Below are 57671 nucleotides of genomic sequence, written 5' to 3'. Positions count from 1 at the left end.
TGTATTTATGGCTGTATCGGGTGAAGAAAAAGGGTTGTGGGGATCTGAATACTACAGCGATCATCCCTTGTTCCCATTAAGCAAAACAACGGTTGACCTGAACATTGATATGATCGGCCGCAGCGACCCTAAAAGGAAAGTAGGCGACAGCACCAACTATGTATACGTTGTTGGTGACGACAAGCTTAGTTCTGATCTGCGTCCCATCAGCGAGGCGATGAATAAGAAATACACCAAGCTGGAACTGGATTATAAATACAATGCCCCCAAAGATCCCGAGCGCATTTATTTTCGCAGCGACCATTACAACTTTGCCCGCAAAGGTGTACCGATCATTTTTTATTTCAACGGCACACACAATGATTATCATAAACCAACCGATACGCCCGATAAGATCAATTATAACCTGATGGCCAAAAGAGCGCAACTGATCTTTTACACTGCCTGGGAAATGGCCAATCGCAATGAAATGTTGAAAAGAGATATTCCGCTTACAGAGTAATAAATTAAAAGTAGCTAAGTTTATGAATCGTGCCACAGCTTGAAGCCGTGGCACGATTTTTTTCTTAATGTTTGTTTGCAGGTACGAAGAACCAACAAACAAAAAACTGAGAATTTAAAACCTGGAACTAAGAACTAAAGCAACCAGCATTCCTTCCACTGCGTATTCTTTAACATAACGCCTTCTCACTTTAAAACGATTTGTATGAAACGATTGCTGCCCGCAAAAGTAGCAGGCATTGTGATGCTTGCTCTGGGATTACAAAGTTGTGAACACGATAAAGATGATGGACCATCCAAAGTTAAAAGATGGGATGTTGACATAAAAGCGATCTATGAAGTGCCTGCGCCTCCGGGAAGAAATGAAGAAGGCGAAGCTACCATAGAACTCTTTGCTGATAATTCTCTGAAGTTCAACCTTCACATCCATAACTTATCACCGAGCGATGCACTGACCAATGCTCATATTCATATAGGCGATGCAGGCACCTCCGGTGGTATTATTATTCCATTTAATCCCACTTTTGTTGGCGCTGGGGCTACAGGTACAGTCACCGGTTTGCGTCAGGGCCAGGTTGACACCTTGCAGAATATGCCTGTTTATGTAAATGTGCACTCCAAGGAAGTGCCTGCAGGGCTCGCCCGTGGACAACTGGATAAAAGAATTGAATTTGCTGCAGATATAACCTTGTCAGGCGCTAATGAAGTTCCGCCTGTTAGCACCACGGCTACCGGCCTCGCCATTTTACGACTGACACATGATAAAGTGTTGTATTCAAAAGTTACGGTAACTAACCTCGAAAGCAATGACACACTAACGGCAGCGCATATTCACCCGGGTGCTGCCGGCACCAATGGGCCTCCGCTTATCTTTCTCTGCAATAACCTGGCTGATTTTGGAGTACTGAAAATCTCCAGTCCGTTAGATGATGCATGGGTAACGCAACTGAAAACAACTCCTATGTATGTAAATGCGCACTCCCGTCGTCATGGGCCTGGGTTGATAAGAGGACAGATAAGGTAAGTTGCAAAGGTGAATGGTCAATGGTGAAAGCTAGTAGTAAGTGGCTAGTAGCTAGTGGGATAAAAATGGGAAATGAGCAATTTGCAATAACCAATTTGCAATTGCCTTCTGTATTCATTTGCACATTTTCCAATTTGCTAATTTGCACATTTGTTATGTGAACACACCAAATTGCAATTCACCTCAATAACATACTACTTTTTAACCTTGTAACAATATCGGAAAAGCTTTCCTTCAAAATCAAAAGGCGTAGTGGCTCTTGTGATGTCTTTTATCTCTGATGAGTTGATCTGCTCTTTGTCCAGTTCAAATTTCCGGTAGTTGGTGCTGAAGTAAATAACGCCGCCGGGCGCTACTGCACGTAATGTTTTATTCAACAGGTCGGCATGATCGCGCTGAATGTCGAGGAAATCTTTCATGCGCTTGCTGTTGCTGAAGGTAGGCGGGTCCATCACTACCAGGTCGAAGGAAGCAGGCGGTAAAGATTCGAGGTATTGCTTTACATCGGCATGTATAAAGTGATGCTTCGTTGAATTGAAGAATTCATTCAACTGCATATTTTCTTCCGCCCATTGCAAATAAGTTTTTGACAGGTCAACTGAAGTAACCTGGGCAGCGCCACCGGCCGCCGCATATACCGAAAAAGAACCGGTATAACAGAACAGGTTCAGTACGCGTTTATCTTTTGCTTCATCGCGTACCATACTGCGCGTAATGCGATGATCGAGGAACAAACCGGTATCGAGGTAATCGCTCAGGTTCACTTTAAATTTCAACCCGGCTTCTTCTACCACGAAGAATGCGCCTTCCGTAGCCACCCGTTGGTATTGCCCCAGCCTGCCGGGTTTACGCTGCCGTTCTTTGATGTACACATTGTCGACCGGCATTTCCAGCACCTCACAAATCAGCACAATACATTCTTCGAGCCAGGCTTCGTGTTCTGCCTCGGCCATTTCAAATTTCCGCTTGTATTCTGCCAGGTAAATATTATCGCCATATCGTTCAATACATAGGGCAAACTCGGGAAGGTCATGATCGTAGATGCGATAACAGGTTATACCCTGCCGCCGTGCCTGTTTGCCAATATGCCGGTACACTTTGGTAAGCCGGTTGCGAAACATTTGAAATTTTTCGGGAGACATGCGGGCAAAGGTAATGTGCTAATATGATAATTTGCTAATGTGCTAATTGAAAACAACAATGAGCGGAACTATGAACTAACATTCTCCATATACCTTTTCAACCAGATAAACCCAATTGCAGTTGCAAAAGAGGTTCCGCCCAGTACCCACCACAATACATTGAACCCGGAATGCTCGGCCAGTTGTGCAGCTAAAAACGGTCCGGCCGTTTGTGCAACAGACCAGGCGATGGTATACAATCCCGCATATTGACCGCGGTTGTGATCGGCGCTGCGTGAGGTCCAGAAGCTATTCATAAAAGGCAACGCGAACATTTCACCCATGGTCATTACCACCATCATCAGCAAAGCCATCACATGATTGATGTGAAAGATATTCAGCATAAAATAGGCAATCCCTACCAGGAAAACGCCTCTTGAAATATAAAAGATGTTCGATCGCCGCTTTTCCAGTTTAAAGATCAAGACCATTTCAATGACAGCGATCATGACGCCATTCAATGCACCTATTAACCCTATGAACCGTTCATTGAAATGAAGCTCTATTTTGTAATAGGCATTCAGGTTAGTGAACAGTTGAAAAAAGCAGGCAGCAAATAATACAGTGAGCAGAATAAACCACAGATATATTTTGTCGCGGTAAGCCGAATGTGAAGGATCGGCAACTGTTGCCTTCTTTGCCGGTTTAACCTGCTTTGATGGATGCAGGAAATAAGCCAACAACAACGCCGCTGTTATATTGGTGGCGCCATCTACCCAAAATAACAATTCGTAACTGATGGATGCCAAAAACCCGCCAATAGCGCTTCCTACAGCCCAGCCTAAATTGATGGCCAACCGGTTCAGCGCATACGAACGCGTACGTGTTTCGTCTTTACTGTAGGCAACAATGGCCGTGGAATTGGCTGGCCGGAACGCTTCATTCACCAGGCTAAGCAAATAGGTAAAAAGGCAGATCAGCGGAAATGATTTCATTTGTCCCAACACCATAAACAATACGCCACCACCCAACAATGTAATGAGTTGAACCGGGTAAAAGCCGATGCGATCCGTCAACTTTCCACCTAAAAACGCGCCCGTTACCGCACCCAGGCCAAACAATGCCATAACAAAACCGGCCTGGCCAATGCTGTAACCCATGGATGGGCTGGTAAGATATATGGTCATGAAAGGTAATACCATGGTGCCGCTACGGTTCACCAGCATAACAAACGACAGCCACCATGTAGAGGGAGACAATCCACTATAAGCGTTCTTGTACAGAGCAAGTGTTCTTGAGATCATGTGACTGTTATATTATAAAAAAACACCCCCGACTAGTCGGGGGATGCAATTTATAATAAATCTCAAAGCATACAGGAGAAAATTAACTGCCGAACACTTTTTTCAGGATATCGGTAACACGGGCGGCAGGATCTTTGCGGATCTTTTGTTCTTCCAGTGCTACCTGGTAAAACATTCCACTCAACGACTTTTCAGTAACGTACCCGGCGAGATCAGGATTGATTTTATTAAAGGTAGTCGGCAATTTGTTATAAGCATCAAATACTGTTTTCCAGTATGAGGTAGCTGCTGTTTTTTGCAAGGCGGTATCAATTACCGGACGAAATGCAGCGGTGAGGGCTGAGATCGTTTTACCACGCAGGTAACCGGTAGCTGCCGTATCGCTTCCTTTTAAAATGCTCATCGCATCCTGGAAGCTCATACCTTTCACTGCATTCACAAATATAGGCGCGGCAGATTTGCTGGCTTCTTCAGCAGCACGGTTCATTGATAAAATAGCGTTATCAACCAGCTTGCCCATACCTGCAGTACGTAAAGCTGTTTCTACTTTCTTTGCTTCGGGCGGCATCAACACTTTAATGGCAGCATTGGCAAAAAAGCCATCTACAGCAGACAATTTATTAGCGCTGTTTTGTGCGCCAACGGTCAATGCTTCTTTTAAACCGGCAATTATATCATCGTTGCTCAGTGAAGTGCTGCCACCGGTTGCTTTATTCAGCAAACCGCTCGCTTTTTTCAGCAATCCGCTTTGCGCAAATGAAGCAACGCTGGTAAGTAGTAACAGGGGTAATACAATTCTTTTCATAGAGATATATTCATTAAAATAATTCAGCTAAAATAACGTGTTAAATGGTAAAAAGTTGTTAAGTCTCATGGTTATTTATCCCATACAAACTGTTCAGCCTTAGGCATTTTGTCAAATACATGTTTTACTGTATCCGGCGGTAGCGTGAGTTTACGCTGCGCCACATCCATCCAGGCGCCATCAACCGTAAGAACAGCAGCGATTTCATCGCCATTTTTCATAATACGATGCTGAATGGTCCACCGAGAATGATCGGGCCGCGCTTTCAACAATTGCACATCAATGGTTATTACATCACCCATTCTAATTTCCCGCTTAAACACACATTCCTCCCTGAAAATGATCGGTCCGAACTGGTGTTTTACCATAAATGACGATGTTAACCCATGTTCTTCCAGAAAAGTAAACCGCAAATACGCACCAAAATCATAATATACGGAATGCCGCAAATGAAAGTTGGGGTCTAGGTCAGACCAGCGAATTTCAATAGGTTTAATATATGAGCTCATAAAATATGTTAAATTGATTGCTGTAAAAGTATTGACTTATCGTTATTATTAGTATTTTTTCAGTACACCTCAATTGTGCAGCGTGCGATCATTAACCGCCATTATCTGCCTTACTACCTTTTTAGCCTTGCAATACGGCAAGCTGATCAGCTATTGGCACTGTCGCTTCGCTTCTATTTATACTTCTACACGATGCGACTGCGTGCAACAATTACTGGATATTCATAAACACGATACGCCACATCCTACTGCTACCTTAAAAGAAAAAACAGAAGACATCGTCTTTTTTTATGAGCTGGTACAAAGCTGGCAATCTTCAATAACGCCTGTCACCCACGAAATGGCCTATGTTGCATTACTGCCCGAAACATACGCCGCCGCTGTTTTTCAACCTCCCCGATTAATGCAATACATATAGAGTCAAAATCCAAAGCTTATGCCTTAAACTGTAAGCTTTAAGCCATAAGCCATAAGCGAAGGCAATTGTATTTGCTTTTAGCCTGTACCTGTATTCGGTTACAGCTTGCAACTGTATTTGCTTGCAGCCTGTAGCGGTATTTCATTCACCCCTTCAATTCTATTTTGTATGCAATCAACTCATATAACTGTTATAGCTATGTTCATTTTTGTCATTACTGCCTGCACCCCAAAAATGACCAGTCAGGCATCACAGCCTGAAAATGTAGAAGCAACTGATAAAAAGGGCAACCTGATTCTGTTGGGAAAAAGCACGCGGCAACGCCTGGCACAACCGCCTTTTGATACCTGGTTCAATAAAAATTATTCAGACTATACGATCGACAGCATTACGGCCATCCAGATAAAACCTTTACTGCAGAATAAACAGTTCGTTTTGTTTATGGGCACCTGGTGTGGTGATAGCCGTCGTGAAGTGCCGCGTATGTACAGGATACTGGATCATTGCGGAGTAAAACCATCCCAGGTGCAACTGGTGAATTTGAGCAACAGCGATACAGCGTATAAACAAAGTCCCGGCCATGAAGAACGGGGATTGAATATTCGCCGTGTACCTACCCTGCTGATCTATGAAAACCGGCAGGAAGTGGGCCGGGTGGTAGAATCGCCTGTTGTAACACTGGAAAAAGACATCCTGGCAATTGTGACCAAACAGCCTTACGAGCATCGTTACAAGCACCTTATGGCTGCCCAACCTGTTAATAAGGCCGATTCAACCCGATCACAGCAGACCAACCGGCAATAATTCATTCATGAATACGTTTCATCTGCTATTATTTATTGTTGTTTGGCCAGATGGATCTTACTCCCGACAAGCAGGGACAGGCTATGACGACATTTTCATTGCTTTCAGATGTCATAATGAAAATTTTGTCATGGACGATTCATTCACTTACTTTTGAGACCTAAAATTTATGTAATGAAAAAATATGTGCTGTTGGCTTTTGCCTGTTTACCAGCTACGGTAATGCTGGCCCAGGCGCAGGCTAAGAAAAAACCGGTTGCAGCTACCAAAAAACCCGCTACCGCCGCTACCCCCACTGCTCCGGTTTTAAAAAATTCTGCCGATTCGTTTAGTTATGCCATAGGCTTAAGTATCGCAAGTTTTTACAAAGCCCAGGGCATTAGCAATATAAATAACCAGTTAGTTCTGAAAGCGCTTGCAGATGCTAAAGTTGACAAACCTCTGCTGAATGAAACCCAGGTAAATAATTGCATTGTAAATTATATGCAGAGTGCGCGCAGCGCTAAAGCTTCGCCCAATAAAAAAGCCGGAGAAGCTTTTTTGGCAGAAAATAAAAAGAAGCCGGGTGTAGTTGCTTTACCAAGCGGATTGCAATACCAGATCGTTAAAGAAGGCACTGGCCCTAAACCAACTATTGAAGACCAGGTAAAAGTGCATTACCATGGTATGTTAATCGACGGTACTGTTTTCGACAGCTCTGTTGATCGTGGCCAGCCGATCACCCTGGGTTTAAAAAATGTAATTCCCGGTTGGACAGAAGCGTTACAATTAATGCCCGTAGGCAGCAAATGGAAATTGTTCATTCCTTCCGATCTTGCTTATGGTGATAACCCTGCAGGACCAACCATTAAGGAAGGTTCAACCCTGATCTTTGATGTTGAGTTGATAGAGATCGTTAAATAAATTGTTTGTGGTTTATGGTTTGTAGTTTGTGGTTGCCTTGCACTTTGAATAGCTTGAATACATTTTAGCAGTCTTGTTCTTAATTTTAGAATAAAAGGCTACCGCATATCCTTCATGCTGCTCAACATGCGAAGCAACCACAAACCATAAACTACAAACTATAAATTAATAATTCTGTCTTTCGGATACTTCACACTATAACTTATTCGGTATTTCTTTATTTCACCAGGCGCCAGTTTCGCATTCCAGGTTAAAATACCGGTTTCCTCATTCACCGATGCCCCATCGTGTTGCAGCAATTCCACTTCAATGTCTTTATTAGACGATAAAGGATATTGGTCCTGTAACTCCACCTGAACCGCTTCTTTCTTATTATTCCGCACCGTTATTTCATAGGTGAATGTTTGCTTTTTGTTGGTACCGAGGAATTTTACACTGCTGAAATCATTCAGTTTTTCGCGGTTCACTACAACCCGTTTATCCCTGCCCAGCGTAAGGTTCAGTGTATCCTGTACAGAACCGGCATCAATAGTTGTTTTACCAATATAGGTCCCTTCAAATATTATGTTGGCTTCGCCCGGCAACAGGTTCAATGCTTCCCAATCTACTATTTCACCTAACAGGTAAGCATCTTTATCTAACCGGGGAACACTATAGTATTTGTATTGGGCCGGTATTTTAAAATCTTTCAGATTAACATTCTGCTCTTTACCATTCGAAGGCACATCATAAGGCAGCTCAATATCAAACACCACATTCAGTTGGTTGTCTTTTATTGATACATAATCTCCCATTTCTTTCAGGGTTACAATTACAGCGCCGCCTGATGCCCTGCTTCCATAAATTGCAGAAGCCTGGGCATCCTTTAGCACTTCCATACTTTTAATGGCCTTTTTGTCAATCTTTTTAAACTCCGTTTTGCTTACGGGCATACCATTTACAATATATACCGGCTCAGCCGCCTGCTCCTTCTCCTCTTTAGAATCGCGATTTGCACTTCCATAACCCATTACAATAACCTCACTCAATTCAGCAGTTGCAGGTGCGGCAGCCACACCAGCAACCCGGCCTCTTAAAGCTCTTTCCATGTCGTTAACCGGGTTAACATATGCGAGGAACCAGGCTTTTACATCAGGAGCATTGTTATGTTGTGAAGGGACCGAAGTAGATAAGGCCAGTTTCACGTTTTCCCAATCAATACCGGTGCTTTGCATCAGTTTGGCTTTGTAGGCTAAAGAAACAGGCTTGTTGATACTTTCAACCCGCAGATCATAGGAAGGATTCCAACCGGCAGCAGGCGTTACATACGATACCGTAAAATCATACTGACCGGCCAACGGGCAATACAATTGCAACAACAGCTTGCCAATGGTTTTATTATTTTTTTGTTCTTCTTCTTTTATCTGCTGGTTTAACTTAACAGTAATGGCTTTCAGCTTTGTTTCTTTCTCTTTATACCGGCTGATCTCATTTTGCAACTCAAGGGTTTTTGTTTTATAGTACTCCATCATTTTTGTAAGCTCAACCACACTAACCCCGGTTTGGTCGCCACGGATCTCCTTGTTGGCTTTTAACAGGTCTAATAATTCCTGGTCGGTTTTTAACACTACCTGCACCCGCGTTATTTCATCATTTACCGCATCCAGCGAATCTTCGAGCTTTCTTACAATGGGCAGCTTATGTTCAGGTCGCAGGAAATTGGTGGAAAATTCAACAGAGAGGATGGTTACGTTGCTCCCGGCTGAGCCGGGACTGCCTATTTGCAAACTATTAATATCAATGCGGTTACTGATATTATCTATCACTAATTCATTATTTCCCTGGTTCAGCGAGGCTTTGGCGGCATGTGTTAATTCAGCGCCGGTCCTGTATACCATGGCCGATTTCAATACCGAGGTAACAATATTTTTATCGCCGCCAGCATGTACAGCAGCACTTAACGAAAAGGATATCAAAACGATCAGTGTACGTTTCATAAAACTCATTTTATGTGAATGATTTTATGAAAGATGCACACTGGCCGGAAATTACATAAAAGAATGTTGAATATCGAAGTCCTTCAAAATTGGATATTCAATATTCGACATTAAAAAAGGATCACCTGTAACCAGATGATCCTTAACCTTTAATTAGAACTTTATTTATACAATAATTCGTAGTATTCGTTAGCCATCCGTCCCGAGTCGAACTGGAAGCGTACATCACGCATTCCGTTCTTGGCTATCTGACGCCAGGTATCGTAACGTTCATAATACATGGGCAGAATATCATGTTCGAGCATATCATACATTTTATCCAGATCGTATTGATCCTGCTCCTGCACACTCATTTTGGCATAGTCAGGTTTGGGAACTACAAAGCCATTATGTCCCTGATCAATGAACTCGGGGATCCAGCCATCAGACGTAGAGAAATTGATGGCGCCGTTCATGGCAGCCGTCATACCGCTGGTACCGGATGCTTCGCGGGGAACACGCGGGTTATTCAACCAGATATCGGCAGCCTGTTTCAACCGTTTTGACAACCCCAATTCATAACCGACAACCACTGCAATATTCTTGTAATTACGACTTAAATGCACCAGGTTATTGAACTCATTAATGGCAGGATAATCCATCGGATATGGTTTTCCGGCCCAAATGATCTGCACGGGATACTTGGTGCTGCTAATTAATTTTTCAAACCGCGCTTTATCGCGGGTAAGCAGTTCTGCCCGTTTATAACCGGCAAAGCGGCGCGCCCATACAATAGTAAATACGTTCGGGTTGAACAGTTTACCGGTTTGATCGGCCACAATATCAAAGGCCCGGCGCTTCAGGTATTTCTTGCGATCATCCCACCAGCTGTCATTGCCTTCTTCTGCTGCGCGGTATAATTGTTTATCTGACCAGTAACGCCAGTTCTGCGCATTGGTTATAGAAATAATCGGGCAAATGTTCTCATGCCGGCCCCACATGGCCCGCGATACTTCACCATGCAATTTTGATACGCCATTAGCCAGGTGCGCAAATCGCAATGCTACCAGGGAGTGATTGAACTGTTCATCGTTCATACCGGTGATCTTGCGCACTTCTTCAATGCTTAAGCCACAGAAGTAACTCATTTTATGACACAGATGAATATCATGCTTTTCATTACCGGCTTCTTCAGGTGTATGCGTAGTGAATACTAACCGCTTTTTTACTTCTTCAATCTTGTTGCCGAATTTTTTGTACAAATAAAAAACAGATGATACGCCATGCGCTTCATTCAAATGGTACAGGTCGGGATTAAATCCTATTTCATCCAGCAGCTTGGCGCCGCCTACACCTAATAATATGAACTGGGCCACTTTGGTAGCCACATTGGCATCGTATAAGCGATGGGTAATGGTTTGCGAAATATGATCGTTCTCCGGCAAGTCAGTGCTCAATAAAAAAAGTGGCGCTGTTTTGAATGTTTCCGGGTTCAGGTAATATGCTTTCACCCATACCAGGTGATCGTGAATGGTAATTTGAAATTTAATGCCGGTATCTTCCAGGAAATGATAATTCTTTTCCAACCAGGTTACCTGCAGGGTATGGTCCTGGTTACGGGCCTGGTCATAGTAACCGTATTTCCACAAGATGCCAATGCCTACCATGTTTTGTTGTAACTCATACGCACTGCGCAAATGCGAGCCTGATAAAAAGCCAAGGCCGCCGCTGTAAATTTTCAATGGCTGATGCACTGCAAATTCCATTGAAAAATAAGCTACTCTTTTGCTGTATTTCCCTTCTATCGGGTAAGGAACTGTAAAATTGGTAAAACTCATATACACTGTTCTTTTTATACTTTCCAGGTACTGATTATAATAGGTGTCCTGATTGTAATATTAATGCTACAAAGACGGGGCGAATATAACGTTAAATTCGTATTCCCTGGGGCTAAGAGATGTTAGCTATGTTAAGGCGTTGAGTACAACTAATGACTGTTAGTATGCGGTTACCGGCTATCTGTCTTAATTTGTAAGTTCTGCTTTCTTACTGCTTCCTGCCCTTACTTCTTCTTTGGCTTCGATGCTTTCTTCTTCCAGTAACTTCCGCTAAAAAAGCATTGAATATCCCGATACGATCCACACCCGCCTTTCTCTTTCATAGTGATCTTGTTGCCGGCAAATAAAAACTCCAACGAACAGGGATTATCACTTTTAACAAATTGTGCCACAGTGGGTGAAATAAAACGTGCTGTACCTTTTAGCTCACCTATACATTTACCACCGTTTTTTTCAAAATGCACAAAAAACACCATTTCCGAAGCGTTCCTTCCGTCCCGCACTGAAACGAAATTCCTATCATTTTCTACATAGTCGCCTGAAAATTTATTTTTAGCAGACATTGTATCAATCGGGTTCTGTACATCCTGGATAATATCTTCATTCGGTTCAGTTACAATAAGGGTAAAATTATCCCCGTTCCTATCATAGAAATAAATATTTCTTTTGAAAAGCACGTCCCCACCCGCTTTTTTGGTTTCGCGGTAGGTAGTGATCTGAAATTTTGAATCGAGCAAACCATAAGCCGACGTATAATGTTCAAAACCGGTCTTCAATAAAGGCATGGCCTTTAAAAATTTATTATCCTTACTAAAACAAGCAAGGTATACAACCCGCTTGCTGCCTGCAGTGACCTTGGTAAACAAATAATGTTCTTTTTCTTTTTCGGCTGTTCTTGCCAGGGCATAAAACTTAGGTGTAGCGTTCTTCCCAAAATCTTTCCTCCAGATGCTATCGGGAATAAATTTGGAAAAGGTCGTAAGCCCAAGCGCCATAGAATCATTCGACTTTTTTACCAACATGGTATCGGCTATAATATAAGGCAGCGTTACTTCGGGGTAAAAGGCAACAAAATCTGCGGCCGTTACTATATCACCTGCTTGTAAAGGTGCTTTTTTGTCCTTGCATGCAAATAATATTAATAAACCCAGACTTAAGAGGTACTTCTTCATAAAAATATCCGATAGCTGTTAATGGATAAAAATAAGCATTCATAGTCACTTCAAAAAGAAAACGCCGCCTCCCCCGGGGCCCACCAAAAATTCGGTCCCGCCTCTTTTTGATGGTTTGATAGTTTGATGGGTGTGCACGCGCTGTTCGGGTTTCCTGCGAATATTCATAAAGCCGGTTGTTCAACGGATCAACCATCCGGCAATGCAGCCATCTGGCCATCTAAAGGATGAAACCAGCCTGATTTGGAGTTAGCCTGATATTTTTTTAGATTTGTCTAAATTTTATTTTAGGTACGCATTAAAAGCAGGTGTGCTGTGACTTAAACAATAATCTATGGGTCCTAAATATTCGAGTAGCAGAGAGAATTACCTGAAAGCGATCTTTCACCTGCAGGAAGTTCATGGTACCGTAACCACCAACGATGTAGCCAGTGAAATGCAAACCCGCCCTGCTTCAGTTACTGATATGTTGAAGAAACTGAAAGCACAGAAATTATTATTGTATGAAAAATATAAAGGGTTTAAACTGAACACGGAAGGCCGGAAAGTCGCCCTGCAGATCATTCGCAAGCACCGGTTGTGGGAGTATTTCCTGGTTGAAAAACTGCGCTTTGGCTGGGATGAAGTACATGAAATGGCAGAAGAACTGGAGCACATCAGCAGCAAGAAACTGATCGACCGGCTCGATGAATTTTTAGGGTTTCCTAAAACCGATCCTCATGGCGATCCCATTCCCGATAGCCAGGGCCGGTGGACCCTTACCCGGCAGGTAGACCTGCTGAACCTGCCCGTAAATCAACAAGCCGAAGTAAGTGGCATCGGCGATCAATCGGCAGAAATCCTGGAGTTGTTAAACCACAAACATATTGCACTGGGTACAAGACTGGAAGTAAAGAAAAAGTTTGCCTTCGACAATTCCATCGAACTAAAAATAAAAAATCAATCACCCGTTACTATAAGTGAACACGTAGCAAAAAACGTATTTGTGAAATATGATGACTAGAATAAAAGGGGAAGCCTCGTTAAGTGAAGTACACGAATCAGTTGATATAAGCAAGAAAAAGGTCGGCTGGAAACAGGCTTTTGCATTTTTTGGCCCCGCTTACCTTGTGAGCGTAGGTTATATGGACCCCGGCAACTGGGCTACCGACCTGGCCGGCGGCAGTAAGTTTGGTTACACCCTTATTTGGGTTTTGTTGATGAGTAACCTGATGGCCCTGCTGTTACAAAGCCTGTCGGCCCGGCTTGGTATTGTTCGTGGCCGCGACCTGGCGCAGGCTAACCGCGAAACATATCCCCGGTCTGTAAATTTTCTGCTTTATATTTTGGCAGAAGTGGCCATTGCAGCTACCGACCTGGCCGAAGTATTGGGCATGGCCATTGGTATAAACCTGCTAACCGGCTTACCGCTTATCTGGGGCGTATCCATTACCGTTTTTGATACCTTTTTGTTGTTGTTCCTGCAACGCCTAGGCATCCGCAAAATGGAAGCGTTTATCATTGGATTGGTAGCTATCGTGGGCTTGTCGTTCCTGGTAGAAATATTGCTGGCCAAACCAGCTTTCGGTGAAATTGCCAAAGGATTCGTGCCTAAGCTTCCCAATGAACAGGCGTTGTATATAGCAATTGGCATCATTGGCGCCACTGTAATGCCGCACAATTTGTATTTACACTCTGCACTGGTACAAACCCGAAAAATTGCCAAAACAAAACAAGGCATTAAACAAGCGCTGAAATGGAGTTTTATAGATTCAGCAGTTGCCCTGAACATTGCCTTTCTTGTAAACGCAGCGATATTAATACTGGCAGCGACCACCTTCTTTAAAAAGGGAATGGTAGATGTGGCGGAGATCAAACAGGCGCATCAGTTATTGTCGGGTTTATTAGGTTCATCCGTAGCGCCGGTTCTATTTGCCATTGCGCTGATCGCCGCCGGACAAAGTTCTACCGTAACCGGCACCCTGGCAGGTCAGATCGTGATGGAAGGCTATCTGCGATTACGCATCAATCCCTGGATGCGCCGCCTGCTCACCCGCTTACTGGCTATTGTACCCGCCATTTTGGTTATTGCCATTGCCGGGGAAAAGGAAGTAGACAGCCTGCTGATCTTAAGCCAGGTTATTTTAAGTATGCAATTGGGATTTGCTATTATTCCGTTGATCCATTTTGTAAGCGACAAAAAGACAATGGGCGATTTTGCCATCAAACCAGTTGTACAGGCTATTGCCTGGGTTGTTACTTCTATTCTGGTATACCTGAATATTCGAATGCTGATCAATGAGGTTAGTTCTTTCTTTGCCGGGTCAGCCAACATCTATTGGAAAATACTGATCATTGCCGGAGGCGCGCTTTTCCTTGGGTTGTTGGTGTATATTATTTTTTACCCGCTCTTTGGCAGAAAGGCTAAAAAAACTTCCATACAGATGCACCCGCAATCGGAAAGTTTACAAAAACTAACTATTCCCACCTATAAAAAGATCGCGGTGGCTTTGGATTTTGGCGAGCACGACGATACGTTGCTGGCCCATGCCATAGGGCAAGGCCAGGGCAATGCAGAGTACTTACTGATACATGTGGTAGAAAGCGCGTCGGCCCGCTTATTGGGTAAGGAAAGCGACGATTACGAAACCCGCTATGATGAAGAGCGTTTACAAATGTATGTTCAACAATTGCACGAACAGGGCCTGGTGGCCACCTATCATTTGGGATTCCGGAACCGGGCCGAAGAGATCATTCGCATAATAAAGGAATCAAAAGCCGATATGTTGGTCATTGGCGCCCACCGGCACAGCGGATTGAAAGACTGGTTGTATGGGGAAACAATTAACTCGGTGCGACATGAGTTGAAGATACCTATATTAGTAGTTAATTTATAGTTTATGGTTTATGGTTTGTGGTTTGTAGTTCTTTATAATCGTGAATTCATTACTTTATTTCAATCTCGCGATTTTGCAGTTTCATCTGCTGAAACCAATAGCGAATCTCAAAGCGCGGCAGCAACCACAAACCATAAACCACAAACCACAAACTATTTCTTCTGCAACAACAAATGTTTTAACCTGCTAAAAGTCTCCGGTTTAATATTGAGGTAAGAAGCTAAAATTTTTTGCGGCACGCGTTGCAACATGTGCGGGTGCGTGTTCATGTATTCGAGAAAGCGTTCGCGGGTAGAAGTTTTTAACTGATCGAAATAGCGGGCGTCTTTTTTAATGAACATCTGCATAATGATGGCCCGGCCCAGGGCTTCCGCTTCAGGAATTTTGTTCAGCGCTTCCTGCATGCGATCGTAGTGAATAGATACCAGCACGGTAGGTTCCAGGGTTTGAATAATTACATCGGATGGTACACGGTGATGAAAGGAAATTTCAGATTGTATGATATGGCCTTCGGTGGCGAGTTGCAGGGTTACTTCTCCCCTGATGGAATAAGGCACATATTTGCGAACGAGGCCTTGGACCACTACATTCAGGTAATTCTCCATTTCGCCCTGGTTAACCAGCTTCTTTTTTTTATCAAAGCGGCGGATTTCCAGATAAGGTATTAATTGTTCCATCCCTTCCCGGCTAATCGATGAAAACCGTTTCAGGTGTACCAGTAATTGTTCGTAACATTCCCTGGCACCAATAATTTTTTCCCCCATAGAAAATCATCATTTAAGATAAGGAGCATCTGAGCTTTTTTTCGTTCTCAGCAAATGCTTAAGCCGGCTGAACGTTTCGGGTTTTATATTCAGGTAAGATGCCAGGTACTTTTGTGGCACCCGCTGAAACAACTCCGGGTTATCTGTCATAAAACGCAAAAAACGCTCTTTGGTACTATAACGGATACGCTCTAATTCCCATACTTCTTTCTGTAAAAATAATTCGGTAATGATCAACCGGCTCAACCGTTCTAATTTAGGGTACCGGCTATATAGCTGTTCTGCTCTGTCGCGGTGAAGGGAATAAAAAGTAGTAGGCTCAACGGTCTCGATCACATATCCTGAAGGCATTCCTGAAAAATACGACACAGAAGAAGAGATCAGCTCTCCTTCTTTGGCTATCTGGGTAATTATCTCTTCTTTGCCTTTATAAAAAAACTTCCGCGCCAACCCCTTTATAACGAAATACAGATACTTCTCTGTTTCGCTAACGTCGGTTAGTCGAACTTTCTTGTCAACTGATCTTACCTCAATGGAATTAATAAGCGCTTCCAGTTCTTCCGCAGGAAGATCAATAAACTGGTCTATATACTTTTGTAATATAGCAACCATACTGCAAGTTATAATTTATCAACAATTATTAGTTGGTGTTTGACCGGGAGCCTCTGTCTTTTAAGTACATCTATGTACCAGACGATGGAAAAACATCATACATGAGCGCTGTTGGGTAGCTAAAAAGCCTTTTGCACATTTGGCCATTCTGCTGTAGGTTTGCACCCTTATTTGAAGGCAAAAACAACGCATTTATGGCACAAAAAATCAATGTACAGAATCCTGTTGTAGAACTGGATGGCGATGAAATGACACGCATTATCTGGAAGTTCATCAAGGATAAACTCATCCTCCCCTACATTAACGTCGATATTAAGTATTACGACCTGGGTATTGAATACCGCGACAAGACCAATGACCAGGTTACTATTGATGCCGCCAATGCTATCAAACAGTATGGTGTAGGAATCAAATGTGCTACTATTACACCCGATGAAGCACGGGTAAAGGAGTTCACCCTCAAGCAAATGTGGAAGAGCCCCAATGGTACCATCCGTAACATTCTCGATGGCACCGTTTTCCGTGAACCTATCGTAATCAACAATATTCCCCGCCTGGTTACCAACTGGACAGCCCCCATTATCGTTGGCCGTCATGCTTTTGGCGATCAGTACCGGGCTACCGATTCAGTGATCAAAGGAAAAGGCAAACTCACCATGACCTTTACTCCTGAAGATGGCGGCGAACCGCAAACTTTTGAAGTATACAATTTTAAAGGTGACGGTGTTGCCATGACCATGTATAACACCGACGAAAGCATCAAGGGATTTGCCCGTAGCTGCTTTAACATGGCCCTCAGCAAAAAATGGCCGTTGTATTTGAGCACCAAAAACACCATTCTCAAAAAATATGACGGACGTTTCAAAGACATTTTCTCTGAGATCTTTGAAAACGAGTTCAAACAAGCCTTCCAACAAGCCGGTATCGTATACGAGCACCGCTTGATCGACGACATGGTTGCCAGCGCCCTGAAATGGAACGGCAATTTTGTTTGGGCCTGTAAAAACTACGATGGCGACGTTCAAAGCGACACCGTAGCACAAGGCTTTGGTTCTCTGGGCTTAATGACCTCTGTATTGATTACCCCCGACGGCAAAACCATGGAAGCTGAAGCAGCCCATGGCACCGTAACACGCCACTATCGCGATCACCAGGCCGGCAAGCCTACCAGCACCAACCCCATCGCATCTATCTTTGCATGGACAAGAGGATTGGCCTTCCGCGGTAAGCTGGACGGCAACCAGGCACTTATAGACTTCTGCAACACATTAGAGTCTACTTGTATAGAAACAGTTGAAAGTGGTAAAATGACTAAAGATTTGGCCGTTTGTGTTCATGGAAATAAAGTAGAACATGGAAAACACTTCCTGTATACTGAAGAATTTCTGGATGCCATCGATGCTAACCTGAAGAAGAAGATGGGTCTCTAAGATTCACAGGTTATCAAAATCAACTGGTTACATAATTATTACAGGCCCCCAACGGTATCGTCGGGGGCTTTTTCATTACACCCGGAACGTAAAACAGTATTTGGATAAGGCTATATTCAGCACTGACCCCGCCACCGGGAATTGCACTGAACAGGGAGCAGCAGTGCAACTCCGGTGCAACTCCCGTACAACCCCTATAGGCAAATACCCATACTGTTACCATATCGTATGCGGTTCATACCAAAAAGAAAGGCCTTCCCGATTAACCGGGAAAGCCTTGTGATGATAATACCCCTTAACTTACCTATTTGCCCCCGCCCCTAAAGGGGAGGAAGAATATCTTTTAGATACCTATTACTTCTGTTATATATTGCCAATTTCCGCTGGCCACTTTTACATTTTGCTTTATTGGATCCCGGGTTTTGCAAATTGGGCTTTATTGCTTTTAGGCATTTGCCCATTGCTTATTGCTAATTGCCCATTGTCTATTGCCTCTTACCTACATTATTTATGCCTTAGCAGCTAATAACAGTAGAATTCCTGTTAACGAAACATTAAACCCCAACCGCCCACAATACCCTATTTATAAATTCTGCAACCTGAGACGGAATTTCTACAAAAAAGGCCCTCCGTTTTCACAAAGGACCTTTTGAAATGATTGATTAAACCCTAAACCTGTAACTATTTACGTGCAGGAACCACTACAAGCGCTTAGCGGTTAATCATCACCTTGTTGTACCGGGTCGATGATCTACTATATTGACAGGCCAGGCAATAAATACGTTGCGCCTTCCCTTTAGTAAGCATGTTAAAGATTAGATAATGTGAGAAGAGAGGCGGCAGGTGCCGGGCATAGCAACGTTACTTTGTTGTAACAACGAGCAGAGTACATATATAAAAGAACAGCAAAATCATTTCTTTAAATATTACGACAAAAAATATTTTGCCATTAGTTTGAAAAGAACGAATGTTAATTTGTGAATTTATCTATTTAGTATACATCTCTTCTTGCCAGGGGAACGCCTATGTACACGTGAAGGATTAAACTAGTACGGCCGGCGTTCCTATTTTTATAAAAAAGTAAATGGTCCGATAGTTCAAGACCATCGGACCATTCTTATGTCTTTCATTTGCACATTTTCCCATTTGCACATTTGCTAATTACTTCTTCTTGTCCGCTCGCTTCTTCAAATCCGCCACCGTAATCGTGATCATGCGGCCAATAGGTTCTTTGCCTCTGTAGGTGATCACTTTTACATTTTGCGCATCTATGGGAATTTTCACCGGTTGCGTATATTTTGGATAAAAGCGGTCGGGGAATGAATTATCAAAGCTGTAATAAATATCCAGCCCTTCTACCTCGGTGCTCATAGCTAGTTTCAGTTGATCTCCATCTTTACTAACATCAAAGATAGGATCGTACATACTGGGCGCGTATTTGATCTCGGCTACATTGAACCGCTCAAAATGATCTTCTACCCGGCGTATAAAGTCATTCCAGTTCTTTTTGGCCGCAGGCGACCAAACACACTCAGCTACTGCAAATGCACGCGGCCAGGTCATATACTGCGCATGACGCATGTTGTAGATCTGTTCCGTCCACAGATTCGCTTGTCCGCCTTTTATAAACCTGGGATCAACGCCCTCAGGTACCGGTTCAAACTTATAAGAATCTTTTAACCGTACACTTTTATAAACAGGAGGCTCAATAGCTGCATCGCCCTGCATCAGGTCGATGTAGGTATTGTTGTTGGGGCTCATTACCACTTCATGTTGCATTTTGGCAGCTTCGGCGCCACCTTTCGAACCACGCCAGCTCATTACGGCTGCGTTCGGCGCCAGGCCGCCTTCCAGTATTTCATCCCACCCTATCATCTTCTTCCCTTTCGATTCAATGATCTTTTCTACTTTCTTTACAAAATAGCTTTGCACTTCATGCAGGTCTTTTAACCCTTCTTTTTGCATCAACTGTTTAACAGCCTCGCTTTTTTCCCAGAAGTTTTTCGCGCACTCATCGCCCCCCATGTGAATGTATTCAAACGGAAAAAGCTGCGCTACTTCGGTGAACACTTTATCCAGCACTTCGTACACTTTATCGTTCGCGGGGCAAAGCGTGTTGTCGACGAGTGCATAAAAACCGGTATCGGTCCACTGCATGAATTTCTCCCCAGAGCTTACGCGGTAGGTACCAGGGGTGCACGACAGTTCGGGATACGCTGCAACAGCAGCCATGCTATGCCCGGGCACATCTACTTCGGGGAGAATATTCACAAACCGGTCCGCAGCATACTGCACCAGTTCTTTAATATCGTTATGGGTATAAAAGCCACCGTAGGTGCGCGGTTCATTTTCAGTGGGCGGCGTAAACGTACCGAACGTACCGGTCTTATCTACCCGCCAGGCGCCTACTTCGGTTAATTTTGGAAGCGACTTGATCTCAACGCGCCAGCCCTGGTCATCGGTGAGGTGTAAATGCAATAAATTGTATTTATACTTTACCATTTCATCAATGTACTGTTTCACCTGCTCTTTGGTAAAAAAGTGACGCACCACATCAAACATCAAACCCCGCCAGGCAAAGCGCGGGTAATCGGTGATCTGCACACCGGGAATAACCCAGTTGGTTTTCTTCACTACCGTTTGGCTTTCTATTTCTTTGGGAAGCAACTGGAACAGTGTTTGCACAGCATAAAACAAACCGGCGGCATCATTGGCGGCAACCTGTACGCCGGTAGCTGTTACGTCTATTGTATAGCCTTCTTTTCCAATAACTTTATCGGGAGAACGGTTGAGTGAAAAACTGATCACATTGGCTTTAGTAGCCGGGGCTGCCTGCGCCATTGTAAAACCGGTAGCCTTGCGCGCCTGGTTGGTAAAAGAACGAACGATGCGTTGAACATCGGCATTCCTGGTATCAGACACTATTTTGGTTTGATTATTCAACACAAAACGGGCGCTCTTTTTTTCGAGCGATACGGGTTGCGGAATAATGGAGATCTCTGTTGCGGATTGAGAAACAGCGGTGGTAACCATCCAGAAACAAATAAAAAACAGGCTGAGTGATTTCATATTAGTCTTTATTTATCGTGAATGGTGAATAAAGTTTCGGCGCCTCGACCTGCGATATCCCATTGACCATTCACCATTGACGAGTTTTAAAATTAGGGAAATTTCCCCGCTCATATATCGAAAAAATAATGCAAACGATTGATCCTGTTTTTATTGAATGATCATTAATTTGTAACTTCCCAAAAACTATCAAATACATGAAGAAACTGTTGGTTCCAACTGACTTTTCCGACACATCAAAAAATGCCGCCCTTTTTGCTGCGCAAATGGCTGCAGATATTCAAAATGTAAAGATTATATTAATACATGTGTCTGATAAGATTACAGGCGGCTCAGATGGTTCTCCGTTAACCGAAGACGATGATGACCGTCGAGTTATACTTACCCAGGCCCTTAGCCAGTTGAAAGATGAGTTGCTGGCTGTGGCCAAAGTCACTATTGAATTTGTTACCGAAAAAGGTTCTTCCCTGGTGGAAACCCTTACCCGGTATGTTCGTCACCAGGGCATCGATATCGTGATCATGGGCATTACCGGCGCTACCCGGCTCGAGCAGATCTTAATGGGAAGCAACACCCTGGATATGGCTAAAGAAGGCGTTTGCCCGGTACTGATCATTCCGCCCGACGCAAAATACCGCAAGATCAAAAATGTGGTGCTGGCCAGCGATTTCAAGGAGGTAGACACCACCATACCTGTAGCGCCGCTAAAAGCTACGCTCGACCTGTTTAAACCCGCCCTGCATATTGTGAATGTAGATAGTGAGCACTATGTGCAATTGACCGATGAGTTTAAAGTAGAAAAAGCAAAACTGGAATTGATGTTGAAGGATTATTCACCTGAATTTTATTTTATCAGGCAATATGATTTCTTTGATGCCATCAGCCAGTTTGTTGACGACAGAAATATCGACCTGATCGTTATTGTACCAAAAGACCGCTCTTTTGTGAGTGGCTTGTTCAAGACCAGCCATACCAAAAAGCTGGCCTACCACAGCCACATTCCAATTGTAGCTATTCATGAATGATATAAGTTACCAGTTGCCAGTTGCCGGTTTATCCGGTAACTGGTACCCGGTAACCGGCAACCAACTATGCTCAGCTATAGTCACGAAGTATTCTTCGAAGTCGCAACGCATCTCAGCTTCTCTAAAGCAGCTGACATCTTATACATCAGCCAGCCGGCTATTACCAAGCATATACAATCGCTGGAGAAACATTATAAAGTAAGCCTGTTCGAACGCAAAGGCAATTCGGTGTCGCTCACCAGCGAAGGAAAAATATTACTCGAGTACGTGGTAAAAGGCCGCGAGTTGCAACGCCAGTTGGAATTTGACATTACGAAACAAAAGAACCTGCAACAGGCTAAAGGTTCGCTTACACTGGGCACCAGCACTACTATTTCGTTATATGTAATTCCGCCTGTTTTTTCCGCCTTTCACCAGCAATATCCCAATATTGAACTCACACTGGTGAACCGCAATTCAGAAAACATCTTAAAAGCCCTGCTCGATCATGAAATTGATCTCGCCATTACAGAAGGCCGCAATACCATCACTTCAGTAAAATATCAGTTCTTTTTAACAGATGAAGTAATACCGGTGTGCAGCGCCAAAAGCGACATGGTAAAGAAAAAGAATATTATTCCCGAAGATCTGAAAAGCATACCCGTAGCCTTACGCGAAAGAGGGTCCGGTACGCTGGCCGCGGTTACCGAAGCACTGCAAAAATGCAAAATAAGCATTGCCGACCTGCAGCATAAAATAGTTTTGGGCGGAACCGAAGCCCTGAAAAATTTTCTGCTCGACGATGTATGCCTGGGTTTCCTGCCTTTACGATCGGTTGCCCGGCAACTTAAGAATGGCGAGTTGGTTCGGTTATCCATTGCAGGTTTACAAATTCACCGCGCTTTTTACTTTATGCAACGTCGCGGATCTGAAGCAGATCGCATCAATCAACTCTTTATTAAACTGGCTACCAGTTACTATAACAAAAAGTTATAGCGTATAAGCAAACGGTATCGTTCTCCTTGCAGCAGGTTGTTACATTTATTGTGTCATATCAGTGCAATGAATATCATACAACCAATTACCTCGTTATCACAACTGGCTTGTTCCCAATGCGGACAAGTATACAGCGCCTTTGAACTACAATCATTTTCTACCTGCTGCCGACAACCGCTTGTTGCGCAATATAATTTAGCAGAAGCCCCGGCTAAAACGGTACTGCATAACCAGCCTGCTACCATGTGGCGTTATAAAGAAGTATTACCCGTTTTTGAAGAAGAAAATATTGTGAGCCTTGGCGAAGGTATGACGCCCATCGTCGAACTAAAACGGTTACAGGCGGCGTATGAACTGCCGAACCTGATCCTGAAAGACGAATCAAAGAACCCCACCGGTTCTTTTAAAGCAAGAGGATTAAGCGCCGCGGTGTCAAAAGCAAAAGAATTCGGAGTACAGACCTGCATCATTCCCACCGCAGGCAATGCCGGTGGCGCCATGGCAGCCTATTGCGCCAAAGCAGGCATAAAAGCGGTTGTTGTAATGCCACGCCACACACCACAGGTATTTAAAGATGAATGTGAATTGTACGGCGCTGAACTGATACTGGTAGATGGGCTCATCAGCGATTGTGCTAAAAAAGTGGCGCAGTTGAAAGAATCAATACATTGTTTTGATATTTCCACCATGAAAGAGCCGTACCGGCTGGAAGGGAAAAAGACCATGGGCTATGAAATAGCCGAACAACTCAACTGGACGGTGCCCGATGTTATCCTCTACCCTACCGGCGGCGGTACCGGATTGATCGGGATGTGGAAGGCATTTCAGGAAATGCAACAGATGGGCTGGATAGGCGAAAAACTGCCGCGCCTGTTTGCCATTCAAGCAGAGAACTGCAAACCCGTGGTGCAAACCTGGAAGGGCTTACAACCCAATGCCAAAAATTATGTGGGACGGCCTTCTTTGGCCAATGGGCTGGCAGTGCCTAATCCTTTTGCTGAAGATATGATGTTGAAAGTATTGCGCGAATCGAAAGGCCAGCCACTGGCCGTAAGTGATGCCGATATGGTGAACGCGGTAAAAGAAATTGCCCGCAAAGAAGGATTGATCATTGCCCCCGAAGGCGGCGCGTTATGGAAAGCGTTATTACAACTGGTGCAGGACGGTATTGTTCAACGGGCGGAAAAGATACTACTACTCAATACTGGTTCGGGTTATAAATATCTGGAGAACATTCTTTAAATAAAAAAGCTGCACGTTATGTGCAGCCTGTATCTTTTATTGATCATTTACGAATTCTTTTCAGGAAGGTTTCTTCGCTGACTTAGGCTTTCACATTCACCCCAACACCGAAGGCTCCTGCTGGCTCAAACAATGAAAACTGCCCAATCCCCAAATGATATCAGTAGAGTCGATACCAATTACTTTACGATCGGGAAAACATTGCTGAATGATCTGTAAGGCTTTATCATCCTGAGCACACCGATAGGTAGGAACGATGACCGCCGCATTGGCAATATAAAAATTAGCGTAAGAAGCCGGTAGCCGCTGGTCGTCATATACCACTGCATCAGGCATAGGTAATTCAATAATATTCAGTTGCTGTCCGTTTAACAACCGCATTTGTTGCAGTTGACGCAGGTTGTGTTGCAGCAATTCGTAATTCTCATCCTGTTTATTTTCTTCTACCACCGTCAATACGGTATTGGCATTCACAAAACGAACCGTATCGTCAATATGACCATCTGTATCGTCGCCAATAATTCCTTCATCAACCCATAATATCTGCTCTACACCATAATATTGATACAGATATTCTTCAATCTGCTGCTGGTTCAGGTGCGGGTTGCGGTTAGGATTTAATAAACACGCGGTAGAAGTCAGCAAAGTGCCCTGCCCGTTAAATTCAACGGAGCCGCCTTCCATCACAATACCAGGATGGTACACAGGAATATTATAGTGCTTACCTATTAAAGTAGGGATTACATCATCTAAATCGAAGGGCGGATATTTATTACCCCACGCGTTGTAACCCCAGTCAACAATTACTTTTTTAATGTCTGCGTTGGGGTTTATCAAAAACGCCGGACCATGATCGCGGCACCAGGCATCGTTCGTAGGATGAATAAAGAACTGGATGTTTTGCATTTTAACGCCCGCCCCGGTGAGACATTTCAGCGCAAATGCTTTCATGGCTTCATCAACCACATTGATGCACACTTTTTCACCAACGGCCACCTCTTTTATGAACTGACTGTAATTAGGATAAATGCTTTCAATCTTTCCGGGCCATGAAGCTTCCTTATGAGGCCAGCTGAGCCAGGTGGCTGTATGCGGCGCAAATTCTGCTGGAAAATAATATCCTAATTCTTTAGGTGTAGGTGAATCTGGAAGTTGAAAAGATGCCATTCTTAGTTCTTGAGTTTATTAGTTATTTAGTTCGTAAGTTATTAAGTTCAGTTCCTGAATTTGAAACTAAACAACTCATAACTTAATAACTGAATAACTATTCTTCGTCTATAAATCTTTTGGTAATAGGCTGGTAAGAATCAATTCTACGATCGCGCAAAAACGGCCAGTGGGTGCGATAACGATCACTTAAATTGGTATCCAGTTCCATCACATGCACTTCTTCCTGGTCGTGCGAAGCCTGGTATAAAATGCTGCCGAACGGATTGCTCACAAAGGAACCGCCCCAGAATTTCATGGCGCCATTTTGTTCTAACCCTACCCTATTCACGCCCACCACATGCACGCCATTGGCAACGGCATGACCCCGTTGTATGGTTTGCCAGGCATTGTATTGCTCGGTATTGGTAGCATCATCCTGCGAGGTAGCCCAGCCGATAGCCGTTGGGTAGAATAATATTTCAGCCCCCATCAGTGTAGTGATACGCGCTGCTTCAGGATACCATTGGTCCCAGCAGATCAGCACCCCTATGGTAGCAAATCTTGTCTTAAATACTTTGTACCCTAAATCACCGGGCGTGAAATAGAATTTCTCATAATACGCCGGATCATCGGGAATATGCATTTTACGGTATTTACCAAGGTACGTACCATCGGCATCGAGCACAGCGGTGGTATTGTGATAAATACCCTGTGTTCTTTTTTCAAACAAGGAAGCAATGATCACCACACCTGTTTCGGCAGCTACTTTACTCAATGCGTCGGTAGATGGACCGGGGATCGGTTCAGCCAACCTGAAGTTGTCATAATCTTCCACATCGCAGAAATACAGCGAAGTGAACAATTCCTGCAGGCAAACGATCTGCGCGCCTTTGGCAGCAGCATCACGTACCTTCGTGATCGCTTTTTGCAGGTTAGCTTCTTTGTTGTTGGTGCAGCTCATTTGCACCATCCCTATTTTTACTTTACTCATTTTTAGTTCTTAGTTTTAAGTTCAAAGTTCCCGAACAGGCTGAACACTAAATGCGCAACGCTTAACGCTAAATACAAATACAATCTATGTATTGTTCACTTCTGCTTTTAGCCTTCAGCGTTCCGCGTTTAGCAGTCCCTTGCATTCACTATGTCTCAACCTGTAACAAGGCATCCAGATTTCTGACACCTATCTTCTTCTCACAAATAAATCCTTCCGCATATTTCACGCCAATACGCTTCCCCATCATGCGGGCGCGTCCGGTTATACTATCCAGGAAATCAGGGGATGAAATATAGGTTTGTGGACCATTATGCCCATTCTCGGGATTATAGAACTGCGTCGTATAGGCTTCAATAGCTTTCATCCGCTGTTCAAAAACATCGGTAATGTCTATCAGCAGATCGGGTTCATGATACCAATCCTGCAGATAATGTAACACATATTTGGGTCGCCACTTTTGTTGAGGCTTTCCACTCTCGTCGGTAGTTTCAATTTTTGCCAGGCCCGATAAAAAACAAGCCGTTGAGATCAGTTGACCTGCACGGCCATGATCAGGATGACGGTCTTCCAGGGCATTAGCCAGCACAATTTCAGGCTGGTACTTCCTGATGGCCTGTATCAGTTGCATTTGATGCGCCTCGTCATTGCGAAAAAAGCCATCCCGCATTTTCAGGTTGGCACGCACATGCACTCCCATAATTTCAGCAGCCTTGGCAGCCTCGGCGTACCGGGTCTCAATAGTTCCACGGGTACCTAGTTCCCCTTGTGTGAGGTCGAGAATACCAGCTTTTTTGCCTCTCTTTATTTCATTGAGAATTGTACCAGAACAGCTCAGTTCCACATCATCAGGATGTACCCCAATGGCCAGTAAATCCAGTTTCATAGTTAAAATTGAGCCGCAAAGGTATGAAAAGAGTTTGTTGTTTATGGTTTGTGGTTTGAGGTTATTGCCGCCCCTTTGAAAGGTTTAACAATTGCTTACTGTCCGAAAATCAGACAGTTAAAACCTGTTCAGGCGGCCGCAAAGTAAGCAACCACAAACCATAAACTACAAACCATAAACTGATACCTATGAAACAGGACGCCTCCATTTATAACCGCATGCCCCAGTTAATAAGCGCATCTACCTCGGCTGGCGCGTTGTCGATGCCTTTTTCGGCCCGCTTTTTACCAAGCCGTACTATAACTGTTTTTTTGGAAGGAATAACGATGACGTACTGGCCCAAAATACCCCGGGCATAGAAGATTTCCGGGCGGCTGGGAATGATCCACCACTGATACCCATAATACATGCAGCGCTCACCGTTTGTATCGGGTATCATACAGGGCTTTATAGATTGCAGGTAATAATCCATGGGAATTATTTCGTTGCCCTTCCACCGGCCACTATCCAGCATCAACTGGCCCAGGCGGGCAAAATCACGGGCGTTGGAATTAAAACAACAGTAGGCTTTTTCGTCCCCGCCAATATGGTCGGTGCTCCATAATGCCGCGTGCTCGGCGCCCATGGGCTGCCACAACTTTTCCGAGGCATATGCGCTGAGCGATTTACCGGTTGCTTTCTCCAATATCAGTCCCAACAACTGCGTATCGCCCGATTTGTAATAGTGCACCGTTCCGGGGGGGTGAATGATCGAAACGTTTACGGCCGTTTTATATGCATGATGTCCGTAATATAATTCAGTAGTAACAGAGAATGGATTGCCATACGATTCATCCCAGTTACTGCCGCTGCTCATGGTAAGTACATCAATGATGCGCACTTTGGCTTTCTCGCCTGTTTTGAATTCGGGCAGGTAATTCCCCACCGGGTCCTGTATGGAATGTATTTTTCCTTCTTTAACAGCGGCGCCGATCAGCAGGCTGGTAATGCTTTTGGCCATGGAAAAAGAACCTGACAAAGAAGAATCGCTGTACCCATCCCAGTAATACTCATACAAAATTGAATCATTTTTAATAGCAAGCACAGCAATGGTTTCCAGGTCTTCGAGCATTTTTTTCAGCTCAACCGGCAATGGGTTTTTGTTGTAGTCGGCAGCCATTTGCCAGGGCTGCGCTTCACCGGTGACCACCGTATTATTGGTGAATTTTTTATAATCGTCAATATCGGCAAAGTTGTACCATACGGCCTCAAACAAATACGTTTTGCCCGAAACAACTGCATATGCACTAAAAACTACAATTATCAACAACAAAATGGCTACAATAACTCGAAAAAACTTTTTCATAGCGGGGGTTGTTAATCCCGGATAGCGGGACAGGATGAAGGTAATGAATTGAACCAATCTGCCCGAACCATAAGTGGTTATTAACTATTTTTTTGAGGGCTGTGTAAAAAAAAAGAATATGTAACACAATAAAAATTATTACAAAAGCTCCTGCCTTGCAATAGTCCCCTTTTTTTTGCTCTTTTCTCATTTTCGAGTAGCTTCGCAGGTCTTTATTAGAAAGTGATAAAGAAAGTCAGTAATAGAATACTGCCGGAAGAATCAGAAAAATCGTAAAATCTAAAATCGTAATTCGAAATGGCATACGACGTAGTAGTTCTCGGAAGCGGCCCCGGCGGATATGTGGCAGCTATCCGGGCATCTCAACTGGGATTCAAAACCGCTGTTATTGAAAAAGAAAGTTTGGGTGGTATTTGTTTGAACTGGGGCTGTATTCCCACCAAAGCCCTGCTGAAAAGCGCCCAGGTTTTTGAATACATTAAGCATTCTAAAGATTATGGCATTGAAGCCAGCGGTACAGCTGATTTTTCGGCAGTAATTAAACGCAGCCGCGGTGTAGCCGACAAGATGAGCAAAGGCGTTACCTTTTTGATGAAGAAGAACAAGATCGATGTGATCATGGGCTTTGGAAAACTGAAAGCTAAAGGTCAGATCGAAGTGAAAAGCGCCGACGGCAAAACACAGATCGTTGAAGCAAAGCATATCATTCTGGCAACCGGCGGACGCAGCCGCGAATTGCCCAGCCTGAAAATAGATGGCAAAAAGATCATTGGTTATCGCGAAGCAATGGTGTTGCCCCAGCAACCCAAGAGCATGATCGTGGTAGGTAGTGGCGCCATTGGTGTTGAATTCGGTTATTTCTATGCCACCCTGGGCACCAAAGTGACCATCGTTGAGTTCATGGACCGCATTGTACCGGTAGAAGATGAAGAAATTTCAAAAGAACTGGCAAAGAACTTCAAGAAGAATGGCATCGAGATCATGACCAGCTCTGAAGTTACCAGCGTTGATACCGGCGGAAACGGCGTTAAAGCCAAAGTAAAAACCAAAGATGGTGAAGTTACCCTCGAAGCAGATGTGGTATTGAGCGCTGTAGGTGTAGCTGCTAACATTGAAGGTATTGGCCTGGAAGAACTCGGTGTAAAAACAGAAAAAGGTAAAATTGCTGTAGACAAATATTATAAAACCAACGTACAGGGCGTATACGCTATTGGCGATTGCGTACCCGGACAAGCTTTGGCGCACGTGGCATCTAAAGAAGGTATCATTTGCGTAGAAAGCATTGCCTACGGTGAAAAGAAATACAACCACCAACCAGAAGCGCTCGATTACGGCAACGTACCAGGCTGTACTTATTGCACACCTGAAATTGCTTCTGTTGGCTTAACAGAAAAACAGGCTAAAGATGCCGGTTATGAAATTAAAGTAGGTAAATTCCCGTTAAGCGCTGCCGGTAAAGCTTCTGCTGCCGGACACAACGAAGGTTTCATTAAAGTGATCTTCGACGCTAAATACGGCGAATGGCTCGGCACTCATATGATCGGTTACAACGTAACTGAGATGATCGCCGAAACTGTAGTTGCCCGCAAACTGGAAACTACTTACCACGAAGTACTGGATAGCATCCATCCTCACCCAACCATGAGTGAGAACATTAAAGAAGCTATTGAAGTAGCTTATGGCGAAGCGATCCATATCTAAGAGCTAGTGGCTAGTAGTAAGTAGCTGGTAGGTCTGAAATATTAAGGCATATAAATAAAAAAGGATCATCTGGTTTCAGGTGATCCTTTTTTAATGTCGAATATCGAATGTAGAATATCCGGCGTCGAAGTGCTTTTATTGTACTTCTTTTTTAATTGTAAATGTTCCGTTGGCTAATGACCAATCATAAACACCTTCATCCATCGAATATTTCATGCCTCTTCCTTCAACATTCATTATTCAACATTCAATATTCGATATTCAATATTTGCATTTAACTTGTATTCCCTTTTTCATTCCTTATTACGCATTCTTCATTTCTCATTTCAACTTCCTCCCTGCGCCTGCTTGCTTCCAAACACTTTCTTCAACAGATCGGTTACCCGCGCAACAGGGTCTTTGCGGATCTTCTGTTCTTCCAGGCTTACCTGGTAAAAAATACCATCAATGGCTTTGCCGGTAACAAAAGCCGACAGATCGGGATTGATCTTGTTCGTAGCAAATTTGTTGTAGGTATTAAACACATCCGACCAGTATTTGGTAGCATTCACTTTACTGAGCGAACTTTCAATAACCGGTTTAAAGGCCGTTGTTAACGACGAAGTTGTTTTCGACTTCAAATAATTGGTAGCGGCAAAATCACCGCCCTTTAAAATACCCAACGCATCCTGGATGGTCATGGTTTTAATAGCATCAATAAAAATAGGCGCGGCAGATTTGGCGGCGTCTTCTGCAGCCCGGTTCACTGATAAAATGGCTTTATCAACGAGACTGCTCATGCCAAGATCACGCAATGTTTTTTCTACTTTCTGCGCTTCGGGCGGTAACAGTATTTTTATAGCAGCATTCTTAAAAAAGCCATCCAAAGCCGAGAGCTGGCTGGAAGAATTCTGAGCGCCCACTTCAAGCGCCTGTTTTAAACCGGAGGCAATTTCACCGCTGGTCAACTGACCATTGGCGCCCGCTGCATAGGGTTCCAGTGTTTTAAGGATCTGGTGCGTACTTTCGCAACCGGTAAAAAGGATTACACAGGATAATAATTGGATAATTTTTTTCATCATCAATTGTTTACTTTTAAATTAAGCAAGATTAAGGCCGTAAAATTATAAAAATGCAAATATCAATTTGGGAAAAAGAAAGTTTTTATGCGCCTAAAGATGTGATCATCGTGGGCAGCGGCCTGGTAGGCTTATGGTGCGCCTGGCATTTGAAAAAGAACCATCCTACCCTTTCCGTGGCCATTGTAGACCGGGGTATTATTCCCACCGGCGCCAGCACCCGCAACGCCGGCTTTGCCTGCTTTGGCAGTGTTACCGAACTGGTGGAAGATGCCGCCCGCTTTGGAGATGACAATATGCTGCAACTGGTTGAAATGCGCTATAAAGGGTTACAACGCATTCGTAAAGTATTTAAGGAACATAGCATCGACTTTGACCTGTGTGGCGGCTATGAGTTGTTCGCAGCACAGGATGCCGAACGTAAAAACCAATTAGCTCATGAAACAGAGCGGTTGAATAAATTGCTGTACAACATAACCGGTAAAAAGAAAACCTTTAAACAAGCCGATGAAAAGATTGCCGCATTAGGCCTGCACAATACCAGCCATTTAATAGAGAACAAACTAGAAGGCTATTTACACTCCGGCAAATTATGCCAGGCATTATTACAGGCCGTACAATCGATGGGCGTAACGGTGTTGAATGCGATTGAGATCAGTGGGTTTGAAAAAGTAAATGATAACATTGTTCTGTATACGAACCAGTTGATGCATTTAAAAGCCGGTAAAGTGCTGGTATGCACCAATGCCTTTGCCCGGCAATTATTACCTCAGCTTGATATTGTGCCCGCCCGCGGACAGGTACTCGTAACCTCCCCTATTGAAGGCTTACCACTTAAAGGAACATTTCATTATGATGCCGGGTATTATTATTTCCGCAACCTGGGCAACCGCGTTTTGCTCGGCGGTGCGCGCAATAAAGCATTTGAAGAAGAAAATACCACCGAGCTCACCATTACCGATACGATACAACAAGAGTTAGAGCATTTTTTGAAAACATACATCCTTCCCGGCTATACCTATCAGATCACCGACCGGTGGAGCGGCATTATGGGTATGGGCAACGAAAAAATGCCGATCGTAAAAGAAGTATCACCGAATGTTTATTGCGCTGTTAGAATGAGTGGTATGGGGGTAGCGTTGGCGCCGGTTATTGGAGAGCAGGTTAGTAAGTTATTGAGTTCTTAGTTTACAGTTCACAGTTTAAAATTTACAGTTTACAGTTCACAGTTTAAAATTTACAGTTTAGTATAAGCTTTTTAGGGAACTTATTTTTGCCAGTTAAAATTATGTTTCTATATTTAAATTATCAGGCTTTTTAGTAGCATCATTACCATTGTTTCATTTTTAAAAACTTTGTAATGGCTACTTTTTACAGTTTTGAGGAAATTACAGCCTGGCAAAAAGCAAGATTACTCTGCTCTAAAATTCATACACTTACTTACACGACTGACCTGGCGAAAGATTATAAATTAAAAGACCAGATCAATGGCTCCAGCGGTTCCATTATGGATAATATTTCAGAAGGTTTTGGCAGAGGAGGAAATAAGGAATTTATTCAATTCCTGGGAGTTTCCCTCGGGTCTGCCTGCGAATGCCAATCACAGCTATACCGTCTTTTAGACCGGAATTATATTACTAAAGTTCTGTTTGACGAACTGTATCTTTTATGTAGAGAAATCAGAAAAATGATTTTTGGGTTAATTAAATATATTCAAACAACAACCGTAAAAGGAGTAAAATTCAAAAATCCTAAATACAACAAGAACGATAACCCTGCCGGTCTAGAGAACTGAAAATGCTGAACAAAGAACTCAAGACTATAAACCGTGAACAGTGAACTATAAACTTTGAACTGTAAACTTTGAACTGTAAACTTTGAACTGTAAACTCAAAACTTTGTCTTGCTGGCAATGATCGTCGTCGTAAACCCCAACACTGCTATGAAGGCTAACGACCAGCGCAAACTCGCGGCTTCGGCAATAAAACCTATCAGAGGCGGACCAGCCAGAAAACCTAAATAACCAATGGTAGAAACGGCAGCAAGTGCCACGCCCGGCGAAAACACTGTTGATTTTCCGGCCAAACTATACACCAGCGGAACTACAGAAGAAACACCAATTCCAACCAGCATAAAACCCAACGTGGCAGTAACTATTGCAGGAAAACTTATGGCAATGGCCAATCCGCACGCAATCACCAACCCACTTAATTGCAACATGCGCAGAACGCCCAGCCGCATAACCAACCTATCGCCCAGGAAACGGCCGCCCGCCATGGTACTCATAAAAGCAGTATACCCTAAAGGGATCAATCCTTTGGGCGCTTCCACCACTTTCTGAAAATACACCCCGCTCCAGTCGAACATAGCACCTTCGCATACCATACAGCACATAGCGATCAATCCCAGTTTTAGTAAAGTGGCATCGGGTTTGGCAAACAAAGGCCGGTCGGTATCGGCATTGATATCCTGCTGCAACGTGTTGCGGTACAACAAACTAATCAACAACAACGCCGTACCGGTTATAATACAAAAATGCGTGAAGGGGGCAAGATGAAGGTTGATCATCAGGGTGCCAATAGAAGCGCCGGTAAAACCCGCCAGGCTCCAGATACCATGAAAAGAAGCCATGATCGACCGTCCAAACAATGCTTCCAGGCTAACCGCCTGGGTATTTACGGCTATATTATACAGGTTCCCCATGAAGCCAAATCCAAACAAAACAACCACCAGGTGCCAGGTTTCCTGCACCAGCCCAATAGTAGATAAGATAACCGGATAGATCACCGCCGAGAGCAACAACATTGTACGGCTACCAAATCGGTGCACCAGCCAGCCTGAAAAAGGCAGCGAGATCATCAACCCAACCGGAAGCGCAAACAGCACGGCGCCCAGTCCACCATCACTTAATTTCAGCCGCAACTTAATATCGGGAATACGCGAAGCCCAACTCGCAAAACACAATCCGGCAATAAAAAAGAATGCTGCTATCGATAAGCGGGCTGCTCTTTTTAAAACCACAGGTTGCACTACTGAAGTCTCCATGCCACGCAAAATTACTGGGAAGTAAGCGATTGCATAACAAAAACATTTTTGCACAATTTCTTACATTTACACAACCATCTTGCAAACATACGCGTACATATCAGTATATTATTTGCGTATAAAAGGCCAATAGCTTTTAGAAGAAAATTGACGAACAAGCAATAGATTAAGATTTATAGCCGTTAATGCAGTCTGATTAATATATTTCTTTAAATTTACAAAACGGGTTTTCGATACAACCGTTCCAAAAGGCTCAGCGACTCTCCAACCAGTCATTCATTCTCTCTGACTAGTAGCGCTTAATCCCTTCCAAACCAGAGTTGTGTTTTCATGACATTCCATGAAGACAAGGTGTTTTGTTAACACTTTAATACTTACTATTTTATGCAAACCTCATCTGTTTCGCATAGCGATGCTATGCAGGCATTGAATAGCCCTAAACGGCATTCTGCATTTGCAGCCATTTTAAATGGCGTCATTGAAAATACCGAAGGGTATACCTGGATCATTGACAAAAGCCTGCGATACATAGTTTGTAATGTACATCTTCGCAATACCATAAAACAGTTCACCGGTAAAGAGGTGTTGCCCGGAACCGAGGTCATAGATTGCATCGGCCTGCTCGACGATTCGCAAAAAGTAGCCTGGGATAAAATTTACCAGGCGGCCTTCAATGGCGCTGTGCTCCGGTTCACCCACTCCATCAACATGCAGCAAAAACCTGTGTACTTCGATATCTCGGTAAACCCCGTTCGCGAAGGCAATAATATAATAGCGCTATCCTGTTCTGCCCAGGATATTACCGAACGAAAAAATGCCGAAGAAGCATTACGGCGCAGCGAATTGAAATTCAGATCGCTTATAGAGAACAGCACCGACATCATTACCATGGCCAATGCGGAAGGCAATATTTTTTACGGATCGCCTTCTGCCAAAAAAATATTCGGGTACGAAGAAAACGATTATATGGGCCGCCATGTATGTTCGTTTATCCACCCCGATAGTTTGCCGGCTGTTGCCGAACTATTGGAAAACCTTACCAGGCACCCGGATGAATTGTTTACCATTGATCTTAAAGTGTTCGACAAACCCGGCAACGAACGTTGGGTGCAGGGGTTGGCATCGAACATGTTACAGGTGCCGGGCGTTCATGCGCTGGTGGGTAATTTCAGGGATATTACTGAAAGAAAAAAAGCCGAAGAGCTAACAAAGGAGTCGGAGTACCTGTACAAAAATCTTTTTTATAAAAGTCCGCTCCCCATTTGGGTATGCCAGGCCGAGAGCCTGCAATTTGTAGAAGTGAACGAAGCCGCCATACAACTGTACGGCTATTCGCGCAAGGAATTCATGAAAATGACGGCATTTGATATTATGTCGCCGGAAGAAAAGAAAGAATTGCTCCAAATATTACCTAAAGCCCAACATAGCAATCGTCCGTCAATACTACGGAAGCATATTAAAAAGGACAACGAAACAATATTTGTAGAAGTATGGGTACATGCCATCAATTATAAAGGAAGCAATGCCTGGCTGGTACTGGCCAATGACATCACAGAAAAGATACAATTGCAGAATCAACTGGTAGAAGAAAAGATCAGGCGCCAACAGGAAATTGCCAAAGCAGTGATAGATGCGCAGGAAAACGAACGCGAAACGCTGGGCCGCGAATTGCACGACAATATCAGCCAGGTGTTAACGACAGCCCGGCTGTACCTCAATTGCGCCAAGGATTCGCCGGCCATGCAGGAAAGTATGATCAAGCGAAGCTGTGATACAATTAGCAGTGCAATAGAAGAGATCCGCCGCTTGTCAAAATCAATGATCGAAACATTTCATAAGGAAGTGGGGTTGGAATTATCGCTGAATGACCTGATCGAAAACATCAGGCTGGCGCAGCAATGTAACATCACCCTGCAGTTTTCTGTGCCCGATGAGAAGCAACTCGACGATAAATTAAAAATGACCCTTTTCCGCATTGTTCAGGAACAATTGAACAACACCATAAAACATGCCGAGGCTTCGGAAGTACAGATCAACATCATCCAAAACCGCCGGTTGCTACAGGTCACCATTGCCGATAATGGAAAAGGCTTCGATACCACCCGCAAACGAAAAGGCATTGGCATCACCAACATTATAAGCCGCACAGAATTGTTTAACGGACATGTAAAAATAGATTCTTCGCCCGGCCGGGGGTGCCGGATGCAGGTAAGCTTTACTATTTGATCATCAAAACTTTTCAGAACGAACAAATACCCTGAAGATCCATAAATTTTTGTGTTTTGTTGTTTTACACTGCAAAACGAGGCTGATGCCTTACTTTTGCGGTGTTTTTTTTATTAAATGCACAAGGGGGAAATTTATGAACAAGGCTTTTTTATTCGATCTGAATGGAACCATGATAGATGATATGCAATTTCACTTAAAGGCATGGTATCACATTTTAAACGATGACTTAGGCGCCAATTTAAGTTGGGAGGAAGTGAAGAGCCATATGTATGGCAAGAACAGCGAGTTGCTGGTCCGCGTATTTGGAAAAGACCGGTTTACGCAGGAAGAAATGGACCGGCTTTCGGTAGAAAAAGAAAAACGTTATCAACAGGAATACAAGCCGCATCTGCAATTGATACCAGGTTTACAACAATTTTTAGAGAAAGCGCATGCCATGAACATTCCAATGGCTATTGGCTCGGCGGCGATCATGTTCAATATTGATTTTGTATTAGACAATCTGAATATCAGGCATTTCTTCAAGGCTATTGTCAGTGCCGACAATGTACATACCAGCAAACCCCACCCTGAAACCTATCTCAACTGTGCAGAACAATTAGGTATGGCAGCAGGTAATTGCCTGGTTTTTGAAGATGCGCCCAAGGGCGTGGAAGCAGCGCAAAATGCCGGTATGCCATCAGTGGTGCTAACCTTGTTGCATGAAAAAGAAGACTTTGCGGCATACAATAATATTATTCAATACATAACTGATTATACACAACTGTCTCCCGCCAGTTTGCTGCAATCAATGGCGGTATAAACTCATCACGATAATATAACGTTTAACAGTTCATTTAGACTGGTGTTTCCTTATTTGCACCATTAAATGTACCTTTGACATATAATTATCAAGCCATCTACAGTCTGCGACTGTTAATTATACAACTTATTTAATGCTTTTTATGCTTTGAGGGCATAAATAAAAACGGAAAGAGGGTTCTCCCTCTTTCCTATTTTCAGGGTTTAGTAGTTCGCCGGATGATCTCCATGCAGGCGCGGCTATTATGATAAGGACATTTCCAAAATCCGGCTTTATCCTGGCTGGGCATTACAGTGTAATCTTCATAAACGCCCCAGAACCATTCGCCGTTTTTGTGATCGCGGATGTGTTGTTTAATGAACGCCCAATTATTAAATGCATACTGCAGAAATTCGTGCCGGTCGCTAAGCTGCCAGGCATTGTAAAAACCTACCAGTGCCTCCGCCTGTGGCCACCAATGCTTTTCTTTGATCAATTGGTTATGTGCCTTTTCAAATTCATACCATAAGCCGCCATCGATATCCAAACCAATGATCACAGCTTCCGCCATTTTAATGGCCAGCGCTTTCGTTCCTGCAATCAACGCTTCATCGCCAATTACTTCAGCAGCTTCAAGCAATAACCAACTGGCTTCTATATCATGGCCATAAGAAACGGTGCCAGATTTCACATTCCAGTCTTCATCAAAAAACAAATGCAAGTGACCGGTTTGCTGATCGATGATATGATCGTCGAAATTTTTAAGCAGTAAGATGATGTGCTGCTTTAATTGTTCATCTGGCCAGATGCGGTATAAACAGGTATACGCTTCAAGAATATGCAGGTGCGTATTCATCGTTTTCTTCTCATTGGCATCTTTATCGCTCAGTCGCAGATCGGCCAATGGCTGCCAGTTGCGGGCATACGCTTCAAAGTAACCACCCTTTATAGCATCGAAACTCTTTTCCTGTATCAAATGATACAACGCTATTGCCAGTTTTTTGGCCGGTTCAACCTGCAACGCCCGATGAATTTCGCTACAAGCATACAGCACAAAAGCCTGGGCATATAACTGTTTCTTAGGGTCGTGAATATCGCCCCGGTGCGTTACACTCCAGTATACACCGCCGTATTCTTTGTCGATAAAATGGTCCTGTATATAAGAAAATGCCCGCTCCGCCATTGTTGCATACTGCGGATCTTTTGTAAGACTAAATGCTGCCGAAAACGTCCACAAGATGCGGGCGTTCAATACGCTTCCCTTTGGCGCATCGGGATAACTTATATTGTCGTTATCGATCCTGCCATAAAAACCGCCTTCCATCTCATCTACCGTATTGTTTATCCAGTAATCAAGAATGGCTTGCAGTTCCTGTTGTAATTCAATTCTGAAAATGGAAAGATTCATGAAACAGTATGCTGCTGCACCAACTTATTATTATCAATCATTTTATAGAGAGTCCGAACCGAAGCAGCGGAGGTAAAACCATCTGCCGGTGTATTCATCACGTAATCTACCAGTCGATCGATGGTTGATTCGGCTACATGCATGCGGGTATCGGAGGATGCATAATAAATGAACACGCGTCCGTCTTCATCTGCGATCCAGCCATTGCCGAATACCACGTTCGATACATCCCCTACCCGTTCTTCGCCTTCGGGTGCTATAAAATAACCAGCAGGTTTATAAATTATATTGGTGAGGTCATTCAGACCGGTCATGAACATATACAGCACGTAACGCAAACCTGCAGCCGTATTTCTTACGCCATGCGCCAGGTGCAACCAACCTTGGGCTGTTTTAATGGGTTGCGGGCCCAGGCCATTCTTTGCTTCAGAGATGGTATGGTATATCCTTTTATCAACCACTACTTCTTTATGAATAACGGCATTCTCCATGGAGCTGCTTAACCCGAAGCCGATGCCACCTCCGGTGCCTGCTTCTATAAACCCATCCTGCGGACGGGTATAAAAGGCATACTGTCCGTCAACAAACTCAGGGTGCAGCACCACATTGCGTTGCTGGGGAGAAGGCGTTTTCAGATCGGCCAGCCGTTCCCATTTTTTCAGGTCTTTCGTACGGGCTATACCACACTGCGCAATAGCCGAAGATTGATCGGAAGGCGGCGCATGGGGATCGCGGCGCTCGGTACAGAACAATCCGTAGATCCAGCCATCTTCATGCTGCACCACCCGCATATCGTAAATATTGGTATCTTCTATTTCAGTTTGTGGCATCAACACCGGATAATCCCAGAATTTGAACCCATCGATGCCATTATCGCTTTCCGCCACAGCGAAAAAAGATTTCCGGTCGCTGCCTTCTACGCGGGCAATCAAATGATATTTTCCGTTCAGCTTAATAGCACCGGCATTGAGGACTGTGTTGATTCCGATCCGTTCCATCAAATACGGATTGGTTTCGGCATTGAGATCATAGCGCCAGAACAAAGGCGTATGACGGGCCGTTAACACCGGGTTTTTATACCGGCAATAGATCCCGTTATCTTCTTCCACTTTTTCATTAGTACGGTTAATTAACTTCTCGTGCGATTTTTTCAGCATTTCCAGCCGCTTCAAAAAATTCTTGTCCATTACATTTCAATTTTAGAGTCTGATTAGTTTTCCAGTTTATCCCACCAGGTTCTTTTTAAAACCATTATAATGATCACCAATATGGCCACCGTGATCAACAATGGCAGCTTCAACCATAATACGATGTACATAGGCAGAATGGTTAAACAACACTGACCTATGATCCCCAGTACTACGTTGAACATATCGGTCTTGAAATTCTTATTAGGTATAAACGCCGGGTCTTCGGCCATTACTTTTGCTTGTATGGGTTGCCAAAAACCCCAGGGCTTTACGGTTTTATAAAATTGTTTCAATACGGCTTCTTCTGTGGGTGGGGCTGTATAGGTCCCGATAAAACAACCAGCCAGGGAGATCAGGAACAACAAGGGCCAGCTATACAAGGGTAAGGTATTTGTAAAAATGAAGGGAAATACCAGTGCGGCCATAATACCACTGGCCATGCCCCAGAAAAATCCATTGGCATTAAAGCGCCACCAATACCATTTCAACATATTGGCGGCAATGTATCCGCCATATAAAGCGCCTACTATCCATTGCAGCACACTGTTCACATTCTTTGCAAAAAAACCAAGCGCTACGCCAATGGCTACAACAACAATACCCACAAGGTAATTGGCGGTGATTATTTTCTTTGTGCCCGCCTGCGGATCTACATACTTCAAATAAATATCATTTACGATATATGCCTGCGCGGCATTCAGGGTGCCCGAGAACGTGCCCATGAAGGCGCCCAGCAAACCGGTGAGCACCAGGCCTAAAATACCTACCGGTAAAAAGTTATTGATGGCCGACGGTAATATCTTTTCAAAATCGGTTCCGTTGGCCGCATGCAGATCGAGCTGGTTATAATACAATAACGCCAGTACCGTAAGCCCAATGATCATGGAATACCGTACCGGTAACAAGATGATGGATACAAACCCCGACATTTTGCTCGCTTCTTTGGGCGAACGGGTTGATAATACTTTCTGCATGTCGTAATTGGGTGCAGGCCCGGCAAGGCTGGCAAAAATCCCTTTGAACAACATCATCATAAAGAAAAATCCAAACAACCCAAATCCGTCTTCTGCGATCTTCTTATTGGCATCGGGTACCGTACTGCTCCAATCGAGATCCAAATGCCAGTTGAAAAAAGGATTGGTCCAGCCATTAGGTACAGCGAGCACCGTACCATTGGTGTGTAACTTCACCATAGCAATAACTGCAATGGCAATGCAGGCTACCGTCATGATGATATACTTGATCACATCGCCCAATACAATGCTGTGCATACCGCCCAGGATGGAATAGAACATAGCGAACAGTGTAAACACAATACCATACAGATGCGGCACATATTCGGGCGCTATTGCAAATGGTACGTAAGGCGCCACCGTATTCCACGGAACAAATATTTCAATGAACTTGCCCAGGCCAACAAAGCCATAGGCGAGAAATCCAAAACAGCTTAACAGCGCAAAGGCCACTACTACATTGTGAGAACTTTTTATGCCTTTGCCGCTGGTACCAAAACGGGTTACCAGCCATTCGGCGCCGGTGCTGGCATTCGACCGGCGCACCCATTTTGAAATGAACATCATCATAAATACCTGGTTAAATACAGGCCATAACCAGGGGATCCAGATCGACTTCATCCCATACACAAAACACAAGGCCACCATCCACATGGTACCACTGATATCGAACATATCGCTGGCATCACTTAAACCCAGCATATACCACGGTAGCGACTTCCCACCTAACAAATAGCTTTCCTTATTTTTCCGTGCTCTTTTACGTAACGTCCAACCTATTACTACCATGGTAGCCAGGTATAGAAAAACAATGCCTGCGTCTAATAATGTTATCTTCATTCGTTAAAATTCGTGAATCGGCAATCGGTAATCGGCAATAATTCAAAATATTCCTGCCTTCAATCCAAATTCTAAAAATGGTGCAGCCTTTAGATTTGGCATATTCACGGCTATGGTTAACAACATAGCCGGTAGCAGCATAAAGAGGGCCTTCACCCAGGCCATCAGTGGATAGGTTTATTTATCATATAATGCAAGTTATAGTGGAATCTCCGTCAGGGTCAACCCGTTCAGGTCAATACAAACATGCAATCTTGATTACTTAACCAGGAACAGGCTTTAATCGGTATAGAGTTTTTCTTTGGCTATATCTTTCTCGAATAAGGTATTATCTAACTGATAGAACTTTAAGAAATCAAGTTCTGATCCATGGCCCTTATACGGCGCATAATAATGCATCTTTTTCATCCATTCATTATAGCCATGGTTGCGCCAGAGCAGTACGTAAGAGATCTTATGCTCCCCTATCGCTTTCAATAAGGTCTCCGTGAACCAGTTGGCAAATGGAATTTGCTCATATCCGGTTTCGGCCAGGGCTGTGAGTTTATTTTTTTCAGCGGCTATTTCTGAAATTAGGCCCAATTGAAAATTGATATTCTTTACAAACCAGTCGCTTTTGGCCGGGTCATCATACTGGTAAGAATCAAAACTGATCATATCTACGATGTCATCGCCCGGATAGCGTTCCAGGAATTCCCCTTTTGTTTTAAAATCGCCCGACGTATTGTATACGTATAAGAGATTGTGCACTTTCTTTTCTTCCCGCAGGTAATACAGCGTAAACCGCCATAATACTTTGAACTGTTCAGGCGTGCAGGTATTACGGCACCACCAGAACCAGTTTCCTGTTAACTCGTGAAACGGCCTGAACAAAACCGGGATGGCTTCGCCCTGGCTTCCTTTTAATGACAGAAAGAATTTCGCGAGCTCATCTAACCACGATTTATACAACTGGTGGTTAGCCGCGCCTGGTAAAATAGAGGCAACGGTACCATGCGTAGTATCCCAGGCGCCTTTTTCCGCGCCAAACGGACTTCGGGCATGCCAACTGATAGTGATCACACCGCCACGCTCATAGCCTTCTTTTATATACTGGCGCATTTTTTTAAACGGAACGCCGTCGATATTCTTTTCTGCATTGGCTTCCAGCCCGCCTAACTCCCAGCCATACACGGCGGGATAATCGCCGGCTACATCCTTTATATCACTTCTGCCATTTTCATATTTCCAGTTCACCCCATACGCCAGATCGTCCTGGTGGCCGAACATAAAACCCTTCTGCGCTACTTTCTTTAAATTATTGTACAGGTTAATTGTTTGCGAAGTAGCGTTTTTATCGGCCGGCAGTTCTTTCGTTACCGGCCGGGCAGAGGAGCAGTTAGCCCCCACCAGTCCGGCCAGCAACAAAAGATGTTTTATATTGCTTACATACCTATTCATAGTTCATCTGCAGTTTCAATAGGAGTACGGACATTTTGATTTTATTTAACCAGAAGAACATCGTCAAAATAGAATATTTCATCCTGCGCATCGGGCCCTTTGATCCTGAAACCAAGCTGATTGAATGTTGAACCGCCAGCCCACAGGTTGAGTGTTGACAAAGGCACTTTGAAATAGGTCCATACGTTGGCAGGTACATCAATTCTATTGGCTTCAATATAATTTCCGTAACCACCGGTTATTTTATCAGACATGATGTACAATGAGTAATCTCTTGAAGCGCCTTTCACCCAAAGGGTCAGGTATTTGTAGGAAGCGTCCTGCGTAGTGCCGGCCCCCCAGTTTGCCAGGCCCAGCAGGTGCCAGTTGCCTTTTTGGTAATTCTTTCCTACTGATTTGCTGCCTGTTTTGAACTCTGTAGTAGAGATAAAGGCAGCATCGCCCCAGGAACCATTTTCATAACCCGGTCCAAAGCTATCTGTAAAAAACGGATATGCCAGATCGATATTTACAAACTCCTGCGTAGTAAGAGTGGTTCCCGTTACGTTGGTGATGTTTAATGCAGCTCTCGGACTGGTTGTAGAAGGCATGGTGATCACCAGTTGCTTCTTTGATTTTGAAACAATGGTTGCCTGATCAGTAGTATTATTCAATACAACCTTGTTCACAGATTCCAGGTTATTTCCGGTAAGCGTAAGCTGTGTGCCGGCAACAAAATCGTAGTTAGAAACACTGGTTACACTGGGAAAGGCCAAACCGGTAAAAGGAACCGATAACGTTCTGCCTTCGCTATTGGTGAAGATGATATTCTGCGGCCCGCCCGATATGGTATCAGGCACCCTGAATACCAATGCATTTTCCGTATTCAGCGTAGTGTAAAAAGAAGCAGGCACGCTGTCCTTATCAAATACGATCTTTCGAATTTGTCCCAGTCCGCTCCCCTTTAGGGTTAGTGTAGCGCCACCAGCGGCAGTGGACGGGCTTACACTATCAGCAACGGGGTTACCGGCTTTTATATCAGGACTTCCGTCGCCATCTTTTTTGCACGAATCAAGGGTTACTGCCAGGGAGCCTACAGCCAAAACGATCAGAAGAAATTTATATTGGAATAACTTTTTCATAATAACAATCGTGTTTAGTATTAATAATAGCTAACCGGGTCTTTTGCCAATTCTGGGTCCTGTAATATTTCACCGGCAGGAATGGGCAGGTACATATATTTTTCAGCAAATGTTACTTTGGTTGCGGCATCTGCAGTGCCCCTGTTTTGCGCTTCAATCATCTGTTTTGCTTTTGCATATCCCTGTCTTTGGATATCGAACCAGTAATCGCCCTCAAAAGCAAATTCAACACGACGTTCACGCAACAGCTCGTCTTTTGTAATAGAAGTTTTGGCAGTCAAACCCGCGCGTGCCCGTACTTTATTGAAAGCAGCCAATGCGGTGGTTTCTGATGTTGATGAGGCGCTGCCCATAACCGCTTCTGCATAGATCAGTAAAATGTCGGCATAGCGTAAGATCATTGTATTAATACCGGTGTTCATACCCAGTACGGTTTCACCACCATAGGTTTTACCGGGCCCCACTACATACTTTGCAATATTTGAGCGGGTACCATTTTTTATTCCGCCGTCGCCTTCCTTTTGAATAGTGTCATATTTATAACCGTTTGCCATAAACGTATTGTAAGCGGCATTGGCATTCTTCGGTTTCCAGTCAGGTTTAGTCCAACCCTGTTCCATTACGGAGCCCTTACGGCGAAGATCACCGAACTCATAGGCACTCAGGATATCCATTGAAGGAAGATACAATTGCCACATGCTTGCCTCATCGGTTTGCAAATTCGAAGGGCCTCTGTCGGGGTTCTTTTGGTTACCTGATCCCCAGGGATTGCTGGTAAGCTGGTGTTGTATGGAAAAGAGCGCTTCTTTATTATTATTAAGGCTGCTTGAATTGAACATCCCGGCATAGTCGGCCACCAGTTCATACTGGTTCGAGTTCATTACTTCCAGCGCTTTTGCTTTTGCGTTATCATAATCTTTAAGGTACAGGTATAATTTAGCCATCATGCCTTTGGCTGAATACTTCGTCACCCTGCCTGGCTGCGGATCTGTTTCCGGCAACCCTGCTTCTGCTAGCTGCAGTTCTTCCAGGGCAAAGCGCAATACATCTTTCTGAAAGTATCTCGGAATATTAAAATTACCCGACAACGCCGCTTTACCCGGATCGGTAATGATGGGTGCATCGCCCCAGATACGGCCAATGAAGAGATATACGGTGCCGCGGAAGAAATGGCACTCCGCAATACCCGGGTCAATAAACGTAGCATTGCCGCCCATTGCCTTCTTTTGCTCCAGCGCCTTCATATACTCGCTTGTCCAGCCACCGATCTTATAAAATACATTCCAGGCATCGGCAATACGCACCGATGTGGAAGCCATGGAAAAGTTAAGAAAAGGTGGATCATCATTGCCACCGGTATATTCATTGCCGGCCATTACATCGCCAATAGCATCCATGGCGCGGTTCTCATAACCCGACCAGGGCAAACCGTATAAGGTACTGGTTAGCCCGCGTACTTCTTCTGCCGTATTGTAATAATTCGAAAGCGTGGTAGCATCCAGGGAAGGTTTATCTGTAAATTTTTTTGAACAGGATGACAGTACCAGGAAAGCTCCCAAAATAGCATATATATTATTTCGTTTCATTGTTTACTTTTTATTTAAAGCCATCAGATAGTTAAAACTCAAGACTTGCACCAATTGTAAATGAACGTGGGTTTGGATAGTGGCCCATATCAACATTCATCAGTCTGATGTTGTTATTAAAGGCGCCGATCTCAGGATCGTATCCGCTGTAATCTGAGAAAGTCTTCAGGTTTTGAACCGTTACATACACTCTTGCACTATTGATCTTTGCTTTTTCAATGAGCTGTTTAGGAAGCCGGTATCCCAGGCTGATGTTTTGAATGCGCACATAAGAACCGTCCTCTACATAGCGGTCTGAGATGTATACGTTATTTGTATTCGTATTGGTAAAACGGGGTAATTTTCCGTTTGTATTGGTTGCAGTATACCTGTCCAGAACGGTAACCATCTGGTTATAGAAGGCATTATCCATTTTCTCCGTTTGCCAGCGAAGGAAGTTGAAGATCTTGGCGCCCTGGCTACCCTGTACAAATACACTAAGATCAAAATCTTTATAGGTAAAGCTGTTGGTTAAGCCATAGGTGAATTTGGGAAGCGGGCTACCAATGAAGGTGATATCTTTGGCATCTATCACTTTATCAGCCATCACATCTTTGAAGCGAACATCACCAAGCCAGGTATGCGTTTGGTCAACGCTGTAACCAAACTGCGGCAAGCTATTGTCCAGGTCCTGCTGGGTGCGGAACAAACCATCGGTAACCAGGCCAAAGAATGAACCTACTGCATAACCAGGTTGCGTATAGGTAATGGTATAGTTATCGTAATATACTTTACCTGTTAAACCGGCTGTTGAAGCAGCCATTTTTTCGAGCTTGTTCTTGAAATGGGAGAACACCGCACTGGTCTTCCAGGTAAAATCGCTGGTTTTAATATTATTGGTTGTAAGACTGATGTCGATTCCTGTATTGCTCATTTGACCAATGTTTCCGATGGGCGCTTTCAGATCATTCCATTGGTCGCCAACGCCAATCAGGCGGGGACCGGTCAGGAACATCAACATATCGGTAGTTGTTTTCTTGTAAACGTCGAGGTTCAACTCGATCTTTCCTTTAAGAAAAGCAGCGTCGATACCGGCATTTTGCGTTACCACTGCTTCCCAGCTTAAATCAGGATTCGAAATACCATTCAGGTAGCTGGAGGTGCCAAAGCCAACAGGGCCAGGCCAGAAGCCGACTACAGATGTATAAGGCGGGTTGGGTGCGCCTGAAGGAAGATTCTGGTTACCTACAGAACCATACCCAACACGCAGTTTCAGGTAATTCATTACATTTTTAACCGGATCGGCAAACCGCTCGTTGGTAACTGTCCAGCCAAAGGAAGCACCTGGGAAATAGCCCCATTTGTTGTTGGGACCGAAATTGGAAGAAGCATCTGCCCTGAAACTCAAAGACAGCGAGAAGCGGTCGTCGTAGGTATAGCTACCTCTTGCAAACCATGATTCCATGGCCCAGTTACTTTTTCCGCCACCCAGTTCCCAGGTCATTTTATCGCTTTCACCGGCATTCAGATCTAAAATATTATTAGCCAGATTTACTTTTTTACCATTGATGCCTTCATAATAAGAATACTGCGCTTCATGCCCCACCGTTGCTGAAATACTATGCTTATTGATCCATTTATTATAATTCAGGTAGGTTCTCAAGGCGTAATAGTAGCTATTACCTCTGTTATCGAATAACTGGCTTTGCAGTTGGGTGGGCCCAATGGCGCCTGAGTTCTGGAATGCTGTATTATTGTTTAAACCAAGTGAATAGGCAAATTCCGTTTTGAAAGAAAGGTCTTTCCGTAATTGCAGATCTGCATACGTATTTCCAAACACCTGCCAGTTGGTAGATTTATTACCTCTGTAATTAGCCCGGGCAATGGGATTATCCTGGCTGTATTGGAAACCGCCAACGGTAGTTCCGCCACCCCAGGTGCCATCGAGGTTTTTGACAGGGATCAGCGGACTTTGTACAGCTCCCCACCAAATGGTTCCTTCTGCGGCATCGGCCAGCGTTACATTTTGAATACTTCTTGTTGCGTTGGTGCTAACGCCGATCTTCAACCAGGTCTTCAACTGGTGATCGAGGTTAAAGCGCGTAGTATATCTTTTAAAATCAGAGCCTAACAAAATACCTTGCTGATTGAAGTAATTCAACGACAGGTAATAGGAAGTTTTATCCTTTCCACCGGAAAAACTCAACTGATGATTTTGTATTTGACCATTCCGGAACATAGCATCCTGCCAATCGGTACCTGTGCCTAAAACAGAAGGATCTTTAAACTCTTCTGAAGGCGTAAGGCCAATAATAGGCGCTACTTCATTCTGGTATTGGGCAAACTGGCGCAGGTTCATCAGGTCTAATTTCTTCTGCACCTGTTGCTGGCCGTAATACATTTCATAATTTATTTTGCCTTCCCCGCTCTTTCCTTTTTTAGTGGTAATGAGAATTACGCCATTCGCTGCCTGCGAACCGTAAATGGCCTGGGCAGAAGCGTCTTTCAAAACATCGATCGATTCAATATCGCCGGGGTTAATGGAAGCCATTACACTATTACCGGTTTGGCCGTCGGAACCGCCCAAACCTGCATAGCCGGAAGTTGATCTTGTATTATTTACAAATGTAACACCGTCGATAACGATCAGGGGGTCGTTGCTGTTGATGGAGGTAACCCCGCGCACTTTAACAGATACACCGCCGCCGGGCTGACCACTGTTATTGGTAACTGTTAAACCGGCTACTTTTCCCTGTAAAGCCTGGTCGATGCCGGCTACCGGCAGGTCTTTCAGGTCTTTTGCTTTAACGGAAGAAACGGCCGAAGACACATCGCTTCGCCGGGCGGTACCATACCCGATAACAACTACTTCGTTGAGTTTGCTATCGGCTACGTTCAGGGTAACCAGCACCGAGGATTTCCCTTCTATAACAACATCAACCGGTTTCAGGCCTACATACGACACTTCTATCATGGTGGCCTTTTCGGGCACCACCAGCTTAAAATGACCGTTTGCATCTGAAATGGCTGATGCTTTTTCGCCTTTAACTCTTATGGTAGCTTTTTCAAGCGGAGCCCCGAGTGGGTCAGAGATAATGCCCGTTATGATTTTGGTTTGGGCAAGCGCAGGAGCCGTTAGTGCCAGTACGCATAAAGAGGCTATGAGCACCCGGCAAAGTACTTTTTTTCTCATACAGCAATACAATTTACTCCAAATGTATGCCTGAAGTATGATTAATATATAATACTATATTGATCCATTTTTATATTTTTTTATGGAGAAAATCTTTTAAACAGCTACAAACATTCGCTAAATCGTTATCCACATTGCATTTCAGGAGAAAACAGGGCAATTGTACAATTATGATATTAATTATACCGACAATTATATAATTTTGATCATAATTACGATACAATTGCCTGCATATGAAAAGCACTTTACTACGGGAAATCACCCCACTCACCCAAAGTGATTGTTTTACGCTCTTTTCCCGGGTTAAATCAGAATTTGATTTTCCCCTCCATTACCACGAGGAGTTTGAGTTGAATTTTATTCAGAACGCCAAAAACGCAAAGCGGGTGGTGGGCGATCATATTGAAGAAATAGATGAGCTGGAACTGGTGCTGGTAGGCAGCAACCTGCAACATGCCTGGTTTACGCACCATTGCAAATCCAATGAGATCAGGGAAATCACCATTCAATTTCATAAAGACCTTTTTGATGAAAAACTGTTGCGCCGCAACCAGTTGAGCTTTATTCGCACCATGCTGGAAAAGTCGTTGCGGGGCATCCTGTTCTCAAAAGAAACCACGCAGCAGTTGGCCCCCCGAATTATGGACCTGAACCAAAAGCAGGGTTTTGATTCGGTACTAGAATTAATGTCTATCCTACACGACCTATCCATTTCGCGGAACATGCGCATTTTGTCGGACGCGTCTTTTAATAACACCGAACAATACACCTACAACAGCCGGCGCATTGAAAAAACGCTGGAGTACATGAATCAAAACTTCGACAAACCCATTACCCTGAACGAAGTAGCGCGGCTGGCCAACATGTCGGATGCAGCTTTTAGCCGTTTTTTTAAACAGCGCACCGGCAATACTTTTATAGACAGCCTTACGGAAATAAGGCTGGGCCATGCTTCCAGGATGCTGATCGATACGACCCAGTCTATAGCCGAAGTGGCTTACCACTGCGGATTTAATAATATTTCCAACTTCAACCGCATATTCAAAAAGAAAAAAAGCTGTACCCCTAAAGATTTCCGTGAAAGCTTTTCGGGCACACGAATATTTATTTAAAGGGGCATTTCCTGATCATCGTTAGTAAATTGCACCTACTGGTTGGTATAAGGCGGCATAACGCTGGCAAAAAACGCAACCTGCCATAAACGGCTATAGGCCTGCCTTGCATTCTGCCTTCCGCGTTAAGCGTTTAGCGTTTCGCTTTTAAAAAAAATAGCTATCTTCATCACACAGTTATAATATTGTTCGGATTTTCTTATTACTTTAACCCAAAATTCTTTCCGTTTCCACTATTTAGAGTAATTGAATTAAATAGTATAAATGGACCGATTCACTTCTATATGAAACATTATTCCAAGCAAAAACGCATGCTTGTTGCAGTAGACTCGATCATTTTTGGTTTTGATGGATATGAAATGAAACTGCTGCTTATACAAAGAGGATTTGAACCTGAAAAAGGCAAATGGAGCCTTATGGGTGGTTTTGTGCAGCCCGATGAGGATTTTGAACAGGCGGGGGCTCGCATCCTGAAACAACTCACCGGTCTTAAGAATGTATATATTGAACAGTTATACGCCTTTGGCGAACCTGGCCGTGATCCCGAAGAACGCACTATTTCCGTTGCCTACTTTGCCCTGATCGATATTAACAAATACGAGAAGCAATTGAGCGACGACTTCCATGCCGAATGGTTCTCCCTGAAAAAAATACCCAAGCTGATCTTCGATCATAGCCGCATGGTAAAAATGGGCCTGGAAAAGCTTCGTTATAAAGCAGCCTTCCACCCCATTCTGTTTGAATTATTACCAGAGAAATTCACGCTTCCCCAGTTATATAACCTGTACACCGGCGTGTACGACACCGTGCTGGACAAACGAAATTTCACCCGCAAGATACTTTCTACCAAACTGCTCGTTAAGCAAAAAGAAAAAGAGAAAGAGGGTTCTAAAAAAGGCGCCTTCTATTATAAGCTGGATAAGCGGCGTTACGACTCGCAATTCCATGCGTTCCTGAACTTCATTCCCAACCCCGATAATCTGAAATAAGAAAGCCCGCTTACGCTAAGGCTTGCACCTCCTCCGTGTGCCGGCGCCGATGCTCTGGCGCAGGCGCCCAGTTCACGGATCCAGTGGCCCCCACAAGTTGGGATAACCCACCTACGCCCAAGCTTCGGTGGGCGAAAAAAAAGGCGGCTCCCCGGAGGAGGAACCACCCTAAAACAGGACATAACTGGACTAAGCGGAGAGTTGCTATACCAACTGCGACATCCCGTTTGCCTTTGCCTTTCCTTAAACAAAACCTATTTACATTTTTTACTAACAGCCCGAATTAGCTGCGAAGGTCAGTGACTTGTCATGGCTATACTTTAATACTGTTCTTAGTTCTAAGTTTTTAGTTCTAAGTTCTTAGTTCATGGTTTATAGTTGCCGGCATTTAGAAACCTGCTCCTAAAGTCAGCATTTCTTGTAATACATGGTGCCGAAACCAGGAAGCATTCACGAATAAAAGAACCACAAACCATAAACCACAAACCATAAACCATAAAATAAACCAGCTATTGAGCGGTTACTCGGCCAGCCTGATAGCCGGCGTACATATAAGCCGGATACGAGCCTGTAACGGGTTGCCAGTTATCGGCGCTTCCGGTACCGGCTGCTCTTTTACTATAAGGTGCCGGAAGACCGTGGCGTGGCAGTAAGGGATGGTACCCCATTGTTTGAGCGGGCCATTCAAAACCTACTGCCGTGCTGGTTTCGATGGTATCATAAGCGGCGGCTCTTTTATGGCTGCTTACTGCCCTGATCTTTGTACAGGTATAAATAAAGAGTACGATCGTAATAAGTCCAATTATTTCCTTTATTACTTTGTTTACAACAACAGTGTATTTCATTATTAGCCATATTTGGTCAATGGTCAATCGTGAATGGTGAATGGTCGATACGCATCGGCAAGTTGTTAAACTTGCAAATGACGAATTTACTCACCTTAAAAAACTTTCAGGTTACAATAGGTGCATATCAACGGGAAAAGCGGCCGTGTGGATAGTCAATAGACAATGGACAATCCCGATAGCTATCGGGAGCAATAGGCAAACGAAACCGATTGGCAATGGACAATGGGCAAAAGCTTCACGCCACACGCTTCACGCCGCACGCAGCTTAAAGGCGAAAGCTTAAAAGCAAAAGAAAAGAAGCAAAAAAAACTCTAAAAGCGTATAACAATTACCTGGTTCTATATGTGAAAGAACCATGCCAAATTGATCGTGATCAATGTTTAGGCAATAGTTACCGTTAGATATTTATTTTTATGATACAAGGTAACGAGTTAGTAAGTTATTAGTTATTGAGTTTACTCCGGAAAAGAACTTAATAACTTAATAACTCAAAAACATCCTCCCCTTTTAGGGGTTGGGGGTACTACTCTTCTCGTCATAATAAGCCTTCAACACAGCAAACGCTTTCTTCTTTCGTCCCTGTTGATCTATGAGCCCTTTGTTATTCCATCCTTCCTGAAACGTTTGGTTATTACGACGGGGTGAACGGAAATCGCAGAGGATCCAGGGTGACAGACCGGCAAAATTATCGGGCATTCGCTTTAACATAGCAACCTGCTCGCGATAAAACCACTCCTGGTATTCTTCACTCCAGCGTGTAAGTGAATCGCCATGAAAGCCATACAGCGTTTCAGCGCCGGTTTCGCTAATGAAGAAAGGTTTGTTATAAGCAAATTCCCATTTGGCGGTACGGCATCTGTCGGGCAAACCGGCATACCAACCCAGGTATTCATTAAACGATACAATGTCAACATACTCACCTAACGGATCATCGATCTTGTTAACGCCAGGCTGGTAATTTACTTCCAGTGCTGCAGATACCAGGCGCGACGAATCAAGTGAGCGGGCCGCACTGATAAGGTTGCGCATAAAGTTTGTTCGCACGGGTTTTACCGGCGTTTCATTTCCTACCGACCAAATGATAATGCTGGCCCGGTTATGGTCCCTGGTGATCATTTCAGCCAACTGGGTGCGGGCTTTTTCAAACACTTCGGTGCTGTTGAAGTCAATGGTCCAGTAAACAGGAATTTCTGACCACACCAGTATACCCAGCGAATCGGCGGTACGCGCCATATTTTCATTATGGGGATAATGCGCCAACCTTACCATATTACAACTTAACTCTTTTGCCAAGCCCAGCAATTGCAGGGCATCCTGTTTGTTGTATGCGCGGCGTATTTGCCGCGGTATTTCTTCATGTATACAAATACCACGCATAAACAAAGGGTTGCCATTCAGCAAAATCTGTTTACCCACTACCTCTATTGTGCGAAAACCGATCTTGTCTTCTATACGATCGGTGTTGGTACTGATGACAACGGTATACAACCTGGGCGTTTGTGGCGACCATAATTGCACGGCTGGTAAATTGAATTGTATTGCTACTTTATCACCGGTTACGGGAAATGCTTTTTTAATTTTTAATTCCGGAACTTCTACAATCACTTCCTTTGAACTTTGCCCGCCGTTTAGCTGTACCCAGCCTTCAACCGGAATATTCTTTGACGTCTTCAATGACGCGCCCTTCTTAATGTGAAGGCTATAATCCTGAATGAATGCCTGCGGCACTTCAATCAATTGTACATCGCGGGTAATACCGCCATAATTCCACCAATCGGTATTAACAGTAGGCACTTCATCTTTATGTCGGGTATTGTCTACTTTCACTACCAGGTAATTGCCGGTCGCTTTTAAAACAGAATCCGGCACTTCAAAATTAAACGGCGTAAACCCGCCTTTGTGCTTGCCCAGCTTTTTACCATTGAGGTATACATCGGCTTCGTAATTCACTGCACCAAAATACAGGTATACTTTATTGGCCGCACTGGTCCTTGTAAAATCAAAAGATTTTTTATACCACACAATGCCCTCGTAATACAGGAACTTTTCAGCTTGTGAATTCCAGTCGCCCGGCACCTGTAAAATATACTTATCAGTGAACTTGTGCTCTTTGCGTTCGGTTTTATTGACGGGTTCGTCGGTATTCCAGTAAGCTTCGCGATCATTCTCCTTTCGCTCCTGGTAGCGGTAATCATAAAACCCGGTTCCATACGGGTCCACAATATATTGCCAGGCGCCATTGAGGCTGGTTGTTTTTCGGGCAGCGATGCCGGTGATCAAATTAGTTTGTGACATTGCCATGTGGGTAAACAATGTACAAATTGCAAACAGGAATAATTTTCTCATATATCAGTTCATTAGTTTGTTAGTTATTGATTGAGTTATTTTTCAAACTCTACTTACAAACTCAATAACTTAATAACTTACTACTTTTTTAACTCTCTATAACGCTTACAGGCTTCAATGAAATAATAATCGCCATAGGTTAATGGTACATCAATCTCGGTCTTATTCGGCATATGCCCTACTCCATGTTGCAAAATAAAACCACCGTTGGCGCCAATGGGTGCTTTATATGTTTCGGTCGACAAATTACCGATCATGGTTTCTGCTATCTGTACATAACGACGCGCTTCTTTGCCACTGGTGTATTGGCTCAACTCTATAAACGCCGATGCCATGATTGCAGCGGCAGATGCATCGCGCAGGGCATTGGGAATACCGGGCGCATTAAAATCCCAGAAAGGAATTTTATCGGCCGGCAAATTGGGATGGTTTAAAATAAATTCAGCAATATGTTGCGCCTGCTGCAGGTAACGTACGTCTTTGGTATAACGATAACAAACAGTATAGCCATATAAACCCCACGCCTGTCCGCGGGCCCAGGCCGAGGCATCGGCTGCACCCTGCGCTGTTTTCTTTTCCTTCACCGCACCGGTTGTTACATCGTAGTTCAATACGTGGTAAGAACTGTAATCGGGCCGGAAATGATTCTTCATGGTGGTGTTGGCATGTGTAACAGCTATCTTATAAAAAGAGGAATTGTTGGTAGCCTTTGTTGTTTCAAACAGCAACTCCAGGTTCATCATATTGTCAATGATCACCAGGAAATCGGTTGGCTTTTTGGAATCCCATGATTTAATGCATCCTACCCTTTCATTAAACCGGGTACTGAGGGAACGGGCGCTGTTGAGCAATATTTCATTGTATTCGGGTTTTGGTTTTATGCGATTGGCATTGCCAAAACTGCAATACATCATAAAACCCAGGTCGTGGGTAGTTTTGTTATATTGTTCTTTTTGTAATACGCCCAGGATGCGCAGGGCTTCGTTGTACAACACCGTATCGCCTGTTTGTTCGTACAGGTATAATAACGTGCCGGGATAAAAACCACTGCACCACCATTCAGAATCGCTGGTCTCTGCTTTACCGGTCTTAGGATCGAATGTTTTTGGGAAACGGTCAGAGGGCAGGGTTGCTTTCAATACTTTGTATTGCTTTGCGCCATCTTCAAAATTGGTTTGTATGGTTTGCAACAGTTTGTTGCCGGCAACTGATATTTTTGACGATTGGCAGGCAACACCAATTGTAATTACACTTATTAAAACAGAAGAAATAAATGGCAGTTTCATTAATTACTACAATTTGTGTCGAATATACAGAATATGAAGTAAGAAGTAAGAGGTAGTCTCCTTGTGAACTTGTAAACTTACCTCGTACCTCCTACTTCATACCACTTACTTCGGCATCTTAATATACTTGCGATCCAAACAAAGATTCAGATAACAAAAACACTTAATACCCATCATTCTGCTCCAGTACCGCGTCTTTGTTCAGGTCTCTTTCTGATTGCGGAATGGGCAACAGCAGGTGCTTGGTGGTTAAACCTAACACGGGGTTGATAATTTGGGTATTGTATTTAGTTGTTCTGGTGACCAACGTTTTGGTGCGCATCAACGTCATCCGGCGGTTCTCTTCGGCCAGCAATTCGCGGGCTCTTTCATCCAGGATAAAATCCATGGTTACCTGACCAGCCGTTACCGGCGTAGCGTTTGCTCTTGCCCTTATTACATTCAGCGAGGCGGCGGCTTCGGTTAATTTACCCTGTTTAAACTGGGCCTCGGCCAATAACAAATAAGTTTCGCCCAAACGCATTAAAATAAAATCTTTAAACATGGCAAAGCCAAATACATCGTTCGGATCGTACTGGTACCATTTGGTAGTATGCGGCGCGATCTTAAACACGGTGTCAGCGCCCGTATACGGCACCTGCTGACCATAGTTAGCCTGCCCTGCCGTATTATAATAAAATTTATGGCGAAGGTTATTCTCCGAATTACGCATATCTCCAGGCTCATACAACCCATACACTACCCAATCGGTAAGGCGCATGCGGGCAATGCCTCTGCCGCCGAGTGAATCGCAAATGGTCATACCGGTAATTTGATAATAGGCAGCGCCCCAGTTACGGCGTTGTTGCGGAGCGCCACTATATCCACCTACGACTGTAGCAGTATTCTCCAACTCCATTACCCAAATGGCTTCTTTGTTCCCTTGTCCGTACCGTTGATTGCCATACACAAACATATCGGAGAACGGATCACCGGGCAGGTTGGTTTTTACACCATATCTCGCTTTGGTAAGACTAAATTTACCACTGCTGATAATAGCCTGGCATTGCGCTTCGGCCAGGTCGTTCTTACCCATACGCAAATACACTTCAGCCAGTAATTGCTGAGCCATGGCTTTATTGGCACGGCCATACAGTTTACCTTTTGAATTTGATTTTAAATTATCAATGGTTGGTAAATACGTTGCGGCAAATGTGAGGTCTGCAACGATCAATGCGTTTACTGAATCCAGTGAGGCCCTTGTAAAATCCGTCTTGGGCTTGGAAAGCGGTTGGGTAACCAGTGGCACTTTGCCAAACAAGGTAGCGAGCGTATTATATGCATAGGCCCTGAAAAAACGGGCTTCTCCGTTGTAAGCGTTTTTCCCGGCGTCAGACAGGCTGGTGATGGCAGAATTCTCCGCATTTACGATAATGTTATTGGCATTATTGATCATCTGGTAAGCCCAGCTCCAGGTAAAGGAGGCTGCCCCATCCGTTGCTATCAATTGCGTATAATCGTAATAAGGCACTTCAATACCCTGCTTTTGCGTGGGGGGCACAAAGGCGATGTCGGTGCCTGCATTCCATACACTGGGCCAGCCCTGCGCATCGCTTTTAGAGAAGAACAATCCCAACTGATAATATAAGCCGATGGATGCCGCATCAAAACCCAATGAGTCGGTCAGTGTTTCCGGCGCATAGCTTGAATATAATTTCTCGTCGAGAAACTTTTTGTTGCATGAATACAAACCCTGCAACACGAGGTACACACAAAATATGTTGATTATATTCCTTTTCATGTGATAAT

At 44.0% G+C, this 57671-nt stretch carries 45 protein-coding genes (1 of these 45 running past the window's edge); 18 read left to right on the top strand and 27 right to left on the bottom strand.

Annotated features, from left to right (window positions below; all coding sequences use genetic code 11):
• Both FAM09_RS09440 and FAM09_RS09435 read left to right on the top strand, forming a co-directional pair.
• Window positions 1–502, top strand: partial view of a M28 family peptidase gene (locus tag FAM09_RS09440; protein WP_136576851.1) — the 3' end only. Its footprint begins 1025 nt before the window's first position; 502 of the gene's 1527 nt are visible here — the last part of the coding sequence; its start codon lies off the left edge, out of view; the stop codon is at window positions 500–502.
• A gap of 204 nt (window positions 503–706) precedes the next feature.
• Window positions 707–1525, top strand: a complete 819-nt coding sequence (locus FAM09_RS09435; RefSeq protein WP_136576850.1) for a CHRD domain-containing protein — start codon at window positions 707–709, stop codon at window positions 1523–1525.
• Window positions 1526–1719: 194 nt separating this feature from the next.
• Here FAM09_RS09435 and FAM09_RS09430 read toward each other — a convergent pair whose 3' ends face one another.
• The 4 genes from FAM09_RS09430 to FAM09_RS09415 form a co-directional block, all read right to left on the bottom strand.
• Entirely contained in the window at window positions 1720–2667 is a 948-nt protein-coding gene (locus FAM09_RS09430; RefSeq protein ID WP_136576849.1) for a class I SAM-dependent methyltransferase, read from the bottom strand.
• Window positions 2668–2735: 68 nt separating this feature from the next.
• The gene (locus tag FAM09_RS09425; RefSeq protein WP_136576848.1) at window positions 2736–3950 is read right to left on the bottom strand and encodes an MDR family MFS transporter; all 1215 of its coding nucleotides are present in this window, start codon (window positions 3948–3950) and stop codon (window positions 2736–2738) included.
• An 82-nt stretch (window positions 3951–4032) separates the two neighbouring features.
• A complete protein-coding gene (locus FAM09_RS09420; RefSeq protein ID WP_136576847.1) occupies window positions 4033–4755 on the bottom strand; it encodes a DUF4197 domain-containing protein in 723 nt (240 codons plus the stop codon).
• A 71-nt stretch (window positions 4756–4826) separates the two neighbouring features.
• Window positions 4827–5264 carry an acyl-CoA thioesterase gene (locus FAM09_RS09415; protein WP_136576846.1) on the bottom strand — a complete coding sequence of 146 codons (438 nt, stop codon included), beginning with the start codon at window positions 5262–5264 and terminating at the stop codon, window positions 4827–4829.
• An 82-nt stretch (window positions 5265–5346) separates the two neighbouring features.
• On the opposite strand from FAM09_RS09415, the gene FAM09_RS09410 reads away from it, so the two are divergent.
• From FAM09_RS09410 to FAM09_RS09400, 3 genes are all read left to right on the top strand, one after another.
• The gene (locus tag FAM09_RS09410; protein WP_136576845.1) at window positions 5347–5682 is read left to right on the top strand and encodes a hypothetical protein; all 336 of its coding nucleotides are present in this window, start codon (window positions 5347–5349) and stop codon (window positions 5680–5682) included.
• 168 nt (window positions 5683–5850) lie between these two features.
• Complete coding sequence (locus FAM09_RS09405) at window positions 5851–6486, top strand: thioredoxin family protein (protein ID WP_136576844.1); 636 nt, start codon at window positions 5851–5853, stop codon at window positions 6484–6486.
• Between the two features lie 174 nt (window positions 6487–6660).
• Window positions 6661–7389 carry an FKBP-type peptidyl-prolyl cis-trans isomerase gene (locus FAM09_RS09400; RefSeq protein WP_136576843.1) on the top strand — a complete coding sequence of 243 codons (729 nt, stop codon included), beginning with the start codon at window positions 6661–6663 and terminating at the stop codon, window positions 7387–7389.
• A 158-nt stretch (window positions 7390–7547) separates the two neighbouring features.
• Here the strand turns inward: FAM09_RS09400 and FAM09_RS09395 are convergent, their stop codons facing one another.
• The 3 genes from FAM09_RS09395 to FAM09_RS09385 form a co-directional block, all read right to left on the bottom strand.
• Window positions 7548–9365 carry a DUF4139 domain-containing protein gene (locus tag FAM09_RS09395; protein WP_136576842.1) on the bottom strand — a complete coding sequence of 606 codons (1818 nt, stop codon included), beginning with the start codon at window positions 9363–9365 and terminating at the stop codon, window positions 7548–7550.
• 161 nt (window positions 9366–9526) lie between these two features.
• Entirely contained in the window at window positions 9527–11182 is a 1656-nt protein-coding gene (gene glgP, locus FAM09_RS09390) for an alpha-glucan family phosphorylase (RefSeq protein ID WP_136576841.1), read from the bottom strand.
• Window positions 11183–11406: 224 nt separating this feature from the next.
• A complete protein-coding gene (locus tag FAM09_RS09385) occupies window positions 11407–12354 on the bottom strand; it encodes a hypothetical protein (protein WP_136576840.1) in 948 nt (315 codons plus the stop codon).
• A 334-nt stretch (window positions 12355–12688) separates the two neighbouring features.
• Between FAM09_RS09385 and FAM09_RS09380 the strand changes: the two genes are divergently transcribed.
• Window positions 12689–13357 (top strand): metal-dependent transcriptional regulator, encoded by a 669-nt coding sequence (locus FAM09_RS09380; protein WP_136576839.1) that lies wholly within the window; start codon window positions 12689–12691, stop codon window positions 13355–13357.
• Window positions 13347–15230 (top strand): Nramp family divalent metal transporter, encoded by a 1884-nt coding sequence (locus FAM09_RS09375; protein ID WP_136576838.1) that lies wholly within the window; start codon window positions 13347–13349, stop codon window positions 15228–15230. The genes FAM09_RS09380 and FAM09_RS09375 overlap by 11 nt, the downstream gene beginning before the upstream one ends.
• 152 nt (window positions 15231–15382) lie before the next feature.
• Here the strand turns inward: FAM09_RS09375 and FAM09_RS09370 are convergent, their stop codons facing one another.
• Window positions 15383–15994 carry a Crp/Fnr family transcriptional regulator gene (locus FAM09_RS09370; RefSeq protein ID WP_136576837.1) on the bottom strand — a complete coding sequence of 204 codons (612 nt, stop codon included), beginning with the start codon at window positions 15992–15994 and terminating at the stop codon, window positions 15383–15385.
• 9 nt (window positions 15995–16003) lie between these two features.
• Complete coding sequence (locus FAM09_RS09365; protein WP_136576836.1) at window positions 16004–16606, bottom strand: Crp/Fnr family transcriptional regulator; 603 nt, start codon at window positions 16604–16606, stop codon at window positions 16004–16006.
• 194 nt (window positions 16607–16800) lie between these two features.
• Between FAM09_RS09365 and FAM09_RS09360 the strand changes: the two genes are divergently transcribed.
• Window positions 16801–18036, top strand: coding sequence for an isocitrate dehydrogenase (NADP(+)) (locus FAM09_RS09360; protein WP_136576835.1), 1236 nt, complete (start codon window positions 16801–16803; stop codon window positions 18034–18036).
• A gap of 1161 nt (window positions 18037–19197) precedes the next feature.
• Here the strand turns inward: FAM09_RS09360 and FAM09_RS09355 are convergent.
• Entirely contained in the window at window positions 19198–21105 is a 1908-nt protein-coding gene (locus FAM09_RS09355; RefSeq protein WP_136576834.1) for a beta-N-acetylhexosaminidase, read from the bottom strand.
• 197 nt (window positions 21106–21302) lie between these two features.
• Between FAM09_RS09355 and FAM09_RS09350 the strand changes: the two genes are divergently transcribed.
• The 3 genes from FAM09_RS09350 to FAM09_RS09340 all read left to right on the top strand — a co-directional run bounded on the left by FAM09_RS09350 (window position 21303) and on the right by FAM09_RS09340 (window position 24347).
• Entirely contained in the window at window positions 21303–22130 is an 828-nt protein-coding gene (locus FAM09_RS09350) for a universal stress protein (RefSeq protein ID WP_136576833.1), read from the top strand.
• Window positions 22131–22196: 66 nt separating this feature from the next.
• Entirely contained in the window at window positions 22197–23105 is a 909-nt protein-coding gene (locus FAM09_RS09345; protein ID WP_136576832.1) for a LysR substrate-binding domain-containing protein, read from the top strand.
• 66 nt (window positions 23106–23171) lie between these two features.
• Entirely contained in the window at window positions 23172–24347 is a 1176-nt protein-coding gene (locus tag FAM09_RS09340; protein WP_136576831.1) for a threonine synthase, read from the top strand.
• Window positions 24348–24443: 96 nt separating this feature from the next.
• Here FAM09_RS09340 and FAM09_RS09335 read toward each other — a convergent pair whose 3' ends face one another.
• From FAM09_RS09335 to FAM09_RS09320, 4 genes are all read right to left on the bottom strand, one after another.
• The gene (locus FAM09_RS09335) at window positions 24444–25514 is read right to left on the bottom strand and encodes an agmatine deiminase family protein (protein WP_136576830.1); all 1071 of its coding nucleotides are present in this window, start codon (window positions 25512–25514) and stop codon (window positions 24444–24446) included.
• 97 nt (window positions 25515–25611) lie between these two features.
• Window positions 25612–26487, bottom strand: coding sequence for a carbon-nitrogen hydrolase (locus tag FAM09_RS09330; protein WP_136576829.1), 876 nt, complete (start codon window positions 26485–26487; stop codon window positions 25612–25614).
• Window positions 26488–26635: 148 nt separating this feature from the next.
• Entirely contained in the window at window positions 26636–27373 is a 738-nt protein-coding gene (gene bshB1 / locus FAM09_RS09325) for a bacillithiol biosynthesis deacetylase BshB1 (protein ID WP_136576828.1), read from the bottom strand.
• Between the two features lie 208 nt (window positions 27374–27581).
• Window positions 27582–28718: a serine hydrolase domain-containing protein gene (locus FAM09_RS09320; protein ID WP_136576827.1), complete on the bottom strand. Its 1137-nt coding sequence runs from the start codon at window positions 28716–28718 to the stop codon at window positions 27582–27584.
• 297 nt (window positions 28719–29015) lie between these two features.
• Here FAM09_RS09320 and lpdA point away from each other — a divergent pair, with 297 nt between their 5' ends.
• Window positions 29016–30419: a dihydrolipoyl dehydrogenase gene (gene lpdA, locus FAM09_RS09315; protein WP_136576826.1), complete on the top strand. Its 1404-nt coding sequence runs from the start codon at window positions 29016–29018 to the stop codon at window positions 30417–30419.
• 326 nt (window positions 30420–30745) lie between these two features.
• Here the strand turns inward: lpdA and FAM09_RS09310 are convergent, their stop codons facing one another.
• Window positions 30746–31477, bottom strand: a complete 732-nt coding sequence (locus tag FAM09_RS09310; protein ID WP_136576825.1) for a DUF4197 domain-containing protein — start codon at window positions 31475–31477, stop codon at window positions 30746–30748.
• Between the two features lie 53 nt (window positions 31478–31530).
• Here FAM09_RS09310 and FAM09_RS09305 point away from each other — a divergent pair, with 53 nt between their 5' ends.
• Together FAM09_RS09305 and FAM09_RS09300 are read left to right on the top strand one after the other, a co-directional pair.
• Window positions 31531–32664, top strand: a complete 1134-nt coding sequence (locus FAM09_RS09305; protein ID WP_136576824.1) for an NAD(P)/FAD-dependent oxidoreductase — start codon at window positions 31531–31533, stop codon at window positions 32662–32664.
• Window positions 32665–32837: 173 nt separating this feature from the next.
• Window positions 32838–33272 (top strand): four helix bundle protein, encoded by a 435-nt coding sequence (locus FAM09_RS09300; RefSeq protein WP_136576823.1) that lies wholly within the window; start codon window positions 32838–32840, stop codon window positions 33270–33272.
• A gap of 95 nt (window positions 33273–33367) precedes the next feature.
• Here the strand turns inward: FAM09_RS09300 and FAM09_RS09295 are convergent, their stop codons facing one another.
• The gene (locus FAM09_RS09295) at window positions 33368–34522 is read right to left on the bottom strand and encodes an MFS transporter (RefSeq protein ID WP_136576822.1); all 1155 of its coding nucleotides are present in this window, start codon (window positions 34520–34522) and stop codon (window positions 33368–33370) included.
• Between the two features lie 384 nt (window positions 34523–34906).
• Here FAM09_RS09295 and FAM09_RS09290 point away from each other — a divergent pair, with 384 nt between their 5' ends.
• The gene (locus FAM09_RS09290; RefSeq protein WP_136576821.1) at window positions 34907–36748 is read left to right on the top strand and encodes a PAS domain S-box protein; all 1842 of its coding nucleotides are present in this window, start codon (window positions 34907–34909) and stop codon (window positions 36746–36748) included.
• 136 nt (window positions 36749–36884) lie between these two features.
• Window positions 36885–37553 (top strand): HAD family hydrolase, encoded by a 669-nt coding sequence (locus FAM09_RS09285; RefSeq protein WP_136576820.1) that lies wholly within the window; start codon window positions 36885–36887, stop codon window positions 37551–37553.
• A 196-nt stretch (window positions 37554–37749) separates the two neighbouring features.
• Here the strand turns inward: FAM09_RS09285 and FAM09_RS09280 are convergent, their stop codons facing one another.
• The 7 genes from FAM09_RS09280 to FAM09_RS09250 all read right to left on the bottom strand — a co-directional run bounded on the left by FAM09_RS09280 (window position 37750) and on the right by FAM09_RS09250 (window position 49302).
• Window positions 37750–38940 carry an AGE family epimerase/isomerase gene (locus tag FAM09_RS09280; RefSeq protein ID WP_136576819.1) on the bottom strand — a complete coding sequence of 397 codons (1191 nt, stop codon included), beginning with the start codon at window positions 38938–38940 and terminating at the stop codon, window positions 37750–37752.
• Window positions 38937–40127, bottom strand: a complete 1191-nt coding sequence (locus tag FAM09_RS09275; RefSeq protein WP_136576818.1) for a glycoside hydrolase family 130 protein — start codon at window positions 40125–40127, stop codon at window positions 38937–38939. Before FAM09_RS09275 ends, FAM09_RS09280 begins: the two co-directional genes overlap by 4 nt.
• Before the next feature lie 23 nt (window positions 40128–40150).
• Window positions 40151–41983, bottom strand: a complete 1833-nt coding sequence (locus FAM09_RS09270; RefSeq protein ID WP_136576817.1) for a sodium:solute symporter family protein — start codon at window positions 41981–41983, stop codon at window positions 40151–40153.
• A gap of 279 nt (window positions 41984–42262) precedes the next feature.
• Window positions 42263–43423, bottom strand: coding sequence for a glycoside hydrolase family 26 protein (locus FAM09_RS09265; RefSeq protein ID WP_136576816.1), 1161 nt, complete (start codon window positions 43421–43423; stop codon window positions 42263–42265).
• A 41-nt stretch (window positions 43424–43464) separates the two neighbouring features.
• A complete protein-coding gene (locus FAM09_RS09260; RefSeq protein ID WP_136576815.1) occupies window positions 43465–44544 on the bottom strand; it encodes an IPT/TIG domain-containing protein in 1080 nt (359 codons plus the stop codon).
• 20 nt (window positions 44545–44564) lie between these two features.
• The gene (locus FAM09_RS09255; protein ID WP_136576814.1) at window positions 44565–46130 is read right to left on the bottom strand and encodes a RagB/SusD family nutrient uptake outer membrane protein; all 1566 of its coding nucleotides are present in this window, start codon (window positions 46128–46130) and stop codon (window positions 44565–44567) included.
• 31 nt (window positions 46131–46161) lie between these two features.
• On the bottom strand, window positions 46162–49302 hold the full coding sequence (locus FAM09_RS09250; protein WP_136576813.1) for a SusC/RagA family TonB-linked outer membrane protein: 3141 nt from the start codon (window positions 49300–49302) through the stop codon (window positions 46162–46164).
• A 233-nt stretch (window positions 49303–49535) separates the two neighbouring features.
• On the opposite strand from FAM09_RS09250, the gene FAM09_RS09245 reads away from it, so the two are divergent.
• On the top strand, window positions 49536–50414 hold the full coding sequence (locus FAM09_RS09245) for a helix-turn-helix domain-containing protein (RefSeq protein WP_136576812.1): 879 nt from the start codon (window positions 49536–49538) through the stop codon (window positions 50412–50414).
• 284 nt (window positions 50415–50698) lie between these two features.
• Window positions 50699–51403 (top strand): NUDIX hydrolase, encoded by a 705-nt coding sequence (locus FAM09_RS09240; RefSeq protein WP_136576811.1) that lies wholly within the window; start codon window positions 50699–50701, stop codon window positions 51401–51403.
• 509 nt (window positions 51404–51912) lie between these two features.
• On the opposite strand, the gene FAM09_RS09235 is transcribed toward FAM09_RS09240, so the two are convergent.
• From FAM09_RS09235 to FAM09_RS09220, 4 genes are all read right to left on the bottom strand, one after another.
• A complete protein-coding gene (locus FAM09_RS09235) occupies window positions 51913–52248 on the bottom strand; it encodes a hypothetical protein (protein WP_136576810.1) in 336 nt (111 codons plus the stop codon).
• 510 nt (window positions 52249–52758) lie between these two features.
• Window positions 52759–54546 carry a glycoside hydrolase family 2 protein gene (locus tag FAM09_RS09230; RefSeq protein WP_243751636.1) on the bottom strand — a complete coding sequence of 596 codons (1788 nt, stop codon included), beginning with the start codon at window positions 54544–54546 and terminating at the stop codon, window positions 52759–52761.
• Window positions 54547–54677: 131 nt separating this feature from the next.
• Complete coding sequence (locus tag FAM09_RS09225) at window positions 54678–55883, bottom strand: glycoside hydrolase family 88 protein (protein WP_136576808.1); 1206 nt, start codon at window positions 55881–55883, stop codon at window positions 54678–54680.
• A gap of 163 nt (window positions 55884–56046) precedes the next feature.
• Window positions 56047–57663 (bottom strand): RagB/SusD family nutrient uptake outer membrane protein, encoded by a 1617-nt coding sequence (locus tag FAM09_RS09220; protein ID WP_136576807.1) that lies wholly within the window; start codon window positions 57661–57663, stop codon window positions 56047–56049.
• Window positions 57664–57671: the final 8 nt, after the last annotated feature.

Source organism: Niastella caeni, from assembly GCF_004834005.1.
GTDB lineage: Bacteria > Bacteroidota > Bacteroidia > Chitinophagales > Chitinophagaceae > Niastella > Niastella caeni.
Note: the sequence above shows the minus strand (reverse complement) of the source record. Positions and strands in the feature narration are given on the sequence as shown.

What these genes read in the sequence shown, in the direction of transcription:
- FAM09_RS09350 (WP_136576833.1), top strand. Translation starts at nt 21,303, where the DNA reads ATGAAGAAACTGTTGGTTCCAACTGACTTTTCCGACACATCAAAAAAT.
- FAM09_RS09425 (WP_136576848.1), bottom strand. Translation starts at nt 3,950, where the DNA reads ATGATCTCAAGAACACTTGCTCTGTACAAGAACGCTTATAGTGGATTG.
- FAM09_RS09360 (WP_136576835.1), top strand. Translation starts at nt 16,801, where the DNA reads ATGGCACAAAAAATCAATGTACAGAATCCTGTTGTAGAACTGGATGGC.
- FAM09_RS09265 (WP_136576816.1), bottom strand. Translation starts at nt 43,423, where the DNA reads ATGAATAGGTATGTAAGCAATATAAAACATCTTTTGTTGCTGGCCGGA.
- FAM09_RS09320 (WP_136576827.1), bottom strand. Translation starts at nt 28,718, where the DNA reads ATGAAAAAGTTTTTTCGAGTTATTGTAGCCATTTTGTTGTTGATAATT.
- FAM09_RS09435 (WP_136576850.1), top strand. Translation starts at nt 707, where the DNA reads ATGAAACGATTGCTGCCCGCAAAAGTAGCAGGCATTGTGATGCTTGCT.
- bshB1 (WP_136576828.1), bottom strand. Translation starts at nt 27,373, where the DNA reads ATGAAACTGGATTTACTGGCCATTGGGGTACATCCTGATGATGTGGAA.
- FAM09_RS09420 (WP_136576847.1), bottom strand. Translation starts at nt 4,755, where the DNA reads ATGAAAAGAATTGTATTACCCCTGTTACTACTTACCAGCGTTGCTTCA.
- FAM09_RS09290 (WP_136576821.1), top strand. Translation starts at nt 34,907, where the DNA reads ATGCAAACCTCATCTGTTTCGCATAGCGATGCTATGCAGGCATTGAAT.
- FAM09_RS09295 (WP_136576822.1), bottom strand. Translation starts at nt 34,522, where the DNA reads ATGGAGACTTCAGTAGTGCAACCTGTGGTTTTAAAAAGAGCAGCCCGC.
- FAM09_RS09240 (WP_136576811.1), top strand. Translation starts at nt 50,699, where the DNA reads ATGAAACATTATTCCAAGCAAAAACGCATGCTTGTTGCAGTAGACTCG.
- FAM09_RS09245 (WP_136576812.1), top strand. Translation starts at nt 49,536, where the DNA reads ATGAAAAGCACTTTACTACGGGAAATCACCCCACTCACCCAAAGTGAT.
- FAM09_RS09230 (WP_243751636.1), bottom strand. Translation starts at nt 54,546, where the DNA reads ATGTCACAAACTAATTTGATCACCGGCATCGCTGCCCGAAAAACAACC.
- lpdA (WP_136576826.1), top strand. Translation starts at nt 29,016, where the DNA reads ATGGCATACGACGTAGTAGTTCTCGGAAGCGGCCCCGGCGGATATGTG.
- FAM09_RS09370 (WP_136576837.1), bottom strand. Translation starts at nt 15,994, where the DNA reads ATGGGGGAAAAAATTATTGGTGCCAGGGAATGTTACGAACAATTACTG.
- FAM09_RS09405 (WP_136576844.1), top strand. Translation starts at nt 5,851, where the DNA reads ATGCAATCAACTCATATAACTGTTATAGCTATGTTCATTTTTGTCATT.
- FAM09_RS09430 (WP_136576849.1), bottom strand. Translation starts at nt 2,667, where the DNA reads ATGTCTCCCGAAAAATTTCAAATGTTTCGCAACCGGCTTACCAAAGTG.
- FAM09_RS09270 (WP_136576817.1), bottom strand. Translation starts at nt 41,983, where the DNA reads ATGAAGATAACATTATTAGACGCAGGCATTGTTTTTCTATACCTGGCT.
- FAM09_RS09365 (WP_136576836.1), bottom strand. Translation starts at nt 16,606, where the DNA reads ATGGTTGCTATATTACAAAAGTATATAGACCAGTTTATTGATCTTCCT.
- FAM09_RS09255 (WP_136576814.1), bottom strand. Translation starts at nt 46,130, where the DNA reads ATGAAACGAAATAATATATATGCTATTTTGGGAGCTTTCCTGGTACTG.
- FAM09_RS09340 (WP_136576831.1), top strand. Translation starts at nt 23,172, where the DNA reads ATGAATATCATACAACCAATTACCTCGTTATCACAACTGGCTTGTTCC.
- FAM09_RS09355 (WP_136576834.1), bottom strand. Translation starts at nt 21,105, where the DNA reads ATGAAATCACTCAGCCTGTTTTTTATTTGTTTCTGGATGGTTACCACC.
- FAM09_RS09385 (WP_136576840.1), bottom strand. Translation starts at nt 12,354, where the DNA reads ATGAAGAAGTACCTCTTAAGTCTGGGTTTATTAATATTATTTGCATGC.
- FAM09_RS09310 (WP_136576825.1), bottom strand. Translation starts at nt 31,477, where the DNA reads ATGAAAAAAATTATCCAATTATTATCCTGTGTAATCCTTTTTACCGGT.
- glgP (WP_136576841.1), bottom strand. Translation starts at nt 11,182, where the DNA reads ATGAGTTTTACCAATTTTACAGTTCCTTACCCGATAGAAGGGAAATAC.
- FAM09_RS09260 (WP_136576815.1), bottom strand. Translation starts at nt 44,544, where the DNA reads ATGAAAAAGTTATTCCAATATAAATTTCTTCTGATCGTTTTGGCTGTA.
- FAM09_RS09275 (WP_136576818.1), bottom strand. Translation starts at nt 40,127, where the DNA reads ATGGACAAGAATTTTTTGAAGCGGCTGGAAATGCTGAAAAAATCGCAC.
- FAM09_RS09280 (WP_136576819.1), bottom strand. Translation starts at nt 38,940, where the DNA reads ATGAATCTTTCCATTTTCAGAATTGAATTACAACAGGAACTGCAAGCC.
- FAM09_RS09380 (WP_136576839.1), top strand. Translation starts at nt 12,689, where the DNA reads ATGGGTCCTAAATATTCGAGTAGCAGAGAGAATTACCTGAAAGCGATC.
- FAM09_RS09335 (WP_136576830.1), bottom strand. Translation starts at nt 25,514, where the DNA reads ATGGCATCTTTTCAACTTCCAGATTCACCTACACCTAAAGAATTAGGA.
- FAM09_RS09400 (WP_136576843.1), top strand. Translation starts at nt 6,661, where the DNA reads ATGAAAAAATATGTGCTGTTGGCTTTTGCCTGTTTACCAGCTACGGTA.
- FAM09_RS09375 (WP_136576838.1), top strand. Translation starts at nt 13,347, where the DNA reads ATGATGACTAGAATAAAAGGGGAAGCCTCGTTAAGTGAAGTACACGAA.
- FAM09_RS09225 (WP_136576808.1), bottom strand. Translation starts at nt 55,883, where the DNA reads ATGAAACTGCCATTTATTTCTTCTGTTTTAATAAGTGTAATTACAATT.
- FAM09_RS09300 (WP_136576823.1), top strand. Translation starts at nt 32,838, where the DNA reads ATGGCTACTTTTTACAGTTTTGAGGAAATTACAGCCTGGCAAAAAGCA.
- FAM09_RS09395 (WP_136576842.1), bottom strand. Translation starts at nt 9,365, where the DNA reads ATGAAACGTACACTGATCGTTTTGATATCCTTTTCGTTAAGTGCTGCT.
- FAM09_RS09220 (WP_136576807.1), bottom strand. Translation starts at nt 57,663, where the DNA reads ATGAAAAGGAATATAATCAACATATTTTGTGTGTACCTCGTGTTGCAG.
- FAM09_RS09305 (WP_136576824.1), top strand. Translation starts at nt 31,531, where the DNA reads ATGCAAATATCAATTTGGGAAAAAGAAAGTTTTTATGCGCCTAAAGAT.
- FAM09_RS09415 (WP_136576846.1), bottom strand. Translation starts at nt 5,264, where the DNA reads ATGAGCTCATATATTAAACCTATTGAAATTCGCTGGTCTGACCTAGAC.
- FAM09_RS09235 (WP_136576810.1), bottom strand. Translation starts at nt 52,248, where the DNA reads ATGAAATACACTGTTGTTGTAAACAAAGTAATAAAGGAAATAATTGGA.
- FAM09_RS09330 (WP_136576829.1), bottom strand. Translation starts at nt 26,487, where the DNA reads ATGAGTAAAGTAAAAATAGGGATGGTGCAAATGAGCTGCACCAACAAC.
- FAM09_RS09345 (WP_136576832.1), top strand. Translation starts at nt 22,197, where the DNA reads ATGCTCAGCTATAGTCACGAAGTATTCTTCGAAGTCGCAACGCATCTC.
- FAM09_RS09250 (WP_136576813.1), bottom strand. Translation starts at nt 49,302, where the DNA reads ATGAGAAAAAAAGTACTTTGCCGGGTGCTCATAGCCTCTTTATGCGTA.
- FAM09_RS09285 (WP_136576820.1), top strand. Translation starts at nt 36,885, where the DNA reads ATGAACAAGGCTTTTTTATTCGATCTGAATGGAACCATGATAGATGAT.